Annotated in this window: 52 protein-coding genes, 1 tRNA gene and 2 pseudogenes (2 of these 55 cut by a window edge); 26 read left to right on the plus strand and 29 right to left on the minus strand. The window is 54.1% G+C overall.

The features are described from left to right. The 13 genes from pmbA to V1599_RS05435 all read left to right on the plus strand — a co-directional run. Positions 1-892: the 3' portion of a metalloprotease PmbA gene (pmbA, locus tag V1599_RS05375; protein ID WP_395301138.1), read on the plus strand. It extends 461 nt beyond the left edge of the window; 892 of the gene's 1353 nt are visible here — the last part of the coding sequence; its start codon lies off the left edge, out of view; it ends in the stop codon at positions 890-892. A 38-nt stretch (positions 893-930) separates the two neighbouring features. Beyond that, positions 931-1317: a cytochrome b562 gene (gene cybC, locus V1599_RS05380; protein ID WP_112012053.1), complete on the plus strand. Its 387-nt coding sequence runs from the start codon at positions 931-933 to the stop codon at positions 1315-1317. Positions 1318-1634: 317 nt separating this feature from the next. Next, positions 1635-1973 (plus strand): glycine dehydrogenase, encoded by a 339-nt coding sequence (locus V1599_RS05385; protein WP_112012054.1) that lies wholly within the window; start codon positions 1635-1637, stop codon positions 1971-1973. Positions 1974-1983: 10 nt separating this feature from the next. Continuing rightward, on the plus strand, positions 1984-2346 hold the full coding sequence (locus V1599_RS05390) for an SFCGS family glycine-rich protein (protein ID WP_008786042.1): 363 nt from the start codon (positions 1984-1986) through the stop codon (positions 2344-2346). Positions 2347-2348: 2 nt separating this feature from the next. Beyond that, on the plus strand, positions 2349-2648 hold the full coding sequence (locus V1599_RS05395; RefSeq protein ID WP_008501409.1) for a DUF4312 family protein: 300 nt from the start codon (positions 2349-2351) through the stop codon (positions 2646-2648). A 23-nt stretch (positions 2649-2671) separates the two neighbouring features. Further along, complete coding sequence (locus V1599_RS05400) at positions 2672-3448, plus strand: DUF4311 domain-containing protein (RefSeq protein WP_006179055.1); 777 nt, start codon at positions 2672-2674, stop codon at positions 3446-3448. A 13-nt stretch (positions 3449-3461) separates the two neighbouring features. Beyond that, positions 3462-4103, plus strand: coding sequence for a DUF4310 family protein (locus V1599_RS05405; RefSeq protein ID WP_006179056.1), 642 nt, complete (start codon positions 3462-3464; stop codon positions 4101-4103). A 42-nt stretch (positions 4104-4145) separates the two neighbouring features. After that, positions 4146-5279 carry an amidohydrolase/deacetylase family metallohydrolase gene (locus V1599_RS05410; protein WP_395301139.1) on the plus strand — a complete coding sequence of 378 codons (1134 nt, stop codon included), beginning with the start codon at positions 4146-4148 and terminating at the stop codon, positions 5277-5279. Further along, positions 5263-6381, plus strand: a complete 1119-nt coding sequence (locus tag V1599_RS05415) for a DgaE family pyridoxal phosphate-dependent ammonia lyase (RefSeq protein WP_395301140.1) — start codon at positions 5263-5265, stop codon at positions 6379-6381. Before V1599_RS05410 ends, V1599_RS05415 begins: the two co-directional genes overlap by 17 nt. After that, a complete protein-coding gene (locus tag V1599_RS05420) occupies positions 6378-7118 on the plus strand; it encodes a KDGP aldolase family protein (RefSeq protein ID WP_395301141.1) in 741 nt (246 codons plus the stop codon). The genes V1599_RS05415 and V1599_RS05420 overlap by 4 nt, the downstream gene beginning before the upstream one ends. Before the next feature lie 121 nt (positions 7119-7239). Further along, a complete protein-coding gene (locus tag V1599_RS05425) occupies positions 7240-8376 on the plus strand; it encodes a lactonase family protein (protein WP_395301142.1) in 1137 nt (378 codons plus the stop codon). Positions 8377-8395: 19 nt separating this feature from the next. Beyond that, a complete protein-coding gene (locus V1599_RS05430; protein WP_112012060.1) occupies positions 8396-10306 on the plus strand; it encodes a transcription antiterminator in 1911 nt (636 codons plus the stop codon). 77 nt (positions 10307-10383) lie between these two features. Next, positions 10384-10626 (plus strand): type II toxin-antitoxin system RelB/DinJ family antitoxin, encoded by a 243-nt coding sequence (locus V1599_RS05435; RefSeq protein WP_297121341.1) that lies wholly within the window; start codon positions 10384-10386, stop codon positions 10624-10626. A gap of 92 nt (positions 10627-10718) precedes the next feature. Here the strand turns inward: V1599_RS05435 and nrdG are convergent, their stop codons facing one another. The 5 genes from nrdG to treR form a co-directional block, all read right to left on the minus strand. Beyond that, on the minus strand, positions 10719-11183 hold the full coding sequence (nrdG, locus tag V1599_RS05440) for an anaerobic ribonucleoside-triphosphate reductase-activating protein (RefSeq protein ID WP_112012063.1): 465 nt from the start codon (positions 11181-11183) through the stop codon (positions 10719-10721). Between the two features lie 132 nt (positions 11184-11315). After that, a complete protein-coding gene (gene nrdD, locus V1599_RS05445; RefSeq protein ID WP_395301143.1) occupies positions 11316-13454 on the minus strand; it encodes an anaerobic ribonucleoside-triphosphate reductase in 2139 nt (712 codons plus the stop codon). Positions 13455-13826: 372 nt separating this feature from the next. Continuing rightward, positions 13827-15470 (minus strand): alpha,alpha-phosphotrehalase, encoded by a 1644-nt coding sequence (gene treC, locus V1599_RS05450; RefSeq protein WP_112012065.1) that lies wholly within the window; start codon positions 15468-15470, stop codon positions 13827-13829. A gap of 51 nt (positions 15471-15521) precedes the next feature. Further along, positions 15522-16940, minus strand: coding sequence for a PTS trehalose transporter subunit IIBC (gene treB, locus V1599_RS05455; protein ID WP_181573250.1), 1419 nt, complete (start codon positions 16938-16940; stop codon positions 15522-15524). A gap of 128 nt (positions 16941-17068) precedes the next feature. Beyond that, a complete protein-coding gene (gene treR, locus V1599_RS05460; RefSeq protein WP_395301144.1) occupies positions 17069-18016 on the minus strand; it encodes a trehalose operon repressor TreR in 948 nt (315 codons plus the stop codon). 393 nt (positions 18017-18409) lie between these two features. Between treR and mgtA the strand changes: the two genes are divergently transcribed. The 4 genes and pseudogenes from mgtA to V1599_RS05480 all read left to right on the plus strand — a co-directional run bounded on the left by mgtA (position 18410) and on the right by V1599_RS05480 (position 24378). Then, positions 18410-21118 carry a magnesium-translocating P-type ATPase gene (gene mgtA, locus V1599_RS05465; RefSeq protein ID WP_395301145.1) on the plus strand — a complete coding sequence of 903 codons (2709 nt, stop codon included), beginning with the start codon at positions 18410-18412 and terminating at the stop codon, positions 21116-21118. 81 nt (positions 21119-21199) lie between these two features. Further along, positions 21200-21280, plus strand: a pseudogene (locus V1599_RS05470) (hypothetical protein); the annotation flags it as partial. Positions 21281-21517: 237 nt separating this feature from the next. Next, positions 21518-21604, plus strand: a pseudogene (locus V1599_RS05475) (hypothetical protein); the annotation flags it as partial. A 389-nt stretch (positions 21605-21993) separates the two neighbouring features. Continuing rightward, positions 21994-24378: a beta-N-acetylhexosaminidase gene (locus tag V1599_RS05480; protein ID WP_395301146.1), complete on the plus strand. Its 2385-nt coding sequence runs from the start codon at positions 21994-21996 to the stop codon at positions 24376-24378. Between the two features lie 295 nt (positions 24379-24673). Here V1599_RS05480 and gbpA (V1599_RS05485) read toward each other — a convergent pair whose 3' ends face one another. From gbpA (V1599_RS05485) to arcA, 11 genes are all read right to left on the minus strand, one after another. Then, on the minus strand, positions 24674-26125 hold the full coding sequence (gene gbpA / locus V1599_RS05485) for an N-acetylglucosamine-binding protein GbpA (protein WP_395301147.1): 1452 nt from the start codon (positions 26123-26125) through the stop codon (positions 24674-24676). Between the two features lie 159 nt (positions 26126-26284). Then, positions 26285-27736 carry an N-acetylglucosamine-binding protein GbpA gene (gene gbpA / locus V1599_RS05490; protein ID WP_395301148.1) on the minus strand — a complete coding sequence of 484 codons (1452 nt, stop codon included), beginning with the start codon at positions 27734-27736 and terminating at the stop codon, positions 26285-26287. 133 nt (positions 27737-27869) lie between these two features. Beyond that, complete coding sequence (ridA, locus tag V1599_RS05495; RefSeq protein ID WP_003863373.1) at positions 27870-28256, minus strand: 2-iminobutanoate/2-iminopropanoate deaminase; 387 nt, start codon at positions 28254-28256, stop codon at positions 27870-27872. 73 nt (positions 28257-28329) lie between these two features. Beyond that, positions 28330-28791, minus strand: coding sequence for an aspartate carbamoyltransferase regulatory subunit (pyrI, locus tag V1599_RS05500; protein ID WP_112013267.1), 462 nt, complete (start codon positions 28789-28791; stop codon positions 28330-28332). A gap of 12 nt (positions 28792-28803) precedes the next feature. Then, positions 28804-29736, minus strand: coding sequence for an aspartate carbamoyltransferase (pyrB, locus tag V1599_RS05505; RefSeq protein ID WP_112013266.1), 933 nt, complete (start codon positions 29734-29736; stop codon positions 28804-28806). 34 nt (positions 29737-29770) lie between these two features. Further along, positions 29771-29875 (minus strand): pyrBI operon leader peptide, encoded by a 105-nt coding sequence (locus V1599_RS05510; RefSeq protein ID WP_181573274.1) that lies wholly within the window; start codon positions 29873-29875, stop codon positions 29771-29773. A 100-nt stretch (positions 29876-29975) separates the two neighbouring features. Next, positions 29976-30455 (minus strand): arginine repressor, encoded by a 480-nt coding sequence (locus V1599_RS05515; protein WP_112013270.1) that lies wholly within the window; start codon positions 30453-30455, stop codon positions 29976-29978. 79 nt (positions 30456-30534) lie between these two features. Beyond that, complete coding sequence (locus tag V1599_RS05520) at positions 30535-31938, minus strand: YfcC family protein (RefSeq protein ID WP_395301149.1); 1404 nt, start codon at positions 31936-31938, stop codon at positions 30535-30537. 47 nt (positions 31939-31985) lie between these two features. Beyond that, a complete protein-coding gene (argF, locus tag V1599_RS05525) occupies positions 31986-32990 on the minus strand; it encodes an ornithine carbamoyltransferase (RefSeq protein ID WP_395301150.1) in 1005 nt (334 codons plus the stop codon). 127 nt (positions 32991-33117) lie between these two features. After that, positions 33118-34029, minus strand: coding sequence for a carbamate kinase (gene arcC, locus V1599_RS05530; RefSeq protein WP_112013262.1), 912 nt, complete (start codon positions 34027-34029; stop codon positions 33118-33120). A 10-nt stretch (positions 34030-34039) separates the two neighbouring features. Continuing rightward, positions 34040-35260 carry an arginine deiminase gene (gene arcA, locus V1599_RS05535; RefSeq protein WP_395301151.1) on the minus strand — a complete coding sequence of 407 codons (1221 nt, stop codon included), beginning with the start codon at positions 35258-35260 and terminating at the stop codon, positions 34040-34042. 675 nt (positions 35261-35935) lie between these two features. Here arcA and V1599_RS05540 point away from each other — a divergent pair. Beyond that, positions 35936-36388 carry a YhcH/YjgK/YiaL family protein gene (locus V1599_RS05540; protein WP_112013260.1) on the plus strand — a complete coding sequence of 151 codons (453 nt, stop codon included), beginning with the start codon at positions 35936-35938 and terminating at the stop codon, positions 36386-36388. Positions 36389-36493: 105 nt separating this feature from the next. On the opposite strand, the gene argF (V1599_RS05545) is transcribed toward V1599_RS05540, so the two are convergent. Together argF (V1599_RS05545) and V1599_RS05550 are read right to left on the minus strand one after the other, a co-directional pair. Then, positions 36494-37498 (minus strand): ornithine carbamoyltransferase, encoded by a 1005-nt coding sequence (argF, locus tag V1599_RS05545; RefSeq protein ID WP_395301152.1) that lies wholly within the window; start codon positions 37496-37498, stop codon positions 36494-36496. Continuing rightward, positions 37468-37563 carry a hypothetical protein gene (locus V1599_RS05550; RefSeq protein WP_395301153.1) on the minus strand — a complete coding sequence of 32 codons (96 nt, stop codon included), beginning with the start codon at positions 37561-37563 and terminating at the stop codon, positions 37468-37470. The genes argF (V1599_RS05545) and V1599_RS05550 overlap by 31 nt, the downstream gene beginning before the upstream one ends. 99 nt (positions 37564-37662) lie before the next feature. Here V1599_RS05550 and rraB point away from each other — a divergent pair, with 99 nt between their 5' ends. The 4 genes from rraB (at position 37663) to V1599_RS05570 (ending at position 39845) form a co-directional block, all read left to right on the plus strand. Then, complete coding sequence (gene rraB, locus V1599_RS05555) at positions 37663-38088, plus strand: ribonuclease E inhibitor RraB (protein WP_112013258.1); 426 nt, start codon at positions 37663-37665, stop codon at positions 38086-38088. A gap of 46 nt (positions 38089-38134) precedes the next feature. Continuing rightward, entirely contained in the window at positions 38135-38893 is a 759-nt protein-coding gene (miaE, locus tag V1599_RS05560; protein ID WP_395301154.1) for a tRNA isopentenyl-2-thiomethyl-A-37 hydroxylase MiaE, read from the plus strand. 30 nt (positions 38894-38923) lie between these two features. Then, on the plus strand, positions 38924-39655 hold the full coding sequence (locus tag V1599_RS05565) for a topoisomerase II (protein ID WP_395301155.1): 732 nt from the start codon (positions 38924-38926) through the stop codon (positions 39653-39655). A gap of 105 nt (positions 39656-39760) precedes the next feature. Next, positions 39761-39845 (plus strand) — tRNA-Leu (locus tag V1599_RS05570). Positions 39846-39991: 146 nt separating this feature from the next. Here V1599_RS05570 and V1599_RS05575 read toward each other — a convergent pair. The 3 genes from V1599_RS05575 to V1599_RS05585 form a co-directional block, all read right to left on the minus strand. After that, a complete protein-coding gene (locus V1599_RS05575) occupies positions 39992-40447 on the minus strand; it encodes a hypothetical protein (RefSeq protein WP_395301156.1) in 456 nt (151 codons plus the stop codon). Then, positions 40447-42468 carry an AAA family ATPase gene (locus V1599_RS05580; protein ID WP_395301157.1) on the minus strand — a complete coding sequence of 674 codons (2022 nt, stop codon included), beginning with the start codon at positions 42466-42468 and terminating at the stop codon, positions 40447-40449. The genes V1599_RS05575 and V1599_RS05580 overlap by 1 nt, the downstream gene beginning before the upstream one ends. A 194-nt stretch (positions 42469-42662) precedes the next feature. Continuing rightward, complete coding sequence (locus tag V1599_RS05585; protein WP_395301158.1) at positions 42663-44762, minus strand: DEAD/DEAH box helicase family protein; 2100 nt, start codon at positions 44760-44762, stop codon at positions 42663-42665. Between the two features lie 627 nt (positions 44763-45389). On the opposite strand from V1599_RS05585, the gene V1599_RS05590 reads away from it, so the two are divergent. Continuing rightward, positions 45390-47150, plus strand: a complete 1761-nt coding sequence (locus V1599_RS05590; RefSeq protein ID WP_395301159.1) for a DUF262 domain-containing protein — start codon at positions 45390-45392, stop codon at positions 47148-47150. 42 nt (positions 47151-47192) lie between these two features. Here the strand turns inward: V1599_RS05590 and dndE are convergent, their stop codons facing one another. The 5 genes from dndE to V1599_RS05615 form a co-directional block, all read right to left on the minus strand. Beyond that, positions 47193-47546, minus strand: coding sequence for a DNA sulfur modification protein DndE (dndE, locus tag V1599_RS05595; RefSeq protein WP_395301160.1), 354 nt, complete (start codon positions 47544-47546; stop codon positions 47193-47195). After that, positions 47546-49546: a DNA sulfur modification protein DndD gene (dndD, locus tag V1599_RS05600; RefSeq protein WP_395301161.1), complete on the minus strand. Its 2001-nt coding sequence runs from the start codon at positions 49544-49546 to the stop codon at positions 47546-47548. The genes dndE and dndD overlap by 1 nt, the downstream gene beginning before the upstream one ends. Next, a complete protein-coding gene (dndC, locus tag V1599_RS05605) occupies positions 49536-51170 on the minus strand; it encodes a DNA phosphorothioation system sulfurtransferase DndC (RefSeq protein ID WP_395301162.1) in 1635 nt (544 codons plus the stop codon). Before dndC ends, dndD begins: the two co-directional genes overlap by 11 nt. Then, entirely contained in the window at positions 51167-52252 is a 1086-nt protein-coding gene (gene dndB / locus V1599_RS05610) for a DNA sulfur modification protein DndB (protein ID WP_395301163.1), read from the minus strand. The genes dndC and dndB overlap by 4 nt, the downstream gene beginning before the upstream one ends. Positions 52253-52361: 109 nt before the next feature. After that, positions 52362-52625: a helix-turn-helix domain-containing protein gene (locus tag V1599_RS05615; protein WP_395301164.1), complete on the minus strand. Its 264-nt coding sequence runs from the start codon at positions 52623-52625 to the stop codon at positions 52362-52364. A 201-nt stretch (positions 52626-52826) separates the two neighbouring features. Between V1599_RS05615 and V1599_RS05620 the strand changes: the two genes are divergently transcribed. Continuing rightward, positions 52827-53135: a helix-turn-helix domain-containing protein gene (locus V1599_RS05620; RefSeq protein WP_395301165.1), complete on the plus strand. Its 309-nt coding sequence runs from the start codon at positions 52827-52829 to the stop codon at positions 53133-53135. A gap of 224 nt (positions 53136-53359) precedes the next feature. On the opposite strand, the gene V1599_RS05625 is transcribed toward V1599_RS05620, so the two are convergent. The 3 genes from V1599_RS05625 to trpS all read right to left on the minus strand — a co-directional run bounded on the left by V1599_RS05625 (position 53360) and on the right by trpS (position 55690). Beyond that, complete coding sequence (locus V1599_RS05625; RefSeq protein ID WP_395301166.1) at positions 53360-54106, minus strand: SAM-dependent methyltransferase; 747 nt, start codon at positions 54104-54106, stop codon at positions 53360-53362. Between the two features lie 10 nt (positions 54107-54116). Next, the gene (locus V1599_RS05630) at positions 54117-54374 is read right to left on the minus strand and encodes a YjhX family toxin (RefSeq protein WP_112010960.1); all 258 of its coding nucleotides are present in this window, start codon (positions 54372-54374) and stop codon (positions 54117-54119) included. Between the two features lie 311 nt (positions 54375-54685). Next, positions 54686-55690, minus strand: coding sequence for a tryptophan--tRNA ligase (gene trpS, locus V1599_RS05635; protein ID WP_395301167.1), 1005 nt, complete (start codon positions 55688-55690; stop codon positions 54686-54688). Positions 55691-55989: 299 nt separating this feature from the next. Between trpS and V1599_RS05640 the strand changes: the two genes are divergently transcribed. Together V1599_RS05640 and V1599_RS05645 are read left to right on the plus strand one after the other, a co-directional pair. Then, a complete protein-coding gene (locus tag V1599_RS05640) occupies positions 55990-56592 on the plus strand; it encodes an ATP-dependent Clp protease proteolytic subunit (RefSeq protein ID WP_112010962.1) in 603 nt (200 codons plus the stop codon). Between the two features lie 148 nt (positions 56593-56740). Continuing rightward, positions 56741-57671, plus strand: partial view of a cupin domain-containing protein gene (locus V1599_RS05645; RefSeq protein WP_112010963.1) — the 5' portion only. The gene runs 191 nt beyond the window's last position; only the first 931 of its 1122 coding nucleotides appear in the window; it begins with the start codon at positions 56741-56743; its stop codon lies off the right edge, out of view.

The raw sequence follows: 57671 nt of genomic DNA on the forward strand, positions 1-57671 counted from the left end.
CATCACCAATACCGAAGGCGGCAGCTTTAATAGCCACTACGGCATCAAGGTATTTGGCAATAGCCACGGCATGCTGCAGGGCTACTGCTCTACGCGCCACTCGCTCTCCAGCTGCGTGATTGCGGAAGAAAATGGCGATATGGAGCGTGATTACGCCTACACCATTGGCCGCGCGCTGGGCGATTTGCAGTCTCCGGAGTGGGTCGGTAAAGAGTGTGCCGAACGCACGCTGTCGCGCCTTTCTCCGCGCAAGCTCTCCACCATGAAGGCGCCGGTCATTTTTGCCAATGAGGTGGCGACCGGCCTGTTCGGTCACCTGGTCGGCGCCATCGCGGGCGGCTCGGTTTACCGTAAATCGACCTTCCTCCTCGACTCGCTGGGCAAGCAGATCCTGCCGGAATGGCTGACCATTGAAGAACATCCGCACCTGCTGAAAGGCCTGGCCTCCACGCCGTTCGACAGCGAAGGCGTGCGCACGGAGCGTCGCGATATCGTTAAAGACGGTATTCTGACCCAGTGGCTGCTCACCAACTACTCCGCGCGCAAGCTGGGGCTGAAAAGCACCGGCCACGCGGGCGGTATCCACAACTGGCGCATCGCCGGGCAGGGCCTCAACTTTGAGCAGATGCTGAAGGAGATGGGCTCCGGGCTGGTGGTCACCGAGCTGATGGGCCAGGGCGTAAGCGGCATTACCGGCGACTACTCGCGCGGCGCGGCGGGCTTCTGGGTGGAAAACGGTGAAATTCAGTATCCGGTGAGCGAAATAACCATCGCCGGCAACCTGAAGGACATGTGGCGCAACATCGTTACGGTCGGTAACGATATTGAAACACGTAGCAATATACAGTGTGGTTCTGTACTTCTGCCCGAAATGAAAATTGCGGGTCAATAGCGATAGCGTTTTGTTAATAATAAAAAAGGAAGTGAGCAATGCGTAAACATCTGTTAGCGATCGTCGCAGCTTCAACGCTGGTTCTAGGCTCTACTGCGTTTGCCGCCGATCTTGAAGACAACATGGACATCCTCAGTCAAAACCTGAAGGTGGTGCAGAAAACGGACAATGCGGCGGAAATGAAAGACGCATTGACCAAAATGCGTGAAGCGGCGCTGGATGCGCAAAAAGCGACGCCGCCGAAGCTGGAAAGCAAAGCGCCGGACAGCCCTGAAATGAAGGACTTCCGCCACGGTTTTGACGTGCTGGTGGGCCAGATCGACGGCGCGCTGAAGCTGGCCAACGAAGGCAAAGTGAAAGAAGCCCAGGCGGCAGCCGACCAGTTTGTCGCCACGCGCAATACCTACCACAAAAAGTATCGTTAACAGATCGCGCATCTGATACACATCCAGCGGGAGCCAGCGGCTCCCGTTTTTTTTTGCCTGGTGATAAGTAAACCCTATCGCCATCACATTTTTGCATTATCACGCCCGAACGTTTTCATTCGCATTCTGCGCGTTTCACCGCGTGAATGCGTGATATTCATCACGCAAATACAGCGTTTTATCCACATTCAACGTTTTTATGTGGCACAGATCACTACCGCTGCTCGCCTTTCCACTTCGAAGTGGAAAACAACTCGCTACAAACAATGCGCGCCCAACGTTAGTTTTATTCCAGAGCCATTAACGGGGTAAGACCAGTGATTAACGGAGCGGTAATGAACGACGTTGGGGAACAGGCGGTGCAAACAGAACAGCTCGCGACCACCATGCTGCAGCAGGTCTATGCCCTGCTGGCCGGGCATAACATCATCCCCAATGCGGTACAGGAACAAATGCTCACCTCTCACGTTCGCGCAATGGCGCACCGGTCCGTGACCGGCGAGCCGCTGCCGGAGGTTGAAGCAGATCTGTTCGACGAAATTTCACCCGATTCAATGCAACTCGCCCGTGAAGTGGTGGCGCAGTTTGGCAACCTTCCTGATGAAGAAGCCTGGCTGCTCTCCGTTCACTTTGAAGTCGCGAAAGACAACCTTTAAGGAGCAACACATGGAACAAATTACAGTCGTGATTGGCGATCGCCTGGGTAAAGGTCAGAAAGTGGCTGCGGGTGTTGAAAAAGCAGGTGGACGCGCGGTTGTCGTGCCTGGCGTGGCCGCGGATATGAAGCTTGGCGACGTGATGAAAGCGGAAAACGCCACCTTCGGCATCTCCTTCTGCGGCAGCGGCGGCGCGGGCGCAATCACGGCGCAAACCAAGTATGGCTACAAGGCCAAATACGGCATGCGCTCCGTGGACGAGGGCGTCACCGCCATCAACGAAGGCTGCAACGTGCTGGGCTTCGGCTTTATGGATAAAGAAGAGCTGGGCGAGCGTCTGGTACAGGCGTGGCAGAAGAAGTACGGCGCGTGAGCATGAAAGAACAGTTCACTACCACGGTGAGAGTGAAGGGGAAGGGCGACGCCAAAGCGCGCGCCTTTGCCGACGCGCTCAACCACGTTCAGGCCGCGGTGATGAAAGCCTCACCGCATATCTTACTGCGTATTGAGCCACAGGATGTGCAGGTCGTTCAGGCGCAAGAAGCGGTGCGCAAAGAAGCCTTTCTGTTCTTCTTTTTGCGCCGGGAAAGACGCACCTACAGCGTGGAGCTGGATGTGACCGTCAACGTGACCGCCATCAATCTCGACCGGGTGGATTTCGTCACGCAACGCTGATTCTTACTACATAGGGCAGACTAATGTTCCTGATAATATTAATAAAATCGCTCATCATCGGCGGCCTGGTTGGCGTCGGCGTTGGGGCCGGGGCTGCACGCATGTTTCATGCGCCTACCACACAGGGTATGGGCGCGTTTCGTACGTTGGGGGAACTGAACTCCTGCGAAGGGGACCCGGCTTCTCACTTCTCCTTTGGGCTGGGCTTCTTCTTTAACGCCTGGGCGTCATCCGTGGCCGCGGGGGCGTTCACGCAGGACGTTGACCACCGCATTATCCCAAACTGGGGCGCCGCGGCGCTGATGATCAAGAACCGTAACGTCGGCGAAACGCTGCACGACCCGCGCAAAATGGCGATTGCCTGCGGGGTGATCGGCATGCTGGTTGTCACCTTCCTTAACCTTACCGCCTCCTCCGTGCCGGCCGCGCTTCAGGTCACCGCCGTGAAGGTGCTGGTGCCCGCAGCAAACCTGCTGGTGAACACAGTGATGCCGGTGATCTTCTGGCTGGCGGCCATCGACGCGGGTAAAAAATCCGGCTTCTGGGCCACCGTGTTTGGCGGCGCGGCGCAGCTAATCATGGGTAACGCCGTACCGGGCCTGGTGCTGGGGATCCTGATCGGTAAAGGCGTGGAAGAGAGCGGCTGGAACCACGTGACCAAAGTGATGATGGCGGCGATTGTTCTGCTGTTCGTCCTGAGCGGCTTCTTCCGCGGCTTCGACATGAAGATGATCGAATCCTTCCATCTGACCGTGCCGAACTGGCTCGACATGATCCACAACTCGCTCAGCGGTAAATAACAGGAGCCTCTAAATGGAACAGAATAAAGGTTTTTGGTATGCCGACTGGTCGTTCCCGATCTTCGTTGGCCTGCTCTCCTCCGGCGTGTTCGCCGGGACGCACATGTACTACCTGTACGGCATCGGCGCGTTTAACGAAGTGGCCTTCGTGGCGATGCTGAAAGCGGGGATGGATACCGGCGTGTACGGCGCGGTGGCGGCGTTCGGCGCGAGCTTCCTGTTCGCCCGCATCATCGAAGGCTCGCTGGTCGGTATTTTGGATATCGGCGGCGCGATCCAGACCGGCGTGGGCTTAGGCGTTCCGGCGCTGCTGCTGGGCGCGGGCATTATGTTCCCGGTGACCAACTTTATTGCCGCGCTGATTACCGGCCTGGTGATTGGCCTGGCGATTGGCTACGTCATTATCCTGGCGCGTAAGTTCACCATCAACCAGAGCAACTCCACCTACGGCGCGGACGTGATGATGGGCGCGGGCAACGCCTCCGGCCGCTTCCTCGGGCCGCTGATTATCCTCAGCGCCATGACCGCCTCCATTCCGATCGGCGTGGGGTCACTGCTGGGCGCGCTGCTGTTCTACATCTGGCAGAAGCCGATTACCGGCGGCGCGATCCTCGGCGCCATGCTGTTAGGCTGGCTGTTCCCGGTCGCCCTTTAACACCTGCGGGCGCTGCGGCGCCCGCCTTACCAGGAGAACCCCATGTTTGATTTACTCCTGCGCCGCGCGCGCCTCTCCGACGATACCCTGACCGATATCGCCATTCAGGACGGGAAAATCGCGGCGCTGGGCGAGATTAACGCACCCGCCCGTAAAACGGTTGAGCTAAACGGCGACGTGTTCGTCAGCGCAGGCTGGATCGACTCCCACGTTCACTGCTACCCGAACTCCCCGATTTACCACGACGAGCCGGACAGCGTCGGCATCGCTACCGGCGTCACCACCGTGGTGGACGCGGGCAGCACGGGCGCTGACGACGTGGACGATTTCTACGCGATGACCCGCAAAGCCGCGACGGAGGTGTACGCGCTGCTGAACATCTCCCGCGTGGGGCTGATTGCCCAGAACGAGCTGGCCAACATGGCGAATATTGATGCGGACGCGGTGAAGCAGGCGGTGAAGCGCCACCCTGATTTTATCGTCGGCCTGAAGGCGCGCATGAGCAGCAGCGTGGTCGGCGAGAACGGCATCACGCCGCTGGAGCGCGCGAAAGCCATTCAGAAAGAGAACGGCGATCTGCCGCTGATGGTGCACATCGGCAACAACCCGCCGAACCTCGATGAAATCGCCGAGCTGCTGAGCTCCGGCGACATCATCACCCACTGCTATAACGGCAAGCCGAACCGCATCCTGACGCCGTCCGGCGAGCTGCGAGCGTCCATCACCTCCGCCCTGAAGCGCGGCGTTCGTCTGGACGTCGGCCACGGCACCGCGAGCTTCAGCTTTGAGGTGGCGAAGCGCGCCATCGCGATGGGCATTCTGCCGCACACCATCAGCTCGGATATCTACTGCCGCAACCGCATCAACGGCCCGGTAGGCAGCCTGGCGAGCGTGATGTCGAAGTTTCTCGCCATCGGCATGTCGCTGCCGCAGGTGATTGAGTGCGTCACCGCGAACGCCGCCGACGGCCTGCGCCTGGCGCGCAAAGGGCGCATCGCGCCGGGCCTCGACGCCGACCTGACGCTGTTCACGCTGAAGCGCCAGCCAACGCTGCTGACGGACGCGGAAAACGACAGCCTGCAGGCTGAACACATTCTGGTGCCGCTTGCCGCGATCCGCGCGGGCAAGGGCTACATGACCGAACAAGGGAGCACGGAACATGCCTTCGATTTATGAGAAGTATCACTTAAAGCAGGTTATCAACACCTCGGGCCGCATGACGGCGCTGGGCGTCTCCACGCCGCGCCCGGAGGTGGTGCAGGCGGCGATGGACGGCATGAACCACTACTTCGAGATGAAGGACCTGGTCAATAAAACCGGGGAATACATCGCGAAGCTGCTGGACGTGGAAGGCGCGACCGTCGTCTCCTGCGCCTCGGCGGGCATCGCCCAGTCCGTGGCGGCGGTGCTGGTGAAAGACAGCGACTGGCTGCTGGAAAACCTGCACGTTACCCCAATTGAAAACAACGAAATCGTGCTGCCGAAAGGCCACAACGTCAACTTCGGCGCGCCGGTCGGCACCATGGTGGCGCTGGGCGGCGGCAGGCTGGTGGAAGCGGGCTATGCCAACGAGTGTTCTGCCGACCAGCTGGCGGCGGCGATCACCCCGCGCACGGCGGCGATCCTCTACATTAAATCTCACCACTGCGTGCAAAAAAGCATGCTCAGCGTCGAGCAGGCGGCGGTCGTGGCGCGCAAGCACGATCTGCCGCTGATCGTCGACGCGGCGGCGGAAGAGGATCTGCACGTTTACTACCGCTCCGGCGCGGATCTGGTGATCTACAGCGGCGCGAAGGCGATCGAAGGGCCAACCAGCGGGCTGGTGATCGGCAGAACCCAGTACGTTGAGTGGGTGAAGCGCCAGACGGCGGGCATAGGCCGCGCGATGAAGGTGGGCAAAGAGGGGATCCTCGGCCTGACCTGCGCCATCGAACACTACCTGACGGCGACCAAGGAGAGCGGGGCGGAGATGGTGGCGAAGATGACGCCGTTTATCGACGCGCTCAACACCCTGAACGGCGTGACCGCGCGGGTGGTCTGGGACAGCGCCGGGCGCGATATTGCGCGTACCGAGATTAAGTTTGACGAAGCCGCGACCGGCGTAGGCACCGGCGATCTGGTGAATAAGCTCAAGCAGGGCGAATACGCCATTTACTTCCGCGGCTACAAGGCTAACGAAGGGATTATCGAAGCGGACGTGCGCAGCGTGAACGCTGACCAGCTGAACATCGTGTACCGCCGCATTAGCGAAGTATTAGGCCAGGAGAAAAAGGCATGAAACTGACCCCGAATTTTTACCGCGACCGCGTCTGCCTGAACGTGCTGGCAGGCTCAAAAGCCAACGCCAGCGCCATCTACGAGGCGGCGGAGGGCCACGTGCTGGTGGGCGTGCTCTCTAAAAACTACCCGGACGTGGCGAGCGCGGTTGCCGACATGCGCGAGTACGCGCAGCTGATTGATAACGCGCTCTCCGTAGGCCTGGGCGCGGGCGATCCGAACCAGTCGGCGATGGTGAGCGAGATCTCCCGCCAGGTGCAGCCGCAGCACGTGAATCAGGTTTTCACCGGCGTGGCGACCAGCCGCGCGCTGCTGGGGCAGAGCGAGTCCGTGGTCAATGGCCTGGTCTCGCCAACCGGCACCGTCGGCATGGTGAAAATCTCCACCGGCCCGCTGAGCAGCGCGGCACCGGATGGCATCGTGCCGGTTGAAACGGCGATTGCCCTGCTGAAAGATTTCGGCGGCAGCTCGATCAAATACTTCCCGATGGGCGGCCTGAAGTGTCGTGACGAATACAAAGCCGTGGCGGAAGCCTGCGCGCGTCACGACTTCTGGCTGGAGCCGACCGGCGGTATCGATCTGGAAAACTACGAGGAGATCCTGCAGATCGCCCTCGACGCGGGCGTGAGCAAAATCATCCCGCATATCTACAGCTCGATTATCGACAAGGCCAGCGGCGACACGCGCCCGGAAGACGTGCGCACGCTGCTGGAAATGACGAAGAAGCTGGTGAAGTAATAAAAACTTTACCCCTCACCCCGGCCCTCTCCCCAAAGGGGAGAGGGTGTCATCGTCCCCTCTCCCCTTTGGGGAGAGGGTTAGGGTGAGGGGAACAAACCGCACACCCACAGGAGCCACCATGCACACCCGTAACCTGCTCGTCGCTTCACTCTCTCTACTTGCTACCGCCGCCGTCGCGCAAACCCAATACGCCTGGGTCGGCACCTATAATCCGAACGGCGAAGGGCTGTACCGCTTTACCGTCGACCCGCGCACCGGCGCGCTGGGCAATAAAACGCTGGTCAGCAAGCTGCCGAACGCCGCGCAGCTTGCCGCCTCTCACGATGGCAAAACGCTGTACGTGGCAAGCGAGGTGGAGCAGGGCGTGGTGCAGGCGCTGCGCGTGGGGGATAACGGCGATCTCAGCGAGCTTAACCAGGTTTCATCCGGCGGCGCGGGCCCGGTTTACCTGTCGCTGACGCCGAACGGCAAGCATCTGCTGGTGGCGAACTACGTCAGCGGTTCGATTGCCGTTCTGCCGGTCAACGCGGAAGGCAGCCTGGGGGATGCTACGGATAAACATCAGGATCGGGGTGAACCGGGCGCGGCGAAGCCGGCAGCCGCTGCGGAGGGCAGCTTTGCCATCAGCGATCACAACGGCCCCCACGCGCACATGATCGCCGCCGATCCGAGCGGGAAGTACGTGTTTTCCACCGATCTGGGGTTAGATCGCATCTATCAGTATCGGTTTGACGATCGAACCGGGAAGCTGACGCCGAACGATCCGCCGTTTATCCGCGCCTCGTCGAAGGGCGCCGGTCCGCGCCACTTTGTCTTCACGCCGAAAGGCGACGCGCTGTGGCTGATCAACGAAGAGGCCTCAACGCTGACGCACTATACCGTGGCGGCAAACGGCACGCTGAAGGAGGGCAAAAGCCTCTCTGCGCTGCCGGAAGGGTACAAAGGCACCAGCTTTGCCGCCGGGCTGGCGTTAAGCGCGGACGGCAGGCAGCTGTATGTGGCTAATCGTTTGCATAACAGCATCGGGCACTTTACCGTAACGACGGACGGCACGCTGACTCACCGGGACGACGTCTGGACGCGCGGGGATTATCCACGCACGCTAACGCTGGATAAACAGGGGCGCTGGCTGTACGTCATGAACCAGCGCAGCGACAACATTACCCGCTTTCGCGTGGCGCAGGACGGGAAGCTGAGCGTTGAGCCGGACTATACGCCGGTCGGCAGTCCATCCCAGATGGTTATTTCACCCTAAGCAGTAAGAGGACAACGACGTGCGATTTCCGAACCAACGTTTAGCGCAACTTTTCGATCTGTTGCAAAACGAGACGCTGCCGCAGGACGAGCTGGCGCAGCGGCTGTCGGTTTCCACGCGAACCGTCCGGGCGGACATCACCGCCCTCAACGCGCTGCTGGCGAGCCACGGCGCGCAGTTCGTGCTGAGCCGCGGCAGCGGCTATCAGCTCAAAATTGACGATGCGGCGCGCTATCAGGCCCTGCAGGATTCCCACCCGCGCGCGCTGCGCATTCCGCGGACGGGAACGGAGCGCGTCCACTATCTGGTGGTGCGTTTTCTGACCTCGGCGTTTTCGCTCAAGCTGGAAGATTTGGCGGACGAGTGGTTTGTTAGCCGCGCTACGCTGCAAAGCGACATGGTCGACGTGCGCGACTGGCTGGCCCGCTACAGCCTGACGCTGGAGACCCGGCCGCGCCACGGCATGAAGCTGTTTGGCAGCGAAATGTCGATTCGCGCCTGCCTGACCGATTTGCTGTGGGAACTGGCGCAGCAGGACAGCCTGAACCCGCTGGTCACCGACGTGGCGCTCAACGCGGGCGTGCCGGAGCAGATGGTGGCGGTGCTGCACGACGCGCTGACGCGGCACCATATTCGCCTGACCGACGAGGGCGAGCTGTTTCTACGCCTCTACTGCGCGGTATCGGTGCGCCGCATCAGCGAAGGCTATCCGCTGCCGGAATTTCACGCGGAAGACGTTGAGGAGAACGTGCGCGATGCGGCGAAAGAGATTGCCGCCACTCTCCAGCAGCTGGCGGGCAAAGCGCTTTCGCCTTCGGAGGAGAGCTGGCTGTGCGTGCACATTGCGGCGCGGCAGATCCAGGAGATTGCGCCAAGCGCGATCAATGCCGACGATGACGAAGCGCTGGTCAACTACATCCTGCGCTACATCAACACCCACTATAACTACAACCTGCTTAGCGACGCGCAGCTGCACGCGGATTTACTGACGCATATTAAAACCATGATTACCCGCGTGCGGTATCAGATCATGATCCCCAATCCGCTGCTGGATAATATCAAGCAGCACTACCCGATGGCGTGGGACATGACCCTGGCGGCGGTGTCGAGCTGGGGCAAATACACGCCGTACGTCATCAGCGAAAACGAGATTGGTTTCCTGGTGCTGCACATCGGCGTGGGATTGGAGCGGCACTACAACGTGGGCTATCAGCGCCAGCCGCGCGTGCTGCTGGTGTGCGATGCGGGTAATGCGATGGTGCGCATGATTGAGGCGGTGCTGCAGCGTAAATACCCGCAGATTGAGATCGCCCGCACCCTGACCCTGCGCGAGTACGAGCTTGCGGACGCGATTGGCGAAGATTTCGTCATTTCCACCGTACGCATCAGCGAAAAAGCGAAGCCGGTGGTAACGATTGCGCCGTTCCCCACGGACTACCAGCTGGAGCAAATTGGCAAGCTGGTGCTGGTGGACCGCACCCGTCCGTGGATGCTGGATAAATATTTCGACGCCGCCCACTTCCGCATCATCAATGCCCCGGTCGACCAGCAAACCCTGTTCCGCGAACTGTGTGAACAGCTTGAAGGCGAAGGGTTTGTCGGCGCAGAGTTTCTGGACTCCGTGATTGAGCGCGAGGCCATCGTCAGCACCCTGCTCGGCGACGGCATTGCGCTTCCACACTCGCTTGGGCTGCTGGCGCAAAAAACGGTGGTCTATACCGTGCTGGCCCCACAGGGCATTCAGTGGGGCGATGAAATCGCGCACGTGATTTTCCTGCTCGCCATCAGCAAAAGCGAATACGAAGAGGCGATGGCGATCTACGATATTTTCGTCACCTTCCTGCGCGAGCGCGCGGTGTCGCGGCTGTGCGGCTGCAGGGATTTTGGGGAATTTAAGGCGGTGGCGATGGAAAGCTTGAGCCGGTTTTGAGAGGCGTTATCCAGAATTCGATGTAATGCGAATGTAATGCTAAACTGCATTACATATTTGCAATTATGGGAGGCATTATGGCTACGCTAAACGTCCGCCTGGACGACAAACTTAAAAACGAGGCTTATGCCGTGCTGGAAAAACTCAATATTACGCCAACGGAAGCGGTGCGCCTACTGTTTCAGTATGTTGCTGAAACGGGGCGGATGCCGGTGAAAACCGTCACGATCAGCGACAGCGAAGAGGCGCTGATACAGACAGTCCGGGAGCGGCTGGCGAATCCACAAAAGGGAATTAAGGTTAGTCTGGATGACCTATGAACTTGAGTTTGATCCGAGGGCGTTAAAGGGAATGATAGTGAAAAAAAGAGAAATCAGCCGTCTATCAGGAAGCGAATAAACGGCTTTAGCGCTTAGCGCAAATGATGCACAACCTGGTTGCTGCTGCCGCGCCAGATAAGCGCCGGGTCTTTTAAGTCCTGCACGAACTTGCCGTCGACCAGCACGTTGATCAGATCCACTACTTCCATCTGAGCGGCGTTCAGTTCATCCAGCTTATAGCCCGTCCAGACCCAAATGTCTTTTCCCGCACACTCAGTTCGAATGCGTTTCACCAGCCTGAGAATATCCGGCACGTTCTGTGGATGGAGCGGATCGCCGCCGGAAAGCGAAATCCCCTGGCGGTGGATGCGCGTATCGTTCAGGTCGTTGACGATCTTGTCTTCCATCTCTTTAGTAAACGGCATGCCCGAATTAACGCGCCAGGTGCTTTTGTTGTAGCAGCCGGGGCATTCGTGAACGCAGCCGGAGACAAACAGGGTGCAGCGGGTGCCGGGGCCGTTGACGATGTCGACAGGATAGTATTGATGGTAATTCATAGCGTTAACCTGATGCCCTTACCCCTCACCCCGCCCTCTCCCCATAGGGGAGAGGGAGAAAGACCGCACCGTGCAGTCCCCTCTCCCCTATGGGGAGAGGGTTAGGGTGAGGGGGAATAATTCGGTAAAAACTTACCCGATCTGCCCATTCCCCAGATGCTTCACGCGGCGCTTCACCTCTTCCTGCTTGCCGGCGTTGAACGGACGCGCGTCCGGGCTGCCGAGGTAGCCGCACACGCGGCGGGTGACGGAGACGCGGGCCGCATCGTGGTTGCCGCATTTCGGGCAGGTGAAGCCCTTGCAGGTGCACTCAAACTCGCCGGTAAAGCCGCACTCGTAGCATTCGTCGATTGGCGTGTTGGTCCCGTAGTACGGCACGTGCTGGTAGCTATAGTCCCACACGTCTTCCAGCGCCTTCAGGTTGTGCTGGATGTTCGGGTACTCGCCGTAGCAGATAAAGCCGCCGCTGGCGATCGGCGGATAGGCCGCTTCGAAGTCGATCTTGTCGTACGGGTTCACCTTTTTCTCCACGTCCAGGTGGAAGCTGTTGGTGTAATAGCCTTTATCCGTCACCCCGTTCACCACGCCGAACTCGGCGGTGTCCAGGCGGCAGAAGCGATCGCACAGGTTTTCGCTCGGCGTGCTGTAGAGGCTGAAGCCGTAGCCGGTCTCTTCTTTCCACTGGTCAACGGCGTCGCGCAGGCGCTGCACAATCGCGATGCCCTTCTCGCGCAGCATTTCGCTGTCGTACATGTGCTGGTCGCCAAACAGGGCATTGATGGTTTCATGGATGCCGATATAGCCGAGCGAAATTGACGCGCGGCCATTTTTGAAGATCTCAGACACGTCGTCGTCGGCCTTCAGACGCACGCCGCAGGCGCCTTCCATATAGAGGATTGGGGCCACGCGCGCCTTCACCCCTTCCAGACGGGCAATGCGGGTCATCAGCGCTTTACGCGCCAGCTGCAGACGCTCGTCCAGCAGCGCCCAGAACGCGGCTTCGTTACCTTTCGCTTCCAGCGCGATGCGCGGCAGGTTAAGGCTAATTACGCCCAGGTTGTTGCGCCCGTCGTGGATCTGCTCGCCGTTTTCGTCTTCGTACACGCCGAGGAAGCTGCGGCAGCCCATTGGCGTTTTAAACGAGCCGGTGACTTTCACCACCTGATCGTAGTTGAGGATATCCGGGTACATGCGCTTGCTCGCGCACTCCAGCGCCAGCTGCTTGATGTCGTAGTTCGGATCGCCAAACTTGTGGTTCAGGCCGTCGCGAATGGCGAACACCAGCTTCGGGAACACCGCGGTTTTGCGGTTTTTGCCGAGGCCGGAAATGCGGTTGCGCAGGATGGACTGCTGAATCAGGCGCGATTCCCAGCTGGTGCCCAGGCCAAAACCGAAGGTCACAAACGGCGTCTGGCCGTTGGCGGTATGCAGGGTGTTCACCTCATATTCCAGCGACTGGAACGCGTCGTAACACTCTTTTTCGGTGCGGGCATGCGCGTAGCCGTCGGCGTCCGGGATCTGCCACTCTTCGGCGGTTTTGCGGTGCTTGTTGAAGCTCTCGGTGACGAACGGCGCGAGCACTTCGTCAATCCGGTTAATGGTGGTGCCGCCGTAAATATGGCTGGCTACCTGGGCGATAATCTGCGCCGTGACCGCCGTCGCGGTGGAGATTGACTTCGGCGGCTCAATCTCGGCGTTACCCATCTTGAAGCCCTGGGTCAGCATCCCCTTCAGGTCGATCAGCATGCAGTTAAACATCGGGAAGAACGGCGAATAGTCGAGATCGTGATAATGGATCTCGCCGCGCTCGTGCGCCGACACCACGTCGCGCGGCAGCAGGTGCTGACGGGCATAGTGTTTGGCCACGATGCCGGCCAGCAGGTCGCGCTGGGTGGGGATCACTTTACTGTCTTTGTTGGCATTTTCGTTGAGCAGCGCCGAGTTGGTCTGCTCGACCAGGCCGCGAATTTCCTGATTCAAACGACCGCGCTTTTCACGCTGAACGTCGCGATCGTGGCGGTATTCAATATAGGCGCGCGCCAGCTGCTTGTACGGGCCGGACATCAGCTGGTTTTCGACAGCAGTCTGAATATCGTTGATGTCCACCTGGCTGCGTTCGTTCATCTGGCTGCTAACGACTTCTGCGACGGTGGCGCAGTAATCTGCGTCATCGACTCCCGCTGCTTTAGCTGCACGCAGAATGGCTTCTTTAATGCGCTCTGATTTAAACGGCACTTTACAGCCATCACGTTTCATCACATGCGGTGTCATGATCACTCCATTTTTAAAAACAGGTTATCCACAAAGGCGGAGAAGGCAGTGCCGGACGATTTGTCAGCCGGGCCAGAGACTTCCCTCGTTCCCAACGCCTGTTATCCACAATTCCGGCCAGCGTTGATGCCGTCTTGTTGTTGGAATAGTAGACGATAAATACAAGATGTTGGGTCGGGATGCATTTTAAGTGCTACATATAGTGATTTGCATCAAACATGTTTGCGATTTTTTTGATTCAGAACAAGGTAAAAAGACGAGAGTACAAACGGCGGGCGATACAGCGTTTGTAAATCCAGGAAGGAAAAATCTGATTAATTTTTCAACAAAAACAGCAAAATAAGCCGGACGCTGCGGGCGCCCGGCGGGAGTTTACTGCTGTAGCCACCAGGTGGCTTCAAACGGACGCAGCGTCGTCGTTTCCGGCGTCGGGTAGTTGCTCATCACGGGCTGCATACTGTCGTTGATGAACGCTGACGGACACGCCTGCGGTTCGCCGCTCAGGTTCGCCACCACGAGCAGCGTCTCGCCCTGCCAACGGCGGCGATAGCACCAGAGGGAAGGGTGCTCCGGCAGGAGATCCTCGTAATCTCCCCACGTCAGCACCGGCAGCGTTTTGCGCAGGCGAATCAGCGACTGGTAGGTGTAAAACACCGAATCCGGGTCGTCCAGCGCCGCGCGGACGTTGACGGTTTCATAGTTATCGCAGACGCCGATCCACGGCTCGCCCTCGGTAAAGCCCGCATTGTGCGAGGCGTCCCACTGCATCGGCGTACGGCCGTTGTCGCGCGATTTACTCGCCAGGATGGCTAATAATTCCTCCGGATCGCGACCGTTCGCCCGCAGTTCGGCGAACATGTTGAGGCTTTCCACGTCGCGATAGTCGGTGATGCGGGCGAAGTGCGGGTTGGTCATGCCGATCTCTTCACCCTGATAGATGTACGGCGTGCCCTGCATGCCGTGCAGCACCATGCCGAGCATCTTCGCGGCAGCCGCGCGGTGCTCGCCCTCGTCGCCAAAGCGCGAGACGATGCGCGGCTGGTCGTGGTTACACCAGAACAGCGCGTTCCACGCCCTGTTGTGCATCCCCTGCTGCCAGTGGCTGAACAGGGTTTTCAGGGCCACGTAGTCCGGCTTTGCCCGCGTCCACTTCTCGCCGCCGGGGTAGTCCACCTTCAGGTGGTGGAAGTTAAAGGTCATCGACAGCTCGCTGCCGTCGAGCGCGGCGTACCGCTGGCAGTTCTCGAGCGAGGTTGACGACATTTCCCCCACCGTCATCAGGTTTCGCGGGGTAAAGACGTCGCGGCTCATCTCCTGCAGATAGTCGTGGATGCGCGGTCCGTCGGTGTAAAAGCGGCGGCCGTCGCCGTACTCGTCGTCAGGGAAATCCTGATCTTTCGAAATCAGGTTAATCACGTCGAGGCGTAGCCCGTCCACGCCGCGATCGGCCCAGAACGCGCAGACCTTTTTCAGCTCGGCGCGCACGGCCGGGTTTTCCCAGTTGAGGTCTGCCTGCTCGGGGGCAAACAGGTGCAGATAATACTGCTCGCTCTCGGCGTGCCAGCGCCAGGCATTGCCGCCAAACTTAGAGCGCCAGTTGTTCGGGAGCTGCTCCGGCGTGCCGTCGCGCCAGATGTAGAACTGACGGTACGGGCTCTCTTTGTCCAGCGACTCGCGGAACCACGCGTGCTGCGTCGAGGTATGGTTTAACACCATATCCAGCACGATGCGAATGCCGCGCCGGTGCGCCTGCGCCACCAGTTCGTCAAAGTCGTCGAGCGTGCCGTAGGCCGGATCGATGGCGGTATAGTTCGCCACGTCATAGCCGTTATCCACCTGCGGAGAAATGTAGAACGGCGTGAGCCAGATGGCGTCGATGCCGAGGGTTTTCAGGTAGTCCAGGCGCTGCGTCACGCCGCGTAAATCGCCGGTGCCGCGCCCGGTGGTGTCCTGGAAGCTCTTTGGGTAAATCTGATAGATGACGCCGTTTTGCCACCAGTGAGGAAGGGTATTCATAATGCGTTCCTGCAAATGCGAAGGGGCGCAACTGCGCCCCGAAAGAGAAAGTTAAACAATCTGCAGCGTGCCCTGACGGAACTTACGCTGGTAAATCACGGTGGTGAGCGCCATCGGGACGATAATCGCCACCGCCATCGCCAGCGCAAACACCTGCCAGAAGGTCGGCTGGATGGAGAGGATGCCCGGCAGGCCGCCGACGCCAATCCCGTTTGCCATCACGCCGTTCAGGCCGCAGAGCAGGCCCGCCAGCCCGGAACCGATCATCGCGCAGAGCATCGGGAAGCGGTATTTCAGGTTGATGCCGTACATCGCCGGTTCGGTCACGCCGAGGTAGGCAGAGATAGCCGCCGGAACGGAGATCTCACGTTCGTTGTGCTTGCGGCTGACGATAATAATGCCGGTCACCGCTGAGGCCTGCGCGATGTTGGACAGCGCGATGATAGGCCAGACCGGCGTGCCGCCGAGGCTTTGAATCATCTGCATATCAATGGCGAGCGTCGTCTGGTGTACGCCGGTAATGACCAGCGGCGCGTAGAGGAAGCCGAACAGGGCGGCGCCAATCGGCGCGAAGCTGCCGGTCATCAGGTGACGCACCGCGAAGGCTACGCCGTCGCCAATCATGCGGCCAAACGGACCGATAAACGCGTGGGCCAGGAACACGGCCAGAATCAGCGAGCAGACCGGGACGACCACCAGATAGAGATAATCCGGCACGATGCGCTTCAGGCGCGTCTCAATAAAGCCGAGCGTCAGGCCGGCCAGCAGCGCCGGGATCACCTGCGCCTGATAGCCCACCTTAGCGATAGTAAACAGGCCGAAGTTCCACACGTCCGGCACCTGCTGACCAAGTAAGTAAGCGTTCATTAACTGCGGAGAGACCAGCGTGACGCCCAGCACGATGCCGAGGATCGGCGTGCCGCCCATCTTGCGCACCGCCGACCAGCAGATGCCCACCGGCAGATAGAAGAAGATCGCTTCGCCAATCAGCCACAGGAAGTCGTAGATGCTTTGCAGCGCGGGATACATCTGCGCCAGCGTTTTGCCGTCGCTCATCGGCACGTCGCCGATGACGTTGCGGAAGCCCAGGATCAGGCCCCCGCTGATCAGCGCAGGCAGCAGCGGGAAGAAGATTTCCGCAAAGTGGGAAATCAGCTGCTCGTGCCACTTCATATTCTGACGCGCCGCTTTCTTCGCCTGCTCCTTGTCGGCAGATGAATGCCCGGTTGTTGCCAGCAGAGCCTGATAGTAATCACCCACTTCGGTACCAATCACCACCTGGAACTGCCCGGCGTTGGTGAAGCAGCCTTTGACCATTTTCAGTTCTTCAATGGCCTTCGGATCGGCTTTGGTCGGATCGTTTAACACAAAGCGCAGGCGGGTGATGCAATGGCTGACGGTCGCAATGTTCTCGCGCCCGCCGACCAGGACAATGAGCCGATCGATATCGGCCTGATTAACTTTACTCATCATGAAACCTCATGACAGATGGGGAAGGATGTAATGACCTGAACGCAAGCCTACGCGTTAAGCGCGACGGCGAAAATGGGAACGTTCCCGAAATCGGGCGAGGATCACAATAAATCGGTTTTCAACGCTTAAGCGAGGTGGGAGGGAACGACGATCTGGCGCGGTTCGGCGCGTCCGTTGATCTGCTCGATCAGCTGCGCGGCGGCCTGCCTGCCGGACTCGGCATAGCCGGGGTCAACGGTGATAATTTCAGGGTGTAAAAACGTCATCAGCGGCGTGCTGCCCACGCTTGCCAGCTGAACCTGGCTGGCCCGCTGCTCCTGGAGATATTTGCTCGCGCCCAGCGCCAGGGTGTCCGTGGCGCAGACCAGCGCGGTGGTCTGCGGCGTCAGGACGCTGGCGACCTGCTCATAGCCCTGCTTCATGCCAAGCCCCGGCAGGGACGCCACGGCGGGAAGATTATTTTGCTTGCAGAACGTCAGATACGCTTCGTGGCGGCGCTTGCCGGTGGTGACGTCAGAATGCGGCACGCCCAGGTAGCTGATATGGCGGTGACCGTCGTCGAACAGGCGCTGCATCAGGGTGATAATGGCGCCTTCGTCGTCATAGCAAACGGAGGCAAACCCGCTGGCGTCACGCGCCAGCAGCACCAGCGACGGCTGCCAGGGCTTGAGGATCTCTTCTTTTATGCCGGTAAAACCAAACAGCACCACGCCGTCGATGTTGCGGCGCTGAAGCATGCCGAGATGCTCTTCCACCATCTGCGGCGAGAACTGGCTCTCCATCATGATCGGGTCGTAGCCCTGCTCGTAAAAGGCGGGCAGCATGGTCTGTACGGCGAGGTTTTCTGAGAGGGAATCGAGGCGCGAGACGATAATCGCAACCACTTTGTCGCTCTGGCCGCGCATGGCGCGCGCGGAGCGGGAAGGGGAAAAGCCGTGCTGGTTCATCACCGCTTCGACGCGTTCGCGCGTGCGTTCGCTGACACCGCTTTCGTTGTTAAGCACGCGGGAGACGGTCGATTTTCCCACGCCGCTTAAGCGCGCAATGTCTTTAATCGTAAGGCGGTTCTGCATGCTGTATTCCCTGTATCAACGAAAACGTGGTCAATTGAGCCTATCCTGATAGCGTGATTTCGCTATGGGCAAAGTCTGGTTTACGTTTGGTTTATTTGCCCGGCGTTATAATACCGCCCGAATCGTCACAACCGGTATGGTTAAATCCGTATACTGCGCGCCGACATCCTTTTTTTAACTTACCGGAGGCTTTATGGATCCCGATCCCGCACCTCTCCTGAACGGGAGAGAACGTTCTTTCCGGTAAGCCAGCCTTCTTGCTGTCTCACCGGTGCTGTGAGGTAGCGACGTATCTTACGTTCCTGCTTTAAAAATGAAAGTGCCTGTCAGGTACGGCCTTTGCGTGCCTGACGGAAAAACTGCGTCCGCATGTGCGGATGCGGGGGAATGACTATGCTGAAAAATATTACCCGGCAGCTGCTCGACCAGCTGAACCGCCACCTGCCGCGCCGTCTGGTCGCGCGCGACCCGCTGCCCAACGCCAAAAATATCGCCGGGGCGACGATCCCCGCAAGCCTGACCGCGCGCTGCCTGAACGCGGCGGCGATGGATGAAAATGAAGTCTGGCGCGCGTTTGGCGGGCATCCTGAAGGGCTGAACGCCGCCGAGGTCGAAAAAATCCGCGCCGTGCACGGCGATAACCAGATCCCGGCGCAAAAGCCGGCGCCGTGGTGGGTGCACCTGTGGCTCTGCTACCGCAACCCGTTCAACCTGCTGCTGACGGTGCTGGGCATTATTTCGTACGCCACCGAAGATCTGTTCGCCGCAGGGGTGATTGCGCTGATGGTGGGGATTTCCACGCTGCTGAACTTCATTCAGGAAGCGCGCTCCACCAAAGCCGCGGACGCCCTGAAGGCGATGGTCAGCAATACGGCCACCGTGTCGCGCGTGATAAACGATCTCGGCGAAAACGCCTGGGTTGAGCTTCCCATTGACCAGCTGGTGCCGGGCGATCTGGTGAAGCTTGCCGCGGGGGACATGATCCCGGCGGATTTACGCATCATTCAGGCGCGCGATCTGTTCGTGGCGCAGGCGTCCCTGACGGGCGAATCGCTGCCGGTTGAGAAGGTGGCGCGCTCTCGCGAGCCCGATCAGGTGAACCCGCTTGAGTGCGACACCCTCTGCTTTATGGGCACCACGGTGGTGAGCGGCACGGCGCAGGCGATCGTCATCGCGACGGGCGGCAATACCTGGTTCGGCCAGCTGGCCGGGCGCGTCACGGAGCAGGAGAGCGAGCCCAACGCGTTCCAGAAGGGGATTGGCCGCGTCAGCATGTTGCTGATCCGCTTTATGATGGTGATGACGCCAATCGTGCTGCTGATTAACGGCTACACCAAAGGCGACTGGTGGGAAGCGGCGCTGTTTGCGCTCTCGGTGGCGGTTGGCCTGACGCCGGAAATGTTGCCGATGATCGTGACCTCCACGCTGGCGCGCGGAGCGGTCAAGCTCTCTAAGCAAAAGGTGATCGTGAAGCACCTCGACGCTATCCAGAACTTTGGCGCAATGGACATTCTCTGCACCGATAAAACCGGCACGCTGACGCAGGATAAAATCGTGCTGGAGCACCATACCGACATCTCCGGCAAGCCAAGCGACCGCGTGCTTCACAGCGCCTGGCTCAACAGCCACTACCAGACCGGGCTGAAAAACCTGCTCGACGTGGCGGTGCTGGAAGGGGTAGACGAAGAGGCGGTGCGCACGCTGTCCGGACGCTGGCAGAAGGTGGACGAAATCCCGTTTGACTTCGAGCGCCGCCGCATGTCCGTGGTGGTGAGCGAGGAGCCGGACATCCATCAGCTGATCTGCAAAGGGGCGCTGCAGGAGATCCTCAACGTCTGCACCCAGGTGCGCCACAACGGCGAGATCGTGCCGCTGAACGACACCATGCTGCGCCGCATCAGGCGCGTCACCGACAACCTGAACCGTCAGGGGCTGCGCGTGGTGGCGGTCGCCACCAAATTCCTGCCCGCCCGCGAAGGGGACTATCAGCGTATTGATGAATCCGATTTGATCCTCGAGGGTTATATCGCATTCCTCGATCCGCCGAAGGAGACCACCGCGCCGGCGCTGAAGGCGCTTAAAGCCAGCGGCATCACGGTAAAAATTCTCACCGGCGACAGCGAGCTGGTGGCGGCAAAGGTGTGTCATGACGTGGGGCTGGACGCGGGTGACGTGGTGGTGGGCAGCGAGATCGAACCGCTCTCCGACGACGCGCTGGCCGCGCTGGCCCAGCGCACCACGCTGTTTGCCCGCCTGACGCCGATGCACAAAGAGCGTATCGTGACGCTGCTTAAGCGCGAAGGGCACGTCGTGGGCTTTATGGGCGACGGCATTAACGATGCGCCCGCGCTGCGCGCGGCGGATATTGGTATCTCCGTGGACGGCGCGGTGGATATCGCCCGCGAGGCGGCGGATATCATCCTGCTGGAAAAGAGCCTGATGGTGCTGGAAGAGGGCGTGATTGAAGGACGCCGTACCTTCGCCAATATGCTGAAGTACATTAAAATGACCGCCAGCTCCAACTTCGGCAACGTGTTCAGCGTGCTGGTGGCGAGCGCGTTTCTGCCGTTCCTGCCGATGCTGCCGCTGCACCTGCTGATTCAAAACCTGATGTACGACGTGTCGCAGGTGGCTATCCCGTTTGATAACGTGGACGACGAGCAGATCCAAAAGCCGCAGCGCTGGAATCCGTCCGATCTCGGCCGTTTTATGCTGTTCTTTGGCCCGATCAGCTCCATCTTTGACATTCTGACCTTCTGCCTGATGTGGTTCGTCTTCCACGCCAACACGCCGGAACATCAGACGCTGTTCCAGTCCGGCTGGTTCGTGGTGGGGCTGCTGTCGCAGACGCTGATTGTGCATATGATCCGCACGCGCCGCATTCCGTTTATCCAGAGCCGCGCCGCCTGGCCGCTGATTATCATGACTGGCCTCGTGATGGCGCTCGGCATCGCGCTGCCGTTCTCGCCGCTGGCGGGATACCTGCAGCTGCAGGCGCTGCCGCTGAGCTACTTCCCGTGGCTGGTGGCGATCCTCGCGGGCTATATGGTGCTGACGCAGATGGTGAAAGGGTTCTATGCGCGTCGGTACGGGTGGCAGTAAAAAGATACCTTCACCCTCACCCTAACCCTCTCCCTGAAAGGGAGAGGGGACCGCTCGGTGCCGCCTTTCTCCCTCCCGAGGCTGGTGGCGATCCTCGCGGGCTATATGGTGCTGACGCAGATGGTGAAAGGGTTCTATGCGCGTCGGTACGGCTGGCAGTGAAAAGATACCTTCACCCTCACCCTGACCCTCTCCCTGAAAGGGAGAGGGGACCGCTCGGTGCCGCCTTTCTCCCTCCCGTGGCTGGTGGCTATCCTCGCGGGCTATATGGTGCTGACGCAGATGGGGAAAAGGTTATATGCGCGTCGGTACGGCTGGCAGTAAAAAGATACCTTCACCCTCACCCTAACCCTCTCCCTGAAAGGGAGAGGGGACCGCTCGGTGCCGCCTTTCTCCCTCCCGAGGCTGGTGGCGATCCTCGCGGGATATATGGTGCTGACGCAGATGGTGAAAGGGTTCTATGCGCGCCGGTACGGGTGGCAGTAAAAAGATACCTTCACCCTCACCCTAACCCTCTCCCTGAAAGGGAGAGGGGACCGCTCGGTGCCGCCTTTCTCCCTCCCGAGGCTGGTGGCGCTCCTCGCGGGCTATATGGTGCTGACGCAGATGGTGAAAGGGTTCTATGCGCGTCGGTACGGCTGGCAGTAAAAAGATACCTTCACCCTCACCCTAACCCTCTCCCTGAAAGGGAGAGGGGACCGCTCGGTGCCGCCTTTCTCCCTCGCCCCTTTGGGGAGAGGGCCGGGGTGAGGGGATACGTTTCCTCTTAAATTCAACAGCCTGTGATCCCCGTCATGCCATATGCTTGACGACAATTTGTACGCATGTTAACAGAATGTTTTGCCTTTCTTTGGCCCGTCAGATAAGGAACATTCATGTTACGGTACAGTCTCTTAACCGCCGGGCTGATGCTCGGCGCTTCCGCATTTGCCGCCCCGGCAGGCGATCTTCCCCTGATGCCCTGGCCTGCCAAGGTCGAACGCCCCACGACCCAGGGCGCGCTGGTGCTCAGCAACGATATTTCCGTCAGCGTCAGCGGAGACGACCTCGGCGATGCGGTCAGCCGCCTGCGCCAGCGCCTGGCGCTGCAAACCGGCTGGACGCTCAAGCCTCAGGCCGATGAGCCGGAAAAGCCGACCGTCCGCATCGCGATTGCGAAAAAGGTAAAGCCCCAGCCGCTGCCGGACAGCGATGAAAGCTATAGGCTCACCGTCGACGCGAACGGCGTGAACATCTCTGCCAATACCCGCTTTGGCGCGCTGCGCGCCATGGAAACGCTGCTCCAGCTGGTCCAGAACGGCGTGGAAAACACCTCGCTGCCGTGGGTCACCATTGAAGATTCTCCGCGCTTCCCGTGGCGCGGCCTGCTTCTGGACTCGGCGCGCCACTTCATCCCGCTGGCGGATATCAAGCGCCAGATCGACGGCATGGCGGCGGCCAAGCTCAACGTGCTGCACTGGCACCTGACGGACGATCAGGGCTGGCGCTTCAGCTCGACGCGCTATCCGAAGCTGACCCAGCTTGCCAGCGACGGGCTGTTTTACACGCCGGAGCAGATGCGGGAGATCGTGCGCTACGCCACCGCGCGCGGGATCCGCGTGGTGCCGGAAATCGACATGCCGGGCCACGCGTCCGCCGTTGCCGTTGCCTACCCGGAGCTGATGAGCGCGCCGGGGCCGTATGAAATGGAACGCCACTGGGGCGTGCTGAAGCCGGTGCTCGATCCAACAAAAGCGGCGACCTACGCCTTTGCGGAGGCAATGGTCAGCGAACTGGCGGCGATCTTCCCCGATCCGTATCTGCACATCGGCGGGGATGAGGTTGACGACAGCCAGTGGAAAGAGAACAAGGCGATTCAGCAATTTATGCGCGACAATAAGCTGGCGGACAGCCACGCGCTGCAGGCGTATTTCAACCGCAGGCTTGAGACGATCCTCGAAAAGCACCACCGGCAGATGGTCGGCTGGGATGAGATCTACCATCCCGATCTGCCAAAAAGCATTGTGATCCAGTCCTGGCAGGGTCAGGACGCGCTGGGGCAGGTGGCGCAGCACGGCTACAAGGGCATTCTGTCCACCGGGTTTTACCTCGACCAGCCGCAGTCCACGGCCTATCACTATCGCAACGAGATCGTGCCTGCGGGGCTGAACGGCATCGATACGATCGCCGATACCGACAGCGCGCAAAGCTGGTCCTTCTCCATGCCGCGCCTGAAGGGCAAGCCGGTCGACGGCAGCTTCACGCTGGTAAAAGGGGATTCCGGCTGGCGCGGGTTTATCGACTTTAACGGCAAGTCCCGCCGCGCGGTGGAGAGCATTCAGTGGCGCGACGATAACCAGGTCACCTTTACCGTTGACACATGGATGGGCGAAACGCGTCCGGTCGTGACCGTGACCGACGACAGGCTGAGCGGCTATTTCCTGGTGGGCAACGCCCGCTATCCGGTCACCGGCGCGCGGCTGCAGGACGTGCCGAAAGGCGTTGCGCCGGTCGTGCCCGATCCGGCGAACGAGGCCAACCTGCTGGGAGGCGAAGCGGCGCTGTGGGCGGAAAACGTGGTCGCGCCGGTGCTGGATATTAAGCTGTGGCCGCGCGCCTTTGCGGTGGCGGAGCGCCTGTGGTCCGCGAAGGACGTCAACGACGTCGACAACATGTACACCCGCCTGCAGGCGATGGACGCCTGGACCACGGTGTCGGTGGGCCTTCAGCAGCATAGCCAGCAGCAGGCGTACTTCACGCGCCTCGCGAACAGCGGCGATACGCTCCCGCTGCAAATCCTCGCCCAGGCGGTCGAACCCGCGCAGTATTACACCCGCCAGCACCTGAAGTTCCTGGCCGGGAATTATCATCAGTTCGAGCCGCTAAACCGCTTCGCCGATGCGCTGAGCGCCGAGAGCAACACCGTGCGGCAGATGCAAAAATGGGCCGACCGCCTGGTCAGCGATGCGGAAGACAGCGAAAGCGCCGACGCGCTGCGCCACGTTTTTAACCGCTGGCAAAACAACACCAGCGACGCGCTGGCGCTCTGCGAAAACAGCTATCAGCTGAAGGCCGTTAAGCCGGTGATTGAGGAAGTGGACAAGCTGGCGTCAATTGGCCTGCGGCTAACGGACCTGGTGGCGCGCCAGGGGACGCTGGACGATAAGGAGATTGCCTCGATCCAGAAGGAACTGGATAACGCGGCGCAGATTCAGGATGAGGTGGTGATTGCGGCGGTCTATCCGCTGGAGACGCTGCTGCGCGCGACGCGGAATCAATAACAAAATAACCCCTCACCCCAACCCCTCTCCCCATAGGGGCGAGGGGCTCGATCGGTTCTCTCCTCCCTGTGGGAAGAGGGTTAGGGCGAGTGGCTCGACCGGTTCTCTCCTCCCTGTGGGAAGAGGATTAGGGCGAGGGGCTCGATCGGTTCCGTCCCCCCTTCAGGAAGAGGGTTAGGGCGAGTGGCTCGAACGGTTCTCTCCTCCCTGTGGGAAGAGGGTTAGGGCCAGGGGCTCGATCGGTTCCCTCTCCCCTATGGGGAGAGGGTTAGGGTGAGGGGTAAGGTGTTTCCACTCAGTTCTTCACAATCCACGCCTCTTTCCAGTGTGAGCCTACGCCCGGCTCGAACTGGGTCGCATACTGGCTCCACTGCACGCAGTAGCCGCTGTACGGGAAAGGCTTACATTCGTAGGTCTTGCCGTCTTTAGGCTGTAGCACCACGGTGCCCGCTTTGTAGGACGCGATGTTCTGAGGGAAGGTGAAGTCGTGATGGCCGACGTCGCCGGTCGCCGCGTCTTCTTCCAGCATCAGGTTCAGCACGTCCTGGGCGAACATCGTGCCGTCTTTATTGGTCGCGTAGTACTTCAGCATGTGGTGGCCGGCTTCAACGTTCGTCAGGGTCAGGGTCACGTCCCGGTTGGCGTTATTCATGTCCTGCTTCAGGTAGCCTTTCTCCGCGCCGTGGTGGTTCATTACCCGCGCTTCCAGATTCACGTCGCCGTGCGTGCTGACGTGGAAGGTGACGGTTGCATTGCCGTGTTCAATTTTGCTGTACTGCAGGTTTGAAACGGCAATCGTTTCGTTCACTTCGGCCTTTTGCTCCTCATAGGAAACCGCTACCGATTTCAGCGTGCTGCCCTCCTTCACGAACACGCTGTTTGCGCCGTGAATCGGGTTAACGCTGCCGCTTTCGTCCTTCACGCCGACGCGCACGTCGTGCTGCGTGGCGTTAATTTTCTGCGCCAGTTCGTAAGACCATTGATTCGCATCGCCCTGTTCAGCAGAGCCGATAGTCATTTCGGTGCGCATGGAGACGACCTCACCGTGGGCATCGAAGAAGCGTGCAATCACTTTATCGCCAGCATTCAGGTTGTTGCCCGCGATGTTCCCGCTCAGCGTTTTGCTCCATTCGGACGCCGCTGCTGGGGTTTCATCCGGCGTGACGTTTCCGCCGTTGCCGAAATCGACGTCAATGGCCTGATAGAAGCTGTTTGAGGTATCGGCAATTTCCCATACGCCGTAAATCACCTGGTAGCCGGTACGTTCGGGAACATTACACTTCATTGACTGGCGGTTTGCCGGAACCTGGCCGTTGCCGTTAATGGTGCAGAACGGCGTGGACTCAAACTGCGCGCGGGTCAGCGGCTTGTTCGGATCCCAGTTTTGTTTGGTGATGTAATAACGCCAGTTGGTGGTTCTGTGCGGTGCAGTGTGATACCAGACAAACTCATGTTGACCGGCGGTCATCGGGGTTTTGGTCCACGCGTTCAGGCTCTGCTTGTCCAGCTGGGAATACTGAGAAATACCGGCGCTGGCGAGCTGGCCGTCCGGCGGCATCGCGCCGGTAGGGAAGCCGGAGCTTTTTTCCACGCTCTGCGGCTCATACTGTACGGAACCACAGTCGATATTTTGCCCCAGCTTGCACATATAGGCGCGGCTGGCAGGAGATTCAATATATCCGTGAGCAAAAGCGGAGGATGCCGTAATTAACGTAGCAATAGACAGTGCAATTTTAGAAGGTTTCATTATTAGTCCATTAAAGTTTTACATATTTTTAGCGCACCTTCAGTATATTTATGGCGGTGAGAACAGCATGCCATTTGCCGGATAAAAATATCCAAAATAAATTCTGTCATGGACAAAATAAAAGCGGCCTTAGCCGCTTTTATTTTCAGTAACGCAGGATCAATTTTTAACGATCCACGCTTCGCTCCAGTGAGCACCTACGCCAGGTTCAAACTGAGTTGAGGTGGCGCTGTACTGCTTGCAGTAGCCGCTATACGGGAAAGGCTTACATTCGTAGGTCTTGCCGTCTTTTGGCTGCAGTACAACGGTACCCGCTTTATAAGAGGAGATATTATCCGGGAAGATAAAATCAGATTTCCCGGCACTCCCGGCGGCGGCTTCGTCTTCGAGCATCATATCCAGCACATCCTGCGCGAACAGGGTGCCGTTTTTATTGGTGGCGAAGTATTTCAGCATGTGGTGCCCGGCCGTGACGTTAGTCAGGTTTATGGTCACATCCTGATTGCTGTTGTTCATGTCCTGCTTCAGGTAGCCTTTTTCCGCGCCCGGATGGTTCAGCACGTGCGCTTCAACGTTCACATCACCGTGCGTATTGACGTGGAACGTCACCGTCGCGGCTCCGTTAGCGATTTTGCTGTAGTGCAGGTTGGTCACGGCGATGGATTCATTGACCACCGCTTTTTGCTCTTCATAAGAGATCGCTACCGATTTCAGGGTGCTGCCCTCTTTGACGAAAACGCTGTTTGCGCCGTGAACCGGATTAACGTCCCCGCTTTCATCCTTCACGCCGACGCGAACGTCGCTGTGGGCGCTGTTGATTTTCTGCGCCAGATCGTAAGCCCACTGGTTGGCGTCGCCCTGCTCAGCCGAGGCGATGGTCAGCTCGGTCGCCATGGAGGCGATTTCGCCGCTGGCGTCGAAGAAGCGCGCAATGACCTTGTCGCCCGCGTTGAGGTTGTTCCCCACCACCTGGCCGCTCAGCGCGGTGCGCCACACGGAAACGGCCGCTGGCGTTTCGTCCGGCGTGACGTTGCCGCCGTTGCCGAAATCAACGTCGATGGCCTGATAGAAGCTGTTGGCGGTATCGGCAATTTCCCATACGCCGTAAATGACCTGATAGCCGGTACGTTCCGGCACGTTGCAGTTCATCGCCTGCGTCATCTGCGGCGCCTGACCGTTGCCGTTAACGGTACAGAACGGCGTCAGTTCGAACTGATCGCGGGTCAGCGGTTTATTCGGGTTCCAGTTTTGTTTGGTGATGTAATAGCGCCAGTTGGTGGTTTTGTGCGGTGCGGTATGGTGCCAGACAAACTCATGTTGTCCGGCGGTCATCGGCGTTTTGGTCCAGGCGTTCTGGCTTTGCTTATCAAGCTGCGAGTAGTTGGCAATCCCGGCGCTGGCGAGTTCACCATCCGGCGGCAGGCTCCCGGAAGGGAAACCGGAGGCGCGTTCTACGCTCTGCGGTTCATATTCCACCAGGCCGCAGTCAATGTTTTTTCCCTGTTTACACATATAAGCGCGGCTGGCAGGGGATTCAATATAGCCATGCGCAAGCGCGGAAGAGGCTACCGTAAGAGTGGCAATAGCCAACGCAATTCTGGAGATTTTCATTTTTGTCCGAAGCGGGAATTTATAAAGGGGGGCGAGTGTATTTATTCCCGGGTCGCGTCGTCATCATATTACGAAGGTAAAAATAGCCAAATAAAAAAGGCAGCCGAAGCTGCCCTGATTTGCCTGAAATTGATTAGCGGCGCACGGCGATCGCTTCGATTTCAATTTTCACGTCTTTTGGCAAACGCGCCACTTCCACGCAGGAGCGCGCCGGGAAGGTGGCATTGTGCTCGGTGAAGAACGCTTCATAGGTGGCGTTAACGGTCGCGAAATCGTTCAGATCTTTCACGAACACGGTGGTTTTCACGATGTCGCCCACTTTCAGGCCCGCGGATTCCACGATCGCCTGCACGTTTTCCAGCGACTGACGCGCCTGCGCCGCCACGTCGGCCGGCACTTCGCCGGTTTTTGGGTTCACCGGGATCTGGCCTGAGGTGATGATCATGCTGCCCAGATCAACGCCCTGAACGTAGGGGCCGATAGCCGCAGGTGCATTTTCCGTCGCGAGTACTTTGCTCATGTTTTCTCCAGAATTACAGCGTTAAGAATGTTCCCGGCCATTATAACAGCCGGGTTTTCATTACCAACCTCAATTAGTTGGCCAGCACCACATAATGAGAAAACTCTTTTTCGCAGTATTTGCATTTGAGCGCGATGTCATTGGCGCGCTTTTTCACTGCAAAACTGGAGGAAACCGGCTCGGCGTGGCTGATGCAGTTGCTGTTCGGGCAGACCAGCACGCTGTCGATACGATCCGGCAGGCTTGGGCGGGATTTTCCCACCACGTCGTAATCGTCGATGCGGTTAACGGTGGCCTCCGGCGCGTATAGCGACAGCTGGTTCACCTGCTCGTCGGTCAGAAACGTATTCTCGATTTTGATCAGGTCCTTGCGGCCCATTTCGCCCGACGGCAGGTTCAGGCCGATGGTGATGCGCTGGTCGGTTTCGGTCAGCTTGAACAGCGTCAGCAGCTTAAAGCCCACCTGCGCGGGAATGTGGTCAATCACGGTGCCACGCTTGATGGCTTCAACCTGGAGTTTGTTATCGTGTGTCATTGTCGTTTCCCCTTACAGAGCCAAATCGCGATTCAGAACCAGTGCCAGTAACGCCTGGCGAGCGAAGATGCCGTTCCCGGCCTGCTGGAAGTACCAGGCGTGCGGCGTTTTATCCACGTCCGTGGCGATCTCATCGATGCGCGGCAGCGGGTGCAGCACTTTCATGTTGCTGCGCGCGCCCTCAAGGTCGCTGGCGCGCAGGACGAACTGCGCCTTCACGTTGGCGTATTCGGACGGGTCGAGGCGCTCTTTCTGCACGCGGGTCATGTACAGAATATCCACGTTGCCGACCACCTCTTCGATGCTGGCGTGCAGGCTCCACGGAATGCCTTTCTCATCCAGCATGTCGAGGATGTACTGCGGCATCGCCAGCGCGTCCGGGGCGATGAAGAAGAAGCGGTTGCCGTTAAACTTCGCCAGCGCCTGGGTCAGCGAGTGGACGGTGCGGCCGTACTTCAGGTCGCCGACCATGGCGATGTTCAGGTTTTCCAGCGTGCCCTGGGTTTCCTGAATGGTGAAGAGGTCCAGCAGGGTCTGGGTCGGGTGCTGGTTCGCGCCATCGCCTGCGTTCAGCACCGGAATGCCGCCGGAAAACTCGGTCGCCAGGCGCGCGGCGCCCTCCTGCGGGTGGCGCATGACGATCGCGTCAACGTAGGTGCTAATCACCGAAATGGTATCCGCCAGCGTTTCGCCTTTTTTACCCAGCGAGGTGTTGCTGCTGTCCGAGAAGCCCACCACGCTGGCGCCCAGGCGGTGCATGGAGGTTTCAAAGGAGAGGCGGGTGCGGGTCGAGGCTTCGAAGAAGCAGCTCGCAATCACCTTGTGCTTCAGCAGCTCCGGTTGCGGATTCGCTTTCAGTTTTGCCGCGGTTTCCAGAACCAGTTCCAGCTCTTCGCGGCTGAGGTCGTTTATGGAAATGATGTGTTTTTGATAAAGCGGATTCATGTTTATCTCCTGACGCCGGGCAAAAAAAAGCCCCTCAAATGAGGGGCTCTGGGAATAGGGTTGGCAACGGGAAGAAAAACGGCAGGCCAGCGTCTGTTTTCAGACGCGGTAAGACGTTATGTCGTACACGCTTGACCATGCTTCCTCCCGGCAAATTGTCGGGCATTATACGCACCCCGATGTTCGGATCAAGCGTTTTAATGCACGCTTTACTCAATGCAAACGGTTTTTTGTGAATACTAATGCGTTCTGAGTAAATAATTAATTTGCTTATGCACCAGCGCGGTACGCTTCACCACGCGCGGAGCCACCCAGACGATACTGCTTCCGGCCACCACGCCTAAAATTTCCGGTAACTGGTGATAATCCAGAATTCGCGCCACCGCGCGGCCATATCCGGCCACGGTATGGATAAGGATAAATTCGCTATTGTGCTCCACGCTCACCACCATTTCCGAAACGGTGCGCGCGGCGTCCGGGGTTGGGCGCAGTAGAGGATTCAACGAATAAATCTTTAGCCCTTTAGCATTTCGAATTTTTATGACTCCGAGCAACTTGAGCAGGCGTGAAACGGTGGACTGGCTGATGGTTTCGAAGCCATGTTCCTGCAGGTCGCGGCGGATCTCCTCCTGGGAGAGATAGCTCTTTTCTGCGATCAGACGCTGGCACACCGTCAGCTGTAGTTGCTCTTTGGGAGAGTGCTCCTCGTAATCCATCATATTTCCCATATCAGTTCCCGAAATAACCGGTGACACCGCACCGATCCGTAGGCCGGATAAGCGCAGCGCCATCCGGCAATTACAACAACGCCCCGAGGCTCAACGCCGCCATAATCACCACCGTTAATATCCCCAGCAGCGGCGCCACCCATTTCAGATAGCGCACGTAGGGCACGCGGGCAATGGCCAGCCCGCCCATGACGACGGCAGAGGTGGGGGTAACCAGGTTAACGATGCCGGAGGCGGACTGGTAGGCCGTGACCACCAGGTCGCGATTGACGTTAGCGAAATCGGCAAGCGGCGCCATGATCGGCATCGTCAGAACGGCCAGGCCGGACGAAGAAGGCACCAGAAACGACAGCACCACCTCCAGCCAGTATATGACGTTGATAAACGCGACCGTGGATAACCCGCTGACCAGCCCTTCGGCGCTGTGCAAAATGGTGTGGGTAATCATGCCCTTATCCATGATCACTACGATACCGCGTGCGATGCCGATAATCAGCGCGACGCCCAGCAAATCTCGCGCGCCGTTGATAAAGGTTGAGGTCAGCTCCTCTTCGCTCATGCGGGCAATCAGGCCGACGATAATGGCGCTGGCGAGAAACACCGCCGAAATCTCCGCCATCCACCACCCGAGCACCGCCACGCCGTAAATCATCACCGCGAAGGCGAGGGCGAAGATCACCAGGATGATTTTGCGCACCGGGGTAAATTCCAGCGACTGTTCGCCCTTGTTGCCGAGGAAGTGCGCGCGATTCTCCTCCTGCTTATCGGCAACGATGGAGAGCGACGGATCGTTGCGGACCCTGCGGGCGTAGCGCATTACCCACGCCACGCAGATGATCCAGCCAATCACCAGCAGCGCCACGCGAAGCGCAATGCCGTTAGTAAACGGAATGCCCGCGGCGTTGGCGGCGATCACCGTCGCAAACGGGTTGATGGTGGAACCCAGCGTGCCGATCCCCGCGCCGAGCAGCACGGTAGAGGCGGCCACCACCGGGTCGAATCGCGCGGCGAGCATGACCGGAACGAGGAGGGTGTAAAACGGCAGCGACTCTTCGGCCATGCCGTAAATCGTCCCGCCCGCGGCAAACAGCGCCATCAGGATCGGGATCATCCACTCCTCGCGGCCCCGAAGTTTGGTCGTGACGCGCTCGATCCCGGCGTCGATGGCGCCGGTTTTGGTGACGATCCCGAGAAAGCCGCCGATGATCAGGATAAACAGCGCGACGTCGATCGCCCCCGCCTGGCCGGATTCCGGATCGTACAGCCCGGCGATCGGGGCCATCAGCACCGAGACGATCCCCTGCGGATGGGCGGCAACGTGCGCGTAGGTGCCGGCAACCGGCACCTCCTTACCGAGCGCGGCGTTCATCGCCATGTGGTACTGCCCGGCGGGAACAATCCACGTCAGCACGGCCACGACGGCAATCAGAAAGAAGAGAATGGTGTAAGCGGAGGGAAACTTGAACTTGCCCATGATGTGCTCCTTAAACCCGGCGCACCCCGCGGTGCGCCGGGCGGTGATTAGTCGCCGAGTGTCGCCACCATGACCGCTTTGATGGTGTGCATGCGGTTTTCCGCTTCGTCAAAGACGATAGAGTTCGGTGATTCGAAGACCTCTTCCGTCACCTCCAGCCCCTTCAGGCCGTAGGCCATCTCGATTTCGCGGCCCACTTTGGTGTGTTCGTTGTGGAACGCGGGCAGGCAGTGCATGAACTTGACGTTCGGGTTGCCGGTCGCCTTCATCACGTCCGCGTTGATCTGGTACGGCTTCATCAGGCTGACGCGCTCGGCCCAGGCTTCCTTCGGCTCGCCCATTGAGACCCAGACGTCGGTGTAGAGGAAGTCCGCGCCGCGCACGCCCTCGCTGACGTCGTCCGTCAGGGTGATACGCGCCCCGGTCTCTTTGGCGATGGCGCGGCACTGCTCAACCAGCCCGGCCTCCGGCCAGAAGGATTTCGGTGCGACCAGGCGAATGTCCATGCCCATCTTGGCCGCGCCGACCATCAGCGAGTTGCCCATGTTGTTGCGCGCATCGCCCAGGTAGGCAAAGCTCAGCTCCGGCAGCGTTTTGCCCGGCGCGTGCTCCAGCATGGTCATCAGGTCTGCGAGGATCTGCGTCGGGTGGAACTCATCGGTCAGGCCGTTCCACACCGGCACGCCCGCGTACTCGCCCAGCTCCTCAACGATCGCCTGGCCGTAACCGCGGTATTCGATGCCGTCGTACATGCGTCCCAGCACGCGGGCAGTGTCTTTCATCGACTCCTTATGGCCAATCTGCGATCCGCTCGGGCCGAGATAGGTGACCTGCGCGCCCTGGTCAAATGCGCCCACTTCAAACGCGCAGCGGGTGCGGGTGGAGGTTTTTTCAAAAATCAGGGCGATATTTTTACCGACTAACGTCTGCTTTTCGCGTCCGGCTTTTTTGGCGGCCTTTAGCTCGATGGCGAGGTCGATCAGGTACTGGATCTCTGCTGGGGTATAGTCCAGCAGCTTGAGGAAGTTACGGTTTTTCAGGTTAATGGTCATGGGGAAATCCTTTTTAAATTAATGTCTAAGACCTGACCCCTCACCCTAACCCTCTCCCCAAAGGGGCGAGGGGATGGTTTGCTCCCTCTCCCCTTTGGGGAGAGGGCAGGGGTGAGGGGGAAGTTATTCAGTTACGAATCAACGTGCCTTTCTCGCCCGCCAAAATCTCCGCGCCGTCGGCCAGCGCGCCGATCCCGGCAATGCCGTTGCAGGCTTCAACGAACTCGCGGCAGGCGGCCACCTTCGGCCCCATCGATCCGGCGTCGAACTGCATGCCTTTGAGCAGCTCCGGCGTGACCTGCGCCAGCGGGCGCTGGGTCGGCTTGCCCCAGTCGAGGTACACCGCGTCGGCATCGGTAAGGATCAGCAGGGCGTCGGCCTCTATCTGGCGGGCCAGCAGCGCGGCGGAGAGATCTTTGTCGATCACCGCCTCAACGCCGCGATAGCCGTTGGCGTTTTCCACCACCGGCACGCCGCCGCCGCCGTTGCAGATCACCAGGTGGTCGCGCTGGATCAGCGCCGTGATGGCATCCCTTTCGACGATCCGCTTCGGCTGCGGAGAGGGCACTACGCGGCGGAAGGCGCTGCCGTCGGCCTTGAAGATCCAGCCTTTCTCCGCGGCCAGCGCCTTCGCCTGCGCGTCGGTGTAGATCGGGCCGATGTACTTGGTCGGGCTGGCGAAGGCCGGATCGGCCGGGTCCACCTCCACCTGCGTGAGCAGGACGCTCACCTCGCGCTGCGGCAGGGCATTTTTAAGCGCCTGCTGGAGCATGTAGCCGATCATTCCCTGGCTTTCGGCGCCGAGAACGTCGAGCGGGTAGGGGGCAACCTTGTCGTAAGCGCTGTTTTGCAGCGCCAGCAGCCCGACCTGCGGCCCGTTGCCGTGAACCAGCACCACGCGCCACTGCGCTGTTAATCCTGCGATGGTGCGGGCCGCCAGCTCGATGTTTTGGCGCTGGACGTCCGCTTCCAGCGGCTCGCCGCGCTTCAGCAATGCGTTACCGCCGAGCGCGACGACCAGAGTGGGTTTTCTTTCCATGATGGCTCCTTTAAATTCCGTCGCGTTCGAGCGGGCAGCTCATGCAGCGCGCGCCGCCGCGCCCGCGCCCCAGCTCGTCGCCCGGGATGGGCAGCACGGTGATGCCCGCCTTGTCGTACTTCTCGTTGGTCCAGACGTTGCGCTCGTAGCCAATCACCACGCCGGGGCGGATGGTCAGCACGTTGTTGGCGTCGTTCCACTGCTCGCGTTCGGCTTCGAAGGCATCCCCGCCGGTGGTGATCAGGCGGACGTGGTTAATGCCGAGCGCTTTCTCGATGGCGTGTAGCAGGTCGGTTTCCTGGGTACGTTGCAGACCGCCGCGCCCGTCCGGGGTGAGCGTCCAGCACTGGGCGTCTTTGCGCACCACTTCCGGGTAGACGGAGAACGTGTCCACGTCGATGTGGGTCATCACGGTGTCGAGGTGCATACAGGAGCGGTGTTTTGGCAGCTCAACGGCAATCACGCGCTCGGCCTGGCGGTGTTTGAACAGGCTGTTGGCGAGGAACTCGACGCCCTGCGGGGTGGTGCGCTCGGACATGCCGATTAAGACTGCGCCGCGGCCAATGACTAATACGTCGCCGCCCTCCAGCGTGGCGTGGTCGTAATTAATATTTTCGTCGCCGAAATACTTAATAAAATCGCCGTCGGCAAACGCCGGGTGCCAGCGATATATTGCGCGTAGGTTATTGGTTTCACGCTGACGCGCCGCTTTGGCCATCGGGTTAATTGAGACGCCGTTATAAATCCAGCATGAGGTGTCGCGGGTAAATAAATGGTTCGGCAGCGGCTTCATAATAAAATCATTTGCCGTGTGGGTATCCACCACCATATTTTTAATCGACGCCGGAATTTCACCGTAGGTTAATCCGCCGCTTAACCGGCGCGCCAGCTCGCGGTGCGGCATATCCGCCAGCCAGCCGCGCACGTCCCCTGCGAAGGTGGGCCCGAGGCGATAGTCGGAGATTTGCGTTTCAAGCAGCCAGGATTTTGCCTCTGCAATATCAAGCGTTTGGGTGAGAAGGTCGGTTAACAGCAGGACTTCCACACCCTGCTCGCGCAGCGTGTTTGCGAAGATGTCATGCTCTTCACCCGCGCGTTCAACCGAGAGCACGTCATCAAATAACAGCTCCTGACAGTTAGACGGCGTTAAGCGCTTCAGGCTTAAATTCGGGCGGTGCAGCATAACGCTACGCAATTGACCAATTTCAGAACCGACGTAATGCTTTTCCATAATTATTCCTTTAACTGTTTTTCAGAATAAAAAGGGCATGCGCCATGGCATTTATTTATTTCATGGCGGCTAAGCTCAATTGATTTCGGGATTTATAGTAGGCGCTTAAATAACGAATAGTGTGATATCGCTCACGCGAAAATGGATATTAAGGAGTTTGTTTTGATTTGCATGATGCGTATCAGATAATGATTAATTGAATAGTATTTGCGGATGAATACCTAAGCATGTTTGGTCGGCATTATTTGATGTTGTTATTATTTTGTAGATATTAATATTCTGAAATATATTCCTATCCTATTGATTTATAGGGTTTTGATTGGATGCCTGGAATGGCTATGCAAAATAGGCAATTAACTATTTTCGACTTAAGGAAAATCATAAAATAATTATGGTTTTTAATAGCAAATAATCAGAGTGCCAAACTGTGATATGGCAGTGAGTTTTGTTATTAACAGTAAAAGATCAGGATCTTAGGTGCAGTCACCGATAAGCCTTCAAACGACGTTATGCATAGCGTGTGCATAATTGCCTGACGGCGATTAACAGGCAGTTAACACATTTCCCGATAAACATGCGCCCGCGCAAATCTCGTTGAAAAAGTGGTGGTAGGACAGCTTGGATTCTCGTATAAGAGATAAAAATGAAACGTTGTTTTACATTGAGGGTTTAGACATGATTATTGGCAACATCCACCATCTGCAGCCCTGGCTGCCGGAAGCGCTGCGCCAGGCAATCGAGCACGTCAAGGCACACGTCACCGAGGCAACCCCGCTCGGCAAGCACGACATCAACGGCAACAGCCTGTTCTACCTGGTTTCTGAGGACATGACCCAGCCGTTCGCCGAACGCCGCGCCGAGTATCACGCGCGCTACCTGGATATTCAGATCGTCATGAAGGGCCAGGAAGGGATGACCTTCAGCACCCTGCCGCACGGCACGCCGGACACCGACTGGCTGGCGGACAAAGACATTGCGTTCCTGCCGGAGGGCGAGCAGGAGAAAACCGTAGTGCTCAGCGAAGGGGATTTTGTGGTGTTCTGGCCGGGAGAAGTGCACAAGCCGCTGTGCGCGGTGGGTGCGCCTGCGAAGGTGCGGAAGGTGGTGGTGAAGATGCTGGTGGAGTGACCTTTCCCCCTCACCCTAACCCTCTCCCCACAGGGGAGAGGGGACTGCACCGAGCCGTCTTTACCCCCTCGCCCCTTTGGGGAGAGGGCCGGGGTGAGGGGATTATCACTCCCCAAGCGTCGCCACCATCACCGCCTTAATGGTGTGCATCCGGTTTTCCGCCTGGTCAAACACGATGCTGGCCGGTGACTCAAACACCTCGTCCGTCACTTCCATGCCGCCGTGGAGATCGAACTCCTTTGCCATCTGCTTGCCGAGCGTGGTCTGGTCGTCGTGGAACGCGGGCAGACAGTGCAGGAACTTGACGTTCGGGTTGCCGGTCAGCTTCATCATCTGCGCGTTTACCTGGTAGCCGCGCAGCAGCGCAATCCGCTCCGCCCACTTCTCTTTCGGTTCGCCCATCGACACCCAGACGTCGGTATAGATAAAGTCCGCGCCCTTCACGCCCGCCGCGACGTCTTCCGTCAGGGTGATCTTCCCGCCGTTTTTCTCGGCCAGCGCGCTGCACTCCGCTACCAGGCTCGCGTCCGGCCAGCAGGCCTTCGGCGCCACCAGGCGCAGATCCAGCCCCGTCAGCGCCGCGGCTTCCAGCATCGAGTTGCCCATGTTGTTGCGCGCGTCGCCCGCGTAGACCAGCGTCATCTCGTTGAATGCCTTGCCCGGCAGGTGCTCCTGCATGGTCAGCAGGTCCGCCAGCAGCTGCGTCGGGTGGAACTCGTTGGTCAGCCCGTTCCACACCGGCACGCCCGCGTACTGCGCCAGCGTCTCGACCACGTCCTGACCGTGGCCGCGGTACTGAATGCCGTCATACATCCGCCCCAGCACGCGCGCGGTATCCTTAATTGACTCTTTATGCCCAATCTGGCTGCCGCTCGGCCCTAAATACGTGACGCGCGCGCCCTGGTCATATGCGGCAACTTCGAAAGAGCATCGTGTGCGGGTTGAGTCTTTTTCGAAGATGAGCGCGATGTTTTTACCGGTTAGTTTTTGTACTTCCTGGCCCTTTTTCTTGTCGGCCTTCAGCTTTGCGGCAAGGGTCAGCAGAGAGGTGAACTGTGCAGGAGTGAAGTCGAGCAATTTCAGAAAGTGTTTCTTATACAGATCGGCCATTTTGTCCTCGCATGGCAAACGCCACCTATTGAATTAAAATTCACTTTATATGTGTAATTATTCATTTGCAACCCTGTTTCACAAATCTTTCTTACAAAGGTGGAGGCAAACACGTCCGTGTGTGAAAATAGAAGTATCTGCCGCACTTTAAAGAGGATTGAGCCATGGCAAACCCGGAACATCTGGAAGAGCAGCGCGAAGAGACGCGCCTGATTATTGAAGAACTGCTGGAAGACGGAAGCGATCCGGACGCGCTGTACACCATCGAGCACCATTTCTCTGCGGACGATTTCGACGCGCTGGAAAAGCTGGCGGTGGAAGCCTTCAAGCTGGGCTACGAAGTGACCGAGCCGGAAGAGCTGGAAGTGGAAGAGGGCGATACCGTCATCTGCTGCGATATCCTGAGCGAGGGCGCGCTGAAGGCGGAGCTGATCGACGCGCAGGTTGAACAGCTGATGAACCTGGCCGAGAAGTTTGAGGTGGAGTACGACGGCTGGGGAACCTACTTCGAAGATCCGAACGGCGAAGAGGGTGAAGAAGGCGACGACGAAGACTACGTCGACGAAGACGACGACGGCGTGCGTCACTAAGCGTTTCAGGCGGTGGCGCGCGCCACCGCTTTTTCAAGGCAGAACCATGGATTACCCGCAGATACTCGCCCCCGTACTCAACTTCGTCCAGTGCCCGACCCCGCAAGCATGGATTGATAAAGCCCGCGACCCGGCAAACCTGCCGCTGCTGCTCACCGACCACATGGTGTGCGAGCTCAAGGCCGCCCAGACCGCGCTGCTGCTGGTGCGTAAATACGTCGCCGACGAGAGCGGTGCCGACGCGCTGCTCGAGTGGCTCAAACCCTACGAACTGTTCACCTTCCGCGACGGCCCGGTGCCGGACTTCATTGCGCTTCATAAGCAGATTACTAAAAGCGTGATGCCCAAAACCGACGACCCGTGGGGCCAGGCGCTTATCGACAGCATGGTGCTGCTGATCAAAGAGGAGCTGCACCACTTCTGGCAGGTGCGCGAGATGATGCTGGCCCGCGACATTCCGTACGTCAAAATCACCGCCAGCCGCTACGCCAAAGGGATGCTGAAGGAAGTGCGTACCCACGAACCGCTGACGCTGATCGACAAGCTCATCTGCGGCGCCTACATCGAGGCCCGCTCCTGCGAGCGCTTTGCCGCGCTGGCTCCGTTCCTCGACGACGATTTGCAGGCGTTCTATCTTTCGCTCCTGCGCTCGGAGGCGCGGCATTATCAGGACTATCTGACGCTTGCCCAAAATGTGAGTGACAAGGATATCTCACACCGGGTGCAGCATTTTGGCGAAATTGAAGCCACACTTATCTCAACACCGGACAGCGAGTTTCGCTTCCACAGCGGCGTGCCGGTGTAAACCGGCAGAGCTAAAGGATAAGGATGCGAGATGAATAAAACGTGGATTCGTATTGTTCTGGTTACCGTGATTGCCGCCGCCGTGGCCTTCTGGGTCTATTTCGACAAGCAGCGTCAGCAGCAAACCCCCGAGCAGCAGCTTGATACCACCCTCAACGCGATGCCCGCCTGGCAGGTGATCAAAGAGCAGGAGCCCGCGTTCCAGCAGCGCATCCGCGAGCAGATCCTCACCATGCAGAAGATGGGGGAGTCTGAACAGCACATCATCGACGTGATCCAGCCGCAGATTTTGACGCTGCAGATGTCGCGCCTGCAGCACGCCCCGGACGCCAACGTGGTGGATTACATGAAGGCCAACATGGAGCAGACCGCCGCCATCCAGAAGGTGAGCGACGACGCCTGCTTCCGCTTCCTTTACCCGGCGGTGAAGGGCGGCGTAAACCCGATGCGCGTGCTGGATAAAGCGATGATGGCCCGCCGGATGCAGGCCGACGCGGACATGATGCGCGCGGCCTACGGGAAGAACCGCCACACGGTGACGCCGGCAGAGCGTGAAGCCGCCGTGGCAGACGTGCGGCCGATTATGAAAGCGCTGGCGGATAAGTACGGCGAGGACATCCAGCTGCTGCAGATGCCGGAGAACGCGGTGGGCAAGGAGAAGCTTTCCTGCGATATGGTGCAGGAGATGTGGGCGAAGGTGCTGAAGCTGCCGGAGCACAAGGCCGCAGGCGTGATTCGCCTGGCGGTGTCCGAGCTGGACTGACGGCTGCGCTGGTTTTTTGGGCACTTAGCGTAGGTTTAGCGCGTCGTCGCTTGCATGGCGGCGCGCGACAGGTATAATCCACAACGTTTCCGCATCCCCTTCAGTGCCGAAGTGGCGAAATCGGTAGACGCAGTTGATTCAAAATCAACCGTAGAAATACGTGCCGGTTCGAGTCCGGCCTTCGGCACCACTATTCAATCATCAAATTACAATATTAAAAATTCAGTGTAAAAGATAAAATCTTTCACAAATTTACATGTTGATGTAATTTTTGAATTCATTTAAAAAATTAGCTATTCCCTGTTCTTTTGCTTGTGTTTAAACAGGGAATACCTTTCAAAAATCAATATCAGGTAGTTGCTGACTTATCTCTTCTATATCTAATAAATTAGATGCTCTATTGGCAATTATATTCAATAAGGTATCTACTCCAGTAATGTCGGTTGGATTATCTGTTAGCCATCCAGCTATCTCTGACATACCCGTATTTGCATATTCTTGGAATATTTTCCAACACTTTCTTTCATCCTTTAAGATGTATGGGTCTTTAGTATCCATAAGCGCTATCATATATACGAGACCTTCCTTGTGATTACTAATGAAAATACGATCAGGAATTTCTCGACCATTTTTTTCTATCGGAGTTGGAGTCTTGTTGATCGCGACAATAGCCGCGAAAACTGCAAGATCGACAAAACTATTAAAAATTTTATCGCCTGTTTTAACAACTTTTTCATCGGCTAGTTTAGCACTTATAATACTATATTTATTATCAAAATAGAATGTTGCCATTATGTTAATTCCCAAATAGATGTACCATCGAAATCACTTTCGTAGATAGATTGTGTATAGCTTCTCTCATTGATGATTATTTCATCAAGGGGTTTATTTCCACGTTCAGATTTCTTGTTGGATATTAGTAAATATTCACGACCAACTTTGTTCTTTATCGCATCACTAACTGTTCCTCGCCAGTGAGAAGATGAAAGTAAAAGAACTAGTTGCTCAGAGTTTTCAGGTAAGAAATGGGCTGTAGCTCGTCTATACGTTTCATCAAGCTCCCCAAATGGAGCATCGATAATAAATGGGGCAACTGTGCCTGGCTGGAGAAACTTGCCTTCTGCTTTACTTCTCTTTGCCGCGAGCTTAATTAATGCAGAAACAAATGCTAAATTAAGCAGCAGCTTCTCACCCTTACTTTTAGCTACGATTCCACCATCAGCACGTATAAGTTGAAAATTGAAATTGCTGTCTATTTTTACAGAGAAATCCTTCCTGCTAAAGTTAAGTAATATATCATCAACATATTTTTTGATTATACCTTTAGAGTTATCCTCGGTATCCTTAAGTTTTTTACAGCATGCATTTATTAACTTTTCGATAAAATAAATAGATTGTGTTAGCTTAAGGCTGTTGGAGTCTTTAGGGGAGTTTTTATCTATTAGAAGCTTCAGCTGTATTATTTCCGCATTAAGCTTTTCTATTTCACGTGAAGTAGAGCTAAAAGCAAGTTCTGAGTTTTCTAGCTTATTAGAAATTTCACGTTCTCTGGTTCTTAAATTTTTTAGTTTAGCATCATCGATACTGTCTATTTTAATGTTGAGGGCATCTAACCTAGCAGTAATATCAGCTATTTCATGATTGATAGATTTTATTTTAGCATTAATATCATTATACTCATTAATAAATTCTTTCGCGTTATTTCCTATAGTTTCTGAAAAAGATCTGGCTTTGATTATATTGTTTCTTAAATCTGCAGTATTAGCACGATCTATTAGATTGACAATAGTATTGTATTCTGCTGTTCCAACACTGACCTCTCGACCACAAATACATTTATTCATGGATAGTATGTCATTAACCAACGTTTCGTCATATGGCGCAGGTATTTTTCCCGACAGCGTAGATGTATCTATGAAATCTAAACTTTTTTTGCTTAATTCGCTTCCAAAGATCTTCCATCCATAATTATTTATTAGTTTTTGTCTTTTTCTGTTTTCACGAGATAAGTCTATGTTTCTCCTGTTTGAATCCATTTCCAATCGGGATATGTCTTTTTTTAGATCGATTGCGTCGAGTATTTTACAATCAATAATCGCATCGCTAACTTCTTTTTTTGTTAATTTTAATTCATTAATCGTAATATTTATTTCATTGCGGAAAGATAATTTTTCTTTGAGATTTTTCTCAAGAGATAGTAAGTCTTGATTTAGCCTAATATATTTTTTTTCATTGGCATTTATTTTTTGTAATTGCGCATGCCATTTTTTCTTAATATTATTTAAGTCCTCAATAGCTTTTTCAGCAAGGCTAAAACCTAATATATCGCGTATAGCATCTCTGAAGTTAGTAGTATCATCTTGTAGCTGAGATATGCCTTCACCATGAAAAAGGAAGTATTCTGCCATTTCTTCAGGAATAACACTATTAAGTAATGTTCGATCGCTTAATAGTGGCTGGTAATCACCGTTGCTTATTGCAAATAAACTCAGGGTTGTGTTACGAGTACTTTGATTATATTTACGCGTCGCGCTGTAATTTTCTCCTTCGTGAATAAATTCAACTTCAACTTCACATTCGTTTACACCACTTGCCAAGGCATCTATATTAACAATATTATTCTTGTGTTCAAAATCGTCAGTGAATTTACCATAAAAGCACCATAAAATACTATTGAGTATAGTTGTTTTCCCAACCCCATTTTCAGCGTGTATTAATGTCACATTACGTAAAGGGTCAACTGAAAACTCAATAATGTTATTCTTCCCAAAAAATTGGCGGAAATTAACAAGCTTAATTCTTTTTATTTTCATTATTTACGGCCTCGATTGCAGTTAATACAATTCTTTCTATTTCATCTTGTCTGTTGTGCTGTGTAGTCATATCTAAACCATAGGAATATTTTTTTTCTGCGCGAATTATTTCATGTATAGTATTGTCAATAATATCGTGATCATTCTCTAATAGACTCGCGTCGTTTGAAATTTGTTGTAAAAATTCTTTTATATTATCTAGGCACATAATCAATATCCAATTTTAATTTATTTAAACTTAATGAGGAAAATTCTCTAACACGGTTTTGCTCCTGATTAATAAGTGACAAAAAACAAGATTGCTCCCGATTACGGGGTGGTAAGGATATAAAATCATAAATAATTGCTTTTTGCTTGTTAGGAGAATGTCGTAAAACTCTCCCACGACGTTGAATATATTGCCTTTCATTGCGAGTACTTGCCATGATAAAAGCTTGGCTACATGCTGGAACGTCAATCCCTTCATCTAATACTCTTTTAGAGACTAACGCATCAATCTCACCATTTTTAAAAGTAACCATGATTTTCTTTCGCATCGATAACGATTGTTCACTTGTGAATTTGGATGTGCGCCAGCCCCATTTATGCAAAATTTTTGTTACTTCATCAATATTTCTTTCATCGTTTTCCTGTAAACCTTCTACCCCACCCTCACCACAATAAAATAAGGTATGCGTTTGACGCCCATTCTCGACAATTATAGATTCTAAAGTTAAAAGCTTAGAAGTGAGGCCACCTAACAATCTAGAACGTTTAAGATACAGATGCATCAAGGCTTCATCATTGATACTTAAACCAGAATCTTTGATTGCTTCTAGTTTAGCAATATTTATTGATAGATCTTCATATTTGTCAGCTTCTTCATCATTCATTTCACATGGAATGGGAAAGTAATCATAGGGGCACAATACGTTATCTTCTATCGCTTCCTTCAAACCATATTGTGAAACAATATCTCCATAGTAACTTGTCAGCAGCTCTTTTTTATCTAATTCACCATCTGTCCACGGTGTAGCAGATAATCCTAGACGTAACTTTGCAGCCGGCAATGATTCAATTGTTTTTTTATTCGCATGATTATGACATTCATCACCAATGAATAAGATTCGTTCTGCATTGATTTTATTTATTTCAGTGATGAAGGATTCTTTTTTTAATGTGTCATTTACAACAATTATAGCTAAAAAAGTTTTAGTTGTAGATAAGTTAAATTCAGAAACCTTATTTTTAAGGGGTTGTAACCACAGTGATTGTGATTTGTAACATAGCAAAGAATGCATGTTAAACGATTTCATTTCTTCCTGCCATTGCTCCGCTAAGCCTTGATATGGCACTGCAACAATAATACATAAACCGCGCTTAAAAAAATCATTTAAAGTTAGTATTGTGCAGGCATGCAAAGCAGTAATAGTTTTTCCTGCCCCAGTTGCTAGTTTTAAAATTCCATGATATTTATTCTTAACCCACTCATTTAAAGAATTTTTCTGATGTGGTCGTAGTTGGTATTTATTTTTTCCGATAAAACTAGGCAGCGATGGTAAGCAATCAAAATGAGGAGTGGCTTTATCACTCACACTATTTTCAATTTCTTCTAGGGCTTTGAAAATAGTAGAGATTTCTTTACCAGAATGATACCTAGCTAGTATATTTATGAAATTGTTATTTGCAGGAATAGTTTTTGTGACTGGCTGCTGATCATTCCAGAGTTTTTCAAAACGTTCTTCTATTTCTAGGCCATAATGTTTATAAATCGGCTCATCCCAGCTAAAATATGAGTTAATTGATTCAGAGTTTAAATCGTCATTTAATGCACTCTCAGTTTCGTTCGCAGAACCAATAAATGCTATACGATCATAGTTAACATCTCGAATAATACCAATTTTTTCGTGATACATTCCTCTAGGTCTAAATGCGAACCGAATTTGAAGGCGTTTTGAGGCGACGAGAAAGGAAAGAGCATCAAAGCGACGGCACTCTAACATGTCCATCATATTTTCTAAAAAGTTATTAGTTTTTTCTTCTATTTCAATAAAATGTTTTTGGGTATTCACCCCTGACTTAATAGCTTCAAAATCTTCAGGACTGACTGGATAACCGATTATCAGCCGCATTCCACCCCCATTAATTAGTAAATGGGCTAAACCTCTTGCCGCTATACTCAAGGAAGATGAAGAAAAAAAACCAACCGCACGATCGTATGAAGATGCATTTTTTAGTGCTGGGATGTAAAAATCTTTAACAATTGAGCTATCTTCTGAAGAATAGGTATATTTTAAAGCAGCATTTCTTAGCATTAAAATGATCGTCCTATTATAATGTTATAGAATGATTTCTAATATTACCTTGAATTATATCATGCTTATATCTTATTGTGGTTGTTTATGCAAGATATATTTTATCAGGAAGACTGCTACTAACTATAGTAGTTCTTCTTTTTTTGATATAAAGCTCACATATTTTACATTTCGCAGAAGTTAATTTCCATAATTTAAAGATAAAATTGGTTGGGAAGGTTTGTTGACAGAAATATAGGGATGGCATTTAAATAGAGGTTATTTTACATAAGAGAAGTTTATATGTTTAATGCGAATATAAATAAATTATCGAGCGGAATAAATATATTTATTCAGCGGGGTAGCATATATCATCTCCAACTACTTTCAATAGGCTGAGGGAAGCCATCTAAAAAGAAATAATTCATAATTTAAATATTGGTGAAAAATTATTTATTTCCTTCACTAATATTTCCGTTTTAGTCTATTTAAACAATAAAAGCGGTCCTTTTTTTTGCTGATGATAACGCATAAAATATTATGATGTATCAGATAAATAAAAAGCTTTTCTAATTCTCTGTTTTTGTATAGTATTTAGGAATATTTCTTTTAACCATTACTAATCGCAGCTATAAGGACATCATTGAAATGAACATTATACCAGAGAGTAAAAGCCTCGAAAAAATACTAACCGGCTTAGAAACAAAATATACTGTTCCTGACTATCAAAGAGACTATTCGTGGTCAGTAAATGAAGTAGAAACTCTTTGGATGGACATAATTATATCTCACAAGCAACAGTCTGAATATTTCATGGGTACAATTGTGCTAAAAAAACATGAAAAGGATAGTGATACTTTCGATATAGTTGACGGACAGCAGCGATTGGCTACGTTTTCGATGTTGTTTCAAGTGCTTGCTAGCCTTGGTGATTCATTTTCTTCTAATCTATCCGTCCTTAAGCAGGTTGAGCGTAATCCTGCATCTTTAGAGTTAGCAAGAAAATTAGCAAAAGTTGCTCGGGCTAGGTTGAGAGAACCAAGTGAACCGGATAATTATTATTTAAGGTTAAATAAAAAAGATAATGAACTTTTTGATTATATTGTTCGTGATGAAAGTGCAAGTTCATTCAGGACGGAAGAAGCTTTAAATAAAATTAATAAAAGTGACAAAAGATTATTGAAAACCAAAAAAACCTTTACGCAAAAAGTCATTGAAGAATTTTCTGGAATAGATGCATTGCAAGAAATATATTCTATGCTTGTGCATATTGTTAAACGTTTAAAATTTATAACTATTGAAGTTGAGACAGATTATGACGCATTTCTTCTTTTCGAGTCTTTAAATTCAAAAGGAATGGATTTAAGTGTAGCTGATTTATTGAAAAATAAAATATTAATGAAAGCTAGTGGTGATGAACATAAAAGTGAATTGTTACTTAATAATTGGGAGTCTATGATTTCATCAGTAGAAGCTAGCCGGTTATCACCTGTTGATTTTTTAAGAGTTTATTGGGAAGCGATACAAGGTGCAAATATAACAAAAAAGGAATTATACAAAAATATTGGTTTGTATATTGATCGTACAAATGACATACAATCATTCTCTAAGCAATTAAAAGATATAGCCTATGATTTTTCTGTATATGCTTCTAGTGAACTACTTTTTCCGACGAGTATTCATCAAAATGGAAAGGATAAATATCTCGCTTATTGCGGGGAAATAAACAGTCTTAAATATACTACCTGTTTGCCCTTATTGATGTATGCGCAACAGAATAAAACAAACCTGCTTGAGCCTTTATCAAAAATGAGTTTATCGTTTTTATTTAGATGGATAACAATTGGTGATTATTCTGTCGGAGGCGCAAAAAAAATATTTGACGAAGTAATTAGAAGGTTACAGAGCAGCAATGATGAGAAATTTATTTTAGAACCATTTCTATCTGAAACGGATAAAATTGGTGATGAGGCCTTTATTAATTCAATGCGTCAGTTTAAAGCTCATGATAATCACATAGCAAAATATATTTTATCTAAATACTATATTTTTATGAATAAAGAACAGAGCATACCAAATTATGGCGAGGTTCATTTGGAGCATGTTATACCTCAAGTATTCACCTTGTGGGAAAAAGATGAGAATTTCGTTATTCCAAAAGGAGCATATATTAAAGACTATGTTTATAACTTAGGTAACTTAACTCTTTTACATAAACAAATAAATCAAAGCATTAAAAATAAAACTTTTGATAAAAAAGCAAAAGAATATGCTGATTCAGTATTTCCTGAAACAAAGAATATCTTTATACAATCCCAGCTCGGCATGTATTGGAACCCTGAAATTATCGATAAAAGAGGCCAAGACATAGCTGTGAAATCTCCAGACATCTGGCCTCTGACACTATAATGTTATACTGATATAGCCTGCCCTCTTTGTGGGCAGGTTTTTTTAAAGTGCATCACAAAACTCATTTAAACTTTTATAGTTCCGAATCGCTGATATCCCATCTTCAACATGAGCGGCCCAAGCTTTTAATAAGTCTTTAGTTGAGTAATTAGGGTAAAGATACCTTAATGTTAATTCTGTAACATGCATTGTTTCACCCAGCCAAGTTAACTTATCCAATACTAAGCTACCGTCTAATTTAATATCTTGTTGCTGAAAAGAATATATATAACCATTTTCAATAGAACGAAAAAATGCTAAACGGGCTGATATATTTGGAGTCAAGCCAGTATACCCTTTAAGCCTTTTTAATTGTTCTTCAGCCTGTCGGCTAAGCTGCATTCTATTAGGGAGCATTAGATTACCTCCTTAGTTAATTGCCAGAAGTATCCTGGTTTAAGTGCAGATGATTTTGTCCGAGCATTAAATACGATCTCATATGCATGAGAAATATCATCTCTAAGTTGATCAACAAAATATCTTTCATCTACTTCTGTATCTGTAGAAAGCAACACAACCTGATGGCTTGCATAAGGGAAATAATGATTGATTAGTTTATCTCTATGTTGAGAGTCTAAACGCCCCAGTGGGGTATCAATTATCACTGGCAGATCTCGACCCGATGTTTTAGCCAGTGCTTCAAGAATCGCTATCGCATAAATTTGCTTCTCTCCAGCGGAGAGTAGTTTACGGTTGATAACTTTCTTGTTCTCATCCACCAGTTCAACATCAAATGTTTCTGGATTGATATGCGCATTTAGCTGCAAATCTTCTTTTCTGGCTAACTTGCGGTAAGCAACTTCGAAGTTAGCAGAAAGGGTTTTTACTCGCGCCTGAGTTAATAGTTCACTGTAGCGATCAAGCAAGCTGATTGTCTCTTGCGCATTATTGAATGCGCTATTAAAGCTATGCTGGTTGCGCGCTGCGTCGTGAGCCTTTTGAACCTGGCGAGCGCAATCAAGTTGCTGTTGTTTGGTATTTTTTGCTTCTTCAAGCAATGAGCGATACTCCTGCCGCTTAGCTTCACGTTGACGATCTAGCTCTCGGAGTCTTTCAAAAATATCCATCAGCTGATCATCTTCCGGCGCTCGGGCGATGTTTGCTGCGGCTTGCTCTAACTGTTCTTCTACTTCTGCCAGCTGGTTACGATAAAGATCGAAGCGTTGCCAGGCTTTCTTACTATCCTGTTCGATGGCCTGCTGAATCATCCCTGCTTCACGTTCAGATATGTCAAACAGCAATTCACCTTTTGGTTTATCAGCAAGATATGTTTTAAGGTTATCTTCTATAGCCTCAGCAGCAATTTTGCCTGTGCTTCCTGAACGGAAGGATATGTCGCTTTTGAGTTGCGTAAGAAATTGATTCAATTCCTTCTCGAAGCTATTTGCCTGTTTTATTTGCGTCTCAGCACTAATCTGTTCTAACAAACGGCCCAGAGTTTTTGGAGCTAAAGCATAGGGTAATGAACTATCGCACTCATGGCGAAGTGCTTTTTCCAGGCGTTCTTTTTCTTTTAAAAGCGTCTCTACCTTCTGTTTCTCTTGGGTTTTTGTTTTAGCAAAAGCACCCCCTTGTGCATTCAAAAGGGTCTCGTTCTGAACAATTTCCTTGGAGATAAGGTCAATACGCAATTTTACGAAATCAGCCTTTTCAAGTATCTGCTCTGTCTTGAAGGAAAATTCTTTAATCTGTTTCTCAAGTTCGAGCAGCTTTTGCTGTTGGGATTCAGCCAGTTGACCAGATTGGTGGCGCTTTACGAAAATCGTTAAATCGTTTCGGAGCTTCTCGATCAGATCCAGACCCAACAGGCGACGCACAGCCGTACGGAGGATATTTCCCGATTCGTCCTCAGCAAGCTCAGCAATTTTTTCACCATCGAAGAAGAACAGATCGGCTATGCCGTGGGGGATTAATTCATTTAAAAATCCTTGGCACTGATCATAGCCAAGCCCTTCAATGAGTTTGCCATCCTGCTGTAAGGACAGTTTGTCTCGCTTACCTTTTTGCCAGGTGCGGGTTACGGTAAACTCAGCCTCCTGTCCACCTTTATTGTATGTAAAAATAAGCTCGACTGAGGCCTCATCAGGGTGTTCACCCAAAATTGAGCCGTTGTGCACCAGAGCACTAAGCTCTTCCACATACTCTTGTTGTTGAGTTGTTGAACCGAATGCAAGCCTTCCATAAAGGGCCAGGCGGATAGCGGAAAGTATTGATGTCTTACCTGCGCCGTTTAACCCACCGAATAAAACGATAGGGCGCGGATTATCGTCGTTCTGTCGTTTTTTAGGGGCCAGATCGATAACATGGGTTCCATTGAAAACCCGATAATTACGCAGTACCAGCTGTTTAATTAACACGTTCTTTTTCCTCACTGGTAAGCAGGTTTGGTTCGCTGACTTCGGCAATTCTTCGCTGCAACATCTGCAATTCAGCTTCTATGCTTGCCACTTCTTCTTGATGAACATCACGCTCATTACGTTTCTGCAAAGCTTCCTGCTGTTGTTTGATCTCTTCAAGGCTTCCCCAGTCTTGTTTGAGGATCGTCCCTAGCTTGTCAAAGATTCCTTGGCGGCGGCTAAGACCCTCCATCGAAACTTCAAGCTCGATCAATTTCATTACCATTTCAGGCTCAACATTAAACCCTTGGGAAATTTGCTCTAGAAGTTCTGCATCGCTGGCGTCGAAACGTGATTGATCGTCAATAACCCAGTCAAGATCCTTGCCATAAACATCACGATAAATATCCGGTAAAGTATCGTACCAGTCGGGTTCATTAGGATCCTTTAGCCATTGCTGACGTATGGCATGCAGCTCTGGTTCTGTGATTAATGTAATTGTATGACCCTGAGCGTTCATATCACGCTCAATTGTCAGCAAATCCTTTAACCATTCCTGACGATACTTAAGCCAGTAAGGGCCTGGAACATGTTTACGTTCAGCTGTAAGTTCTTCGCCATCCTTTGCATACTGATAGCTCACTTTACCCGTGCGTCGTTTATAGTTGCGGTAGGTATCTTTGTTCACTGGGTCGGTTGTGAAAGCCAGCAGATCGCGGTATTTCAGAAGTGGCGACATCCACTCTTCACCGTTCTGGATTAAGCTTTCCATTGCTTTATCTTTTGTGACGACAGTACATGTCCAGCAACCGAAGCGTGAGTTACCGCAGGAAGGCGTGCTGTCATCAATGACTAGCGGACATTCTCCCTGAGCTGAAGAATCCATGTAAAGAGTCCATAGAGGGCGGTTATTGCCACCCCAAGGGCTCTCCCACTCATCAATGTCATCAGGCGCATATCTGAATGCACCACGCAGTAATTTCCATACATCTTCAACATCCCAGGTATCAATTGGGGTGTAAATAAATGCGTTAGAAAGGGTTGTATGACGCGCAAGACGCGAGCCGTCAATCTTATGTTTTGCAATGACCTGAGCACGTGATGCACTTTCACTGCTGCGCGATCCAAGAACGACAATAACTTCCTCAAACTGGCTGACCTTATCTTTGATAAAGTCACTTACCGGGTTTATTTTCATGCGTTCTGTGCACCAACGGAAGCTGCGGGTAGGGGCGGGATAGCCTTTACCAAGCAGATTTACCCAGAATGTCTCGTTGGTTTTTGGGATTACAGCATGTTGTGTGATCGGTAAGCCGTCGCGTTTAGCGCCAGCTTCAATCTGCAGCATCGTTTTTTTGATGAGATCTACGACAACCGGCGTCTCAACGAGCGTGTCAGATGAAACAACAAACACATCCTTCGTACGCATCTCCGGCGGAAGGCCCATCAAGGCCAGGTAAACAAGAGTAATGACGGCCGACGAGTCTTTACCGCCACTGTAGCCAATCACCCAAGGGCGTCTATCTGCGCAGTAGACACGCTGAACTTCTGAGACAAAATCGGCGAGAGTACGCCCAGCAAATTGCTCTTCGTTTATGAAATCTTCATAGTCGGCCAGATCATAGGCCTGAGTTAATGTACTCATGATACAACCATCTGAGCTTCAAGCTCTTGTTCTTCAGGAGAAAGGGGAAGTGACAGCGCTATTTTTAAAGCGTTGCACGTTAACTGAATGGCAGTGCCGGTTTTGCTAAGTTTGCCATGCTGCATTGCGCGCTTAATCATCTCAGGATTGCTTTTACGCCAGTCAAAGCTTTTTAGCTTCGTAAGTTTTTCCTGCCAGTGCTCAGGTTCTTCAGCCAGCAGCGAACGGCCCAAAAGACCCAAAGCCTGCAAACCGATACCGTGGGCATGCACATAATCCTGGCGGAGCTGCGCCGGAGATACTTCTTTGCGCGCAGCAAGCTGCCAGTCCGGCATAACTTTAAAAATAGCCTGCCAGTATAGCGTAGCGATATGCGTATTGTCCTCAATACTGCCTACTTTAGGGTCTTTACCAAGCAGGGCACGTGTTGCCTGTTTAATGCTGCTTAGCGTGAACAGCTTGTTGGAAAGCAAACTGATACTGGATTTCTCAAGTTCAGTAAGACCAATAAAGGGCTCGATAGACATGGCCAAATAGCGAGCAAGATTCGAGCTTACATCACGATGATCGTACAGCGCGGATAGTGATGGGCTAGGACGGATGGCGTATTTATTCAGGTCAGCAAACATCTGCTGACTACGCCTTAAGCCTTCATCCACAAAGAACAACACGGGGATGTTGTCTTGGCCTAATTCAGGACGCTCCGAAAGGGCGTCTTCGATAGCCTTACGTCGATGTTGTCCGTCATTGATAAGAATTTGAGCATCCATTGGTACGCGCAGCGTCCCAAGGTTGTTGGAGTTTTCGAATTCATCAAATTGTACATCGACCGCAATAGATGCCGTCAATGCAGAGAAAACATAATCTTTAGGATTTTCAAGCAAATAGCGCACCATTTCCGGGATGCGCGATTTATTCAATATACGCTGGGCGCGCAGCTCAGGAGGTACGTCTGTCTCATCGAAGCTGAAGATCTTCGGTATGATGCGCATGGGGCAAGTGGCGATATAGAAAGGTCGACCAGCCTGGATGCCTCTAACCGCTGGGAAAGAGTAGCAATAGTCTGAATCAAAATTAGCCATGTTCGAAACCCTTTTGAATTCGCAATTACGTTACATTTTACGTAAAAAATTGCTTATGACGAAATTTTTATGGCGATAAAACACAATATGTTAAATATTTACGTATGATTTAACGTAACTCTTTGCTTCGTTTAGATCTCCTTAACAAAAGACTTCGATCGACTAGCTCACCATTTTTAAAATAGCGGCTTGGCCAAATGATCTCTGGAGGGATACCAACGGCTTCAGCAATGATGAGCTCCCCTTTGGGCCATGGTCTTTCAAGAGCATTAGCTAATGTTGATGAACTCAGACCTGCTTGTCTGGACAGGGCCGCAAGCGAAGTACCTCTTTTCCTGAGCGCTGCGATAACGTCTGCTTTATGCCAATCCATTCTTCTATCCTGCTTGCTGGTGATTGAATGAATTTAATACTACGTTATTCGTAGTTTTATCGCATGTGGAAAAACTACGTTTTACGTAGTTTTGCGTAGCTGATCGAAATTTCATGAAACATTTATGAAAAAGTAACGTAATCAATAATGCTACGTATTACGTAGTATTATTGATTGCCTATAACTACGATTATCGTAGTTATGAATGATACGACTAACCACAATCAGCTTTTTAGCCAACGTCTCAAAGAGGCGCGATTGTCTATGGGCTTATCACAAAAGAATTTAGGTATCCTTGCAGGTATTGATGAATTTGTAGCCAGTTCTCGCATTAATCGATATGAGAAAGGCGTGCATCAGGCGAACATTGAGATTGTCCAGAAGCTGGCAAAAGTACTTAAGGTGCCTCTAGCGTATTTCTATACAGAAGATAACGAACTAGCTTCCTTGATCCGAACTTGGCCGGATTTGGAGAAAGAGAAGAAAGATAAGATTCTAGCCCTGCTCTAAATTCGCATAGCGGAGTTAATCTAGGCAGTAACAATCTGATGTTGGTAAGTGCTCCTACTTGTTTCGGCAAAATCCATACAACATTCTTTTCTCAGGGTATGCGTATCTCTGAACAAATCATGTAAATCCGCGCTACTTTTTCTTTTTTTTCACTTATTGTTTGATACCACCGACTATTGAATGAAGGGCGGCATAGCCATTAACGCTATACCGCCTGTTTCAGGCTATCGGGCCATCAGCGCAAACACGCCCCAGCCGAAGTATTCCCGAGCGTAGGTGACGTGGCGCCCGGGCGCAGCCGTCAGCTCCGCCCGGACCTCCTGCGCAAAGTCATCGTCTGGGTTTGCCTCCAGCCAGCGGCGCATAGTCATCCATTTTGCCGCTTCGTATCTGTCCCAGCCTTCCCGATCGGCCAGCACCATTTCCACCAGGTCATAGCCCCGTTCGTCGAAAGAAGCCACAAGGTCGGGCAGGGTGAGAAAATCAGACACCGACGAAACGCCGCAGGCCTGGGCAATCTCATCGCTTGCGGGGACCTGAAGCCAGTAAGGTTCGCCGATGAGCATGATCCCGCCAGGCCGAAGGCTTTTGGCCAGCAGCGTCATCGTCCCGGCAACGCCGCCGGCGATCCAGGTGGCGCCCACGCAGGCCGCGACGTCACATAGCTCATCCGCGACGTATCCGGCCGCGTCGTTATGCATAAAATGCACGCGTTCGCTCACGCCGAGCTCCTCGGCGCGGCGCCTGGCCTGTTCGGTAAAGAGCGGGCTCATGTCGATGCCGGTGCCTCTAACGCCGTGATCGCGCGCCCAGGTGCACAGCATCTCACCCGACCCGCTGCCGAGATCGAGAATGCGCGTGCCCGGCTTCATGCGTAGCGCGCGGCCCAGCGTGGCATATTTTTCCGCGGTGAACGGGTTGTGAATGCGGTGTTCGCTTTCGCTGACGGTAAAAATGCGTGGGATATCCATCATCCACTCCTTAGCGGTTATCAGGCTGGGCGCGAACGCTGTTCAGCCCGGTGGTGTTGATGCGGTAGGGCTGGCCGTTAACAGACTTGATCAGCTTTTTGGTTTTGAGCTTTTTGAAGACGGCGAGCGTGCAGTCGGTCAGCAGCAGCCCTTCGCGGCTGTAGCATTCAACAGAAGTGACGCGGCCTGAAGCATCGCGGACGTGCGCGATTCGGCCACCTTTGGCGAGAACGTGTAAGGTACGCTGTTCCTGACGGGATAAATTCATACTGGAAAACCTGTTTAATCATCATGTGCAAAACGTGCAAACACGCAGCGGTGTCCGCATTCGATTTCGGCGCATTGATAATCAGTCCGGCCTGAAAAGGTCGGGAAGCTGATTATCGGATGATTACATTCTCCAGCATCAAAGCCTCGGGTTGAGTTGATAGGTATTTACGGCGTGAATAATAACACCCGTTTTTTATAAGGGAATGTTTGAGGAGGAAAAGTGTGATCCAGGTCGAAGCCAGGCGGCGCCATCATCGGATTGCAGAATATGATGGCGCGCTGGCGGTCAGCCTCAGTCACCCCGTAAGGTCAAAACACCGGCACCCCCAGCCCAACCTTTACCTCCCGCAGCGTTTCCTGCGTCACGCCCTGCGCCCGCTCCGTCCCGCGCTTCAGCATCGCCATTAGCTCGCCTCTGTCACGAATGTACATCGCCCGGCGCTCGCGCATCGGCGCAATCAGCTCCTGCAAACACGCCTCCAGTTCGTTTTTGCACGCCCGGTCCCCCAGCCCGCCCGACTGGTAATGCGCCTTCATCGCCGCCACCTTCTCTTTGTCCGGATGAAACGCGTCGAGATACGTAATCACCACGTTCCCCTCAACCTGCCCCGGGTCGCTCACCTTCAGATGGTTCGGGTCGGTGTACATGGCGCTGACCGCGCGGTGGATCGTCTCCTCGCTGGCGGATAAATGCAGCGTATTGCCGAGCGATTTCGACATCTTAGCGCTGCCGTCCACGCCCGGCAGGCGGCCGGTCTCGCTCAGCATCGCCCTACAGTGGCGCAGCACCGGAGCGGGCAGCAGGCTGTTCATCTTGTGCACAATCTCGTTGGTCTGCTCAATCATCGGCAGCTGGTCGTCGCCGACGGGCACGCACCCGGCTTTGAACGCGGTGATGTCCGCCGCCTGGCTGATGGGGTAGGCCATAAACCCGACCGGCAGCGAGCGGGCAAAGCCCTTCTGCGCAATCTCATTTTTCACCGTCGGATTCCGCTCCACGCGGGCAACGGTGACGATGTTCATATACAGCATCGTCAGCTCGGCGAGGGCGGGCAGGGCGGACTGCAGGCAGATCGTGGTCAGGTTCGGGTCGATGCCGGCGGCAAGATAGTCGGCCAGCACCTCGGGAATGTTGTCGCGGATTTTTTGCGGGTTGCTGCCGTTGTCGGTCAGCCCCTGCAGATCGGCAATCAATATATACTGGTTATGCGTCTGCTGCAGCGCCACGCGCTGGCGCAGCGATCCGACGAAGTGACCAAGGTGCAGCGGGCCGGTAGGGCGGTCGCCGGTGAGGATGGTAGTTTTAGCGTTCATAAAGACTCCTTAATGTGCAAGTGCCGAAAGGGGTCTTAAACGTGTGAAAGCCGCCTTTCGGCGGCTCTTTGAAATGGGGAAAAACGATTCCGTGCCGCCTTTAGGAAGGCAGCCACCAGCGGTTTACGGTGAGTATGGCGCGATTTGTGTTCATCTGGTTACCCTACCACGTCTGGCGCGGAATGCAAAAGGGCACGTCCTGCGGCCAGCAGAACGGATGCAGCCCGTTTTATTGCTATCGGCTCCCACCATCACAGGCTACACTCTGGGTTTGAGCGCGAAAAGCTGAGGAAACCACAATGCACTTCACACAGAAAAACGACAATACCGAAAAAGCGGACGGCAAAAACGTGGCGGGCGCCCTCCAGCAAAAACTGCTGGAATCCCGTTCGATCATCATCTCCGGTGAGATCGACCAGGCGCTGGCCGAAAAGGTGATCACCCAGCTGATCCTGCTGCAAAGCATCAGCAACGATCCGATCAAGCTGTACATCAACAGCCAGGGCGGCCACGTGGAAGCGGGCGACACCATTCACGACTTCATTAAGTTCATCCGTCCGGACGTGCACGTGATCGGCACCGGCTGGGTGGCCAGCGCCGGGATCACCATCTTCCTGGCGGCGAAAAAAGAGCACCGCTACGCGCTGCCAAATACCCGCTTTATGATCCACCAGCCGCTGGGCGGCGTGCGCGGCCAGGCGACTGACATTGAGATCGAAGCGCGCGAGATCATCCGCATGCTGGATCGCGTGAACAAGCTGATCGCAGACGCCACCGGCCAGCCGCTGGAAAAAGTGAAAAAAGATACCGACCGCAACTTCTGGATGTCTCCGGCAGAAGCGCTGGACTACGGCATCGTGGGTAAAATGATTACCCATTATGACGATCTGAAGCTCGATTAAGCGTTAGCGCGGTGTATGTGTCGGGTAGCGGCTTCGCCTTACCCGACCGACACCCGCAGGCTTTTTAACCTCGCTTGACCCACGACAAAGCAGCCCTCCACGCTCTCTTCCATAATCGCGCCTGTTTCCCTTCTCACTGGTGCTTACCATGGCGTATCAACTGAACCTGAACTGGCCGGAATTTCTCGAAAAATACTGGCAAAAAAAACCTGTTGTGCTGAAAAATGCCTTCGCAAATTTTGTCGATCCGATCACTCCGGACGAGCTGGCCGGGCTGGCGATGGAGCCAGAGGTCGACAGCCGCCTGGTGAGCCATTCCAACGGTAAATGGCAGGCCAGCAACGGTCCGTTTGAGCACTTCGACGGCCTGGGCGAAACCGGCTGGTCGCTGCTGGCGCAGGCGGTGAACCACTGGCACATGCCGTCCGCGGAGCTGGTGCGTCCGTTCCGCGTCCTGCCGGACTGGCGTCTTGATGACCTGATGATCTCCTACTCGGTGCCGGGCGGCGGCGTGGGTCCGCATATCGACCAGTACGACGTGTTTATCATTCAGGGGATGGGAAGCCGCCGCTGGCGCGTGGGCGACAAGCTGCCGATGCGTCAGTTCTGCCCGCATCCGGCGCTGCTGCACGTCGATCCGTTTGAGCCGATCATCGACGAAGATCTGGCCCCGGGAGATATCCTCTACATTCCGCCGGGATTCCCGCACGACGGCTTCACCCACGAAACCGCGCTTAACTACTCCGTGGGCTTCCGCGGGCCGAACGGTCGCGATCTGATCAGCAGCTTTGCCGACTACGCGCTGGAAAACGATCTGGGCGGCGAGCACTACAGCGATCCGGATCTCACCTGCCGCGAGCACCCTGGCCGCGTGGAGCAGTACGAGCTCGATCGCGTTCGCCAGATGATGATCGAGATGATTAGCAAACCGGATGATTTCACGAAATGGTTCGGCAGCTTTGTCTCCACGCCGCGTCACGAGCTGGATATCGCCGCCGCCGAGCCGCCGTATACGCCGGAAGAGGTGCTCGACGCGCTGCAGGGCGGAGAAACCCTGACGCGCCTGAGCGGCCTGCGCG

Origin of the sequence: Enterobacter sp. ECC-175 (genome assembly GCF_043968675.1) — a bacterium.
GTDB lineage: Bacteria > Pseudomonadota > Gammaproteobacteria > Enterobacterales > Enterobacteriaceae > Enterobacter.

Coding starts and splice junctions, on each gene's coding strand:
- cybC (WP_112012053.1), top strand. CDS start 931: ATGCGTAAACATCTGTTAGCGATCGTCGCAGCTTCAACGCTGGTTCTA.
- V1599_RS05390 (WP_008786042.1), top strand. CDS start 1,984: ATGGAACAAATTACAGTCGTGATTGGCGATCGCCTGGGTAAAGGTCAG.
- V1599_RS05395 (WP_008501409.1), top strand. CDS start 2,349: ATGAAAGAACAGTTCACTACCACGGTGAGAGTGAAGGGGAAGGGCGAC.
- V1599_RS05400 (WP_006179055.1), top strand. CDS start 2,672: ATGTTCCTGATAATATTAATAAAATCGCTCATCATCGGCGGCCTGGTT.
- V1599_RS05405 (WP_006179056.1), top strand. CDS start 3,462: ATGGAACAGAATAAAGGTTTTTGGTATGCCGACTGGTCGTTCCCGATC.
- V1599_RS05410 (WP_395301139.1), top strand. CDS start 4,146: ATGTTTGATTTACTCCTGCGCCGCGCGCGCCTCTCCGACGATACCCTG.
- V1599_RS05415 (WP_395301140.1), top strand. CDS start 5,263: ATGCCTTCGATTTATGAGAAGTATCACTTAAAGCAGGTTATCAACACC.
- V1599_RS05420 (WP_395301141.1), top strand. CDS start 6,378: ATGAAACTGACCCCGAATTTTTACCGCGACCGCGTCTGCCTGAACGTG.
- V1599_RS05425 (WP_395301142.1), top strand. CDS start 7,240: ATGCACACCCGTAACCTGCTCGTCGCTTCACTCTCTCTACTTGCTACC.
- V1599_RS05435 (WP_297121341.1), top strand. CDS start 10,384: ATGGCTACGCTAAACGTCCGCCTGGACGACAAACTTAAAAACGAGGCT.
- nrdG (WP_112012063.1), bottom strand. CDS start 11,183: ATGAATTACCATCAATACTATCCTGTCGACATCGTCAACGGCCCCGGC.
- nrdD (WP_395301143.1), bottom strand. CDS start 13,454: ATGACACCGCATGTGATGAAACGTGATGGCTGTAAAGTGCCGTTTAAA.
- treC (WP_112012065.1), bottom strand. CDS start 15,470: ATGAATACCCTTCCTCACTGGTGGCAAAACGGCGTCATCTATCAGATT.
- treB (WP_181573250.1), bottom strand. CDS start 16,940: ATGAGTAAAGTTAATCAGGCCGATATCGATCGGCTCATTGTCCTGGTC.
- treR (WP_395301144.1), bottom strand. CDS start 18,016: ATGCAGAACCGCCTTACGATTAAAGACATTGCGCGCTTAAGCGGCGTG.
- mgtA (WP_395301145.1), top strand. CDS start 18,410: ATGCTGAAAAATATTACCCGGCAGCTGCTCGACCAGCTGAACCGCCAC.
- V1599_RS05480 (WP_395301146.1), top strand. CDS start 21,994: ATGTTACGGTACAGTCTCTTAACCGCCGGGCTGATGCTCGGCGCTTCC.
- gbpA (WP_395301147.1), bottom strand. CDS start 26,125: ATGAAACCTTCTAAAATTGCACTGTCTATTGCTACGTTAATTACGGCA.
- gbpA (WP_395301148.1), bottom strand. CDS start 27,736: ATGAAAATCTCCAGAATTGCGTTGGCTATTGCCACTCTTACGGTAGCC.
- ridA (WP_003863373.1), bottom strand. CDS start 28,256: ATGAGCAAAGTACTCGCGACGGAAAATGCACCTGCGGCTATCGGCCCC.
- pyrI (WP_112013267.1), bottom strand. CDS start 28,791: ATGACACACGATAACAAACTCCAGGTTGAAGCCATCAAGCGTGGCACC.
- pyrB (WP_112013266.1), bottom strand. CDS start 29,736: ATGAATCCGCTTTATCAAAAACACATCATTTCCATAAACGACCTCAGC.
- V1599_RS05510 (WP_181573274.1), bottom strand. CDS start 29,875: ATGGTCAAGCGTGTACGACATAACGTCTTACCGCGTCTGAAAACAGAC.
- V1599_RS05515 (WP_112013270.1), bottom strand. CDS start 30,455: ATGATGGATTACGAGGAGCACTCTCCCAAAGAGCAACTACAGCTGACG.
- V1599_RS05520 (WP_395301149.1), bottom strand. CDS start 31,938: ATGGGCAAGTTCAAGTTTCCCTCCGCTTACACCATTCTCTTCTTTCTG.
- argF (WP_395301150.1), bottom strand. CDS start 32,990: ATGACCATTAACCTGAAAAACCGTAACTTCCTCAAGCTGCTGGACTAT.
- arcC (WP_112013262.1), bottom strand. CDS start 34,029: ATGGAAAGAAAACCCACTCTGGTCGTCGCGCTCGGCGGTAACGCATTG.
- arcA (WP_395301151.1), bottom strand. CDS start 35,260: ATGGAAAAGCATTACGTCGGTTCTGAAATTGGTCAATTGCGTAGCGTT.
- V1599_RS05540 (WP_112013260.1), top strand. CDS start 35,936: ATGATTATTGGCAACATCCACCATCTGCAGCCCTGGCTGCCGGAAGCG.
- argF (WP_395301152.1), bottom strand. CDS start 37,498: ATGGCCGATCTGTATAAGAAACACTTTCTGAAATTGCTCGACTTCACT.
- V1599_RS05550 (WP_395301153.1), bottom strand. CDS start 37,563: ATGAATAATTACACATATAAAGTGAATTTTAATTCAATAGGTGGCGTT.
- rraB (WP_112013258.1), top strand. CDS start 37,663: ATGGCAAACCCGGAACATCTGGAAGAGCAGCGCGAAGAGACGCGCCTG.
- miaE (WP_395301154.1), top strand. CDS start 38,135: ATGGATTACCCGCAGATACTCGCCCCCGTACTCAACTTCGTCCAGTGC.
- V1599_RS05565 (WP_395301155.1), top strand. CDS start 38,924: ATGAATAAAACGTGGATTCGTATTGTTCTGGTTACCGTGATTGCCGCC.
- V1599_RS05575 (WP_395301156.1), bottom strand. CDS start 40,447: ATGGCAACATTCTATTTTGATAATAAATATAGTATTATAAGTGCTAAA.
- V1599_RS05580 (WP_395301157.1), bottom strand. CDS start 42,468: ATGAAAATAAAAAGAATTAAGCTTGTTAATTTCCGCCAATTTTTTGGG.
- V1599_RS05585 (WP_395301158.1), bottom strand. CDS start 44,762: ATGCTAAGAAATGCTGCTTTAAAATATACCTATTCTTCAGAAGATAGC.
- V1599_RS05590 (WP_395301159.1), top strand. CDS start 45,390: ATGAACATTATACCAGAGAGTAAAAGCCTCGAAAAAATACTAACCGGC.
- dndE (WP_395301160.1), bottom strand. CDS start 47,546: ATGCTCCCTAATAGAATGCAGCTTAGCCGACAGGCTGAAGAACAATTA.
- dndC (WP_395301162.1), bottom strand. CDS start 51,170: ATGAGTACATTAACTCAGGCCTATGATCTGGCCGACTATGAAGATTTC.
- dndB (WP_395301163.1), bottom strand. CDS start 52,252: ATGGCTAATTTTGATTCAGACTATTGCTACTCTTTCCCAGCGGTTAGA.
- V1599_RS05615 (WP_395301164.1), bottom strand. CDS start 52,625: ATGGATTGGCATAAAGCAGACGTTATCGCAGCGCTCAGGAAAAGAGGT.
- V1599_RS05620 (WP_395301165.1), top strand. CDS start 52,827: ATGAATGATACGACTAACCACAATCAGCTTTTTAGCCAACGTCTCAAA.
- V1599_RS05625 (WP_395301166.1), bottom strand. CDS start 54,106: ATGGATATCCCACGCATTTTTACCGTCAGCGAAAGCGAACACCGCATT.
- V1599_RS05630 (WP_112010960.1), bottom strand. CDS start 54,374: ATGAATTTATCCCGTCAGGAACAGCGTACCTTACACGTTCTCGCCAAA.
- trpS (WP_395301167.1), bottom strand. CDS start 55,690: ATGAACGCTAAAACTACCATCCTCACCGGCGACCGCCCTACCGGCCCG.
- V1599_RS05640 (WP_112010962.1), top strand. CDS start 55,990: ATGCACTTCACACAGAAAAACGACAATACCGAAAAAGCGGACGGCAAA.